At 37.6% G+C, this 57,465-nt stretch carries 61 protein-coding genes and 1 pseudogene; 27 read left to right on the top strand and 35 right to left on the bottom strand.

Features of this window, described 5'->3' with window-relative positions; genetic code table 11:
• Window positions 1-50: 50 nt before the first annotated feature.
• Window positions 51-188: pseudogene (locus tag F938_RS24910) on the top strand (excalibur calcium-binding domain-containing protein); the annotation flags it as partial.
• A gap of 69 nt (window positions 189-257) precedes the next feature.
• Here F938_RS24910 and F938_RS00815 read toward each other — a convergent pair.
• The 9 genes from F938_RS00815 to F938_RS00775 form a co-directional block, all read right to left on the bottom strand.
• A complete protein-coding gene (locus F938_RS00815; protein ID WP_005006049.1) occupies window positions 258-596 on the bottom strand; it encodes a hypothetical protein in 339 nt (112 codons plus the stop codon).
• A 157-nt stretch (window positions 597-753) separates the two neighbouring features.
• On the bottom strand, window positions 754-1,851 hold the full coding sequence (locus F938_RS00810) for an adenine nucleotide alpha hydrolase family protein (protein WP_005028536.1): 1,098 nt from the start codon (window positions 1,849-1,851) through the stop codon (window positions 754-756).
• 176 nt (window positions 1,852-2,027) lie between these two features.
• Entirely contained in the window at window positions 2,028-2,504 is a 477-nt protein-coding gene (locus F938_RS00805) for a hypothetical protein (protein WP_005006052.1), read from the bottom strand.
• 72 nt (window positions 2,505-2,576) lie between these two features.
• Window positions 2,577-2,891 (bottom strand): hypothetical protein, encoded by a 315-nt coding sequence (locus F938_RS00800; protein ID WP_005006055.1) that lies wholly within the window; start codon window positions 2,889-2,891, stop codon window positions 2,577-2,579.
• Between the two features lie 12 nt (window positions 2,892-2,903).
• On the bottom strand, window positions 2,904-3,746 hold the full coding sequence (locus tag F938_RS00795) for a hypothetical protein (RefSeq protein WP_005006057.1): 843 nt from the start codon (window positions 3,744-3,746) through the stop codon (window positions 2,904-2,906).
• Window positions 3,747-3,996: 250 nt separating this feature from the next.
• Window positions 3,997-4,527, bottom strand: a complete 531-nt coding sequence (locus F938_RS00790) for a hypothetical protein (RefSeq protein ID WP_005006061.1) — start codon at window positions 4,525-4,527, stop codon at window positions 3,997-3,999.
• 43 nt (window positions 4,528-4,570) lie between these two features.
• Window positions 4,571-5,134 carry a hypothetical protein gene (locus F938_RS00785; RefSeq protein WP_005006063.1) on the bottom strand — a complete coding sequence of 188 codons (564 nt, stop codon included), beginning with the start codon at window positions 5,132-5,134 and terminating at the stop codon, window positions 4,571-4,573.
• 146 nt (window positions 5,135-5,280) lie between these two features.
• Window positions 5,281-6,039, bottom strand: coding sequence for a Fic/DOC family protein (locus F938_RS00780; RefSeq protein ID WP_005028533.1), 759 nt, complete (start codon window positions 6,037-6,039; stop codon window positions 5,281-5,283).
• Window positions 6,040-6,108: 69 nt separating this feature from the next.
• Window positions 6,109-6,321: a hypothetical protein gene (locus F938_RS00775; protein ID WP_005006071.1), complete on the bottom strand. Its 213-nt coding sequence runs from the start codon at window positions 6,319-6,321 to the stop codon at window positions 6,109-6,111.
• A gap of 197 nt (window positions 6,322-6,518) precedes the next feature.
• Here F938_RS00775 and F938_RS00770 point away from each other — a divergent pair, with 197 nt between their 5' ends.
• On the top strand, window positions 6,519-6,974 hold the full coding sequence (locus F938_RS00770; RefSeq protein ID WP_005028529.1) for a hypothetical protein: 456 nt from the start codon (window positions 6,519-6,521) through the stop codon (window positions 6,972-6,974).
• A 104-nt stretch (window positions 6,975-7,078) separates the two neighbouring features.
• Here the strand turns inward: F938_RS00770 and F938_RS00765 are convergent, their stop codons facing one another.
• From F938_RS00765 to F938_RS00735, 6 genes are all read right to left on the bottom strand, one after another.
• On the bottom strand, window positions 7,079-7,615 hold the full coding sequence (locus F938_RS00765; RefSeq protein ID WP_005028527.1) for a hypothetical protein: 537 nt from the start codon (window positions 7,613-7,615) through the stop codon (window positions 7,079-7,081).
• 610 nt (window positions 7,616-8,225) lie between these two features.
• The gene (locus F938_RS00755) at window positions 8,226-8,720 is read right to left on the bottom strand and encodes a hypothetical protein (protein WP_005006076.1); all 495 of its coding nucleotides are present in this window, start codon (window positions 8,718-8,720) and stop codon (window positions 8,226-8,228) included.
• Between the two features lie 93 nt (window positions 8,721-8,813).
• On the bottom strand, window positions 8,814-9,239 hold the full coding sequence (locus tag F938_RS00750; protein WP_005006077.1) for a hypothetical protein: 426 nt from the start codon (window positions 9,237-9,239) through the stop codon (window positions 8,814-8,816).
• Between the two features lie 41 nt (window positions 9,240-9,280).
• A complete protein-coding gene (locus tag F938_RS00745; RefSeq protein ID WP_005006080.1) occupies window positions 9,281-10,174 on the bottom strand; it encodes a hypothetical protein in 894 nt (297 codons plus the stop codon).
• Window positions 10,174-10,602 carry a hypothetical protein gene (locus F938_RS00740; protein ID WP_005006083.1) on the bottom strand — a complete coding sequence of 143 codons (429 nt, stop codon included), beginning with the start codon at window positions 10,600-10,602 and terminating at the stop codon, window positions 10,174-10,176. The genes F938_RS00745 and F938_RS00740 overlap by 1 nt, the downstream gene beginning before the upstream one ends.
• Before the next feature lie 227 nt (window positions 10,603-10,829).
• Window positions 10,830-11,654 (bottom strand): hypothetical protein, encoded by an 825-nt coding sequence (locus tag F938_RS00735; protein WP_005028522.1) that lies wholly within the window; start codon window positions 11,652-11,654, stop codon window positions 10,830-10,832.
• Between the two features lie 186 nt (window positions 11,655-11,840).
• Between F938_RS00735 and F938_RS00730 the strand changes: the two genes are divergently transcribed.
• A complete protein-coding gene (locus F938_RS00730; protein WP_005006087.1) occupies window positions 11,841-12,167 on the top strand; it encodes an H-NS histone family protein in 327 nt (108 codons plus the stop codon).
• Window positions 12,168-12,246: 79 nt separating this feature from the next.
• Here the strand turns inward: F938_RS00730 and F938_RS00725 are convergent, their stop codons facing one another.
• The 4 genes from F938_RS00725 to F938_RS00710 all read right to left on the bottom strand — a co-directional run bounded on the left by F938_RS00725 (window position 12,247) and on the right by F938_RS00710 (window position 14,877).
• Complete coding sequence (locus F938_RS00725; protein WP_005028520.1) at window positions 12,247-12,516, bottom strand: hypothetical protein; 270 nt, start codon at window positions 12,514-12,516, stop codon at window positions 12,247-12,249.
• A complete protein-coding gene (locus F938_RS00720) occupies window positions 12,516-12,860 on the bottom strand; it encodes a hypothetical protein (protein WP_005028518.1) in 345 nt (114 codons plus the stop codon). The genes F938_RS00725 and F938_RS00720 overlap by 1 nt, the downstream gene beginning before the upstream one ends.
• A 213-nt stretch (window positions 12,861-13,073) precedes the next feature.
• Window positions 13,074-14,156, bottom strand: coding sequence for an AcrVA2 family anti-CRISPR protein (locus F938_RS00715; protein ID WP_005006100.1), 1,083 nt, complete (start codon window positions 14,154-14,156; stop codon window positions 13,074-13,076).
• A gap of 76 nt (window positions 14,157-14,232) precedes the next feature.
• On the bottom strand, window positions 14,233-14,877 hold the full coding sequence (locus F938_RS00710) for a hypothetical protein (RefSeq protein WP_227518627.1): 645 nt from the start codon (window positions 14,875-14,877) through the stop codon (window positions 14,233-14,235).
• Between the two features lie 368 nt (window positions 14,878-15,245).
• On the opposite strand from F938_RS00710, the gene F938_RS00705 reads away from it, so the two are divergent.
• From F938_RS00705 to F938_RS23435, 4 genes are all read left to right on the top strand, one after another.
• Window positions 15,246-16,361: a SprT-like domain-containing protein gene (locus F938_RS00705; RefSeq protein WP_005028515.1), complete on the top strand. Its 1,116-nt coding sequence runs from the start codon at window positions 15,246-15,248 to the stop codon at window positions 16,359-16,361.
• Complete coding sequence (locus F938_RS00700) at window positions 16,358-16,726, top strand: hypothetical protein (protein WP_005006108.1); 369 nt, start codon at window positions 16,358-16,360, stop codon at window positions 16,724-16,726. The genes F938_RS00705 and F938_RS00700 overlap by 4 nt, the downstream gene beginning before the upstream one ends.
• Complete coding sequence (locus F938_RS00695) at window positions 16,726-18,393, top strand: SNF2-related protein (RefSeq protein ID WP_005006110.1); 1,668 nt, start codon at window positions 16,726-16,728, stop codon at window positions 18,391-18,393. The genes F938_RS00700 and F938_RS00695 overlap by 1 nt, the downstream gene beginning before the upstream one ends.
• A 213-nt stretch (window positions 18,394-18,606) precedes the next feature.
• A complete protein-coding gene (locus F938_RS23435; protein ID WP_010591040.1) occupies window positions 18,607-18,867 on the top strand; it encodes a hypothetical protein in 261 nt (86 codons plus the stop codon).
• Here the strand turns inward: F938_RS23435 and F938_RS00685 are convergent.
• Window positions 18,862-19,701 (bottom strand): hypothetical protein, encoded by an 840-nt coding sequence (locus F938_RS00685; RefSeq protein ID WP_010591041.1) that lies wholly within the window; start codon window positions 19,699-19,701, stop codon window positions 18,862-18,864. The two genes, F938_RS23435 and F938_RS00685, sit on opposite strands and share 6 nt — an antisense overlap.
• 201 nt (window positions 19,702-19,902) lie before the next feature.
• Between F938_RS00685 and F938_RS00680 the strand changes: the two genes are divergently transcribed.
• Both F938_RS00680 and F938_RS00675 read left to right on the top strand, forming a co-directional pair.
• Window positions 19,903-20,553 (top strand): hypothetical protein, encoded by a 651-nt coding sequence (locus tag F938_RS00680; RefSeq protein ID WP_005028512.1) that lies wholly within the window; start codon window positions 19,903-19,905, stop codon window positions 20,551-20,553.
• On the top strand, window positions 20,529-21,320 hold the full coding sequence (locus tag F938_RS00675) for a TraX family protein (RefSeq protein ID WP_005028510.1): 792 nt from the start codon (window positions 20,529-20,531) through the stop codon (window positions 21,318-21,320). The genes F938_RS00680 and F938_RS00675 overlap by 25 nt, the downstream gene beginning before the upstream one ends.
• 68 nt (window positions 21,321-21,388) lie before the next feature.
• Here F938_RS00675 and F938_RS00670 read toward each other — a convergent pair whose 3' ends face one another.
• The 4 genes from F938_RS00670 to F938_RS00655 all read right to left on the bottom strand — a co-directional run bounded on the left by F938_RS00670 (window position 21,389) and on the right by F938_RS00655 (window position 24,071).
• On the bottom strand, window positions 21,389-22,135 hold the full coding sequence (locus F938_RS00670) for a hypothetical protein (protein ID WP_005028508.1): 747 nt from the start codon (window positions 22,133-22,135) through the stop codon (window positions 21,389-21,391).
• A 118-nt stretch (window positions 22,136-22,253) separates the two neighbouring features.
• Window positions 22,254-22,994, bottom strand: coding sequence for a hypothetical protein (locus F938_RS00665; protein ID WP_005006125.1), 741 nt, complete (start codon window positions 22,992-22,994; stop codon window positions 22,254-22,256).
• Between the two features lie 34 nt (window positions 22,995-23,028).
• Window positions 23,029-23,568 carry a hypothetical protein gene (locus F938_RS00660; protein WP_010591043.1) on the bottom strand — a complete coding sequence of 180 codons (540 nt, stop codon included), beginning with the start codon at window positions 23,566-23,568 and terminating at the stop codon, window positions 23,029-23,031.
• Window positions 23,569-23,648: 80 nt separating this feature from the next.
• On the bottom strand, window positions 23,649-24,071 hold the full coding sequence (locus F938_RS00655; RefSeq protein ID WP_005028504.1) for a hypothetical protein: 423 nt from the start codon (window positions 24,069-24,071) through the stop codon (window positions 23,649-23,651).
• 59 nt (window positions 24,072-24,130) lie between these two features.
• Between F938_RS00655 and F938_RS00650 the strand changes: the two genes are divergently transcribed.
• The 6 genes from F938_RS00650 (at window position 24,131) to F938_RS00625 (ending at window position 31,119) form a co-directional block, all read left to right on the top strand.
• Window positions 24,131-24,937, top strand: coding sequence for a hypothetical protein (locus tag F938_RS00650; RefSeq protein WP_005028502.1), 807 nt, complete (start codon window positions 24,131-24,133; stop codon window positions 24,935-24,937).
• Window position 24,938: 1 nt separating this feature from the next.
• Window positions 24,939-25,802: a lytic transglycosylase domain-containing protein gene (locus F938_RS00645; RefSeq protein ID WP_005028500.1), complete on the top strand. Its 864-nt coding sequence runs from the start codon at window positions 24,939-24,941 to the stop codon at window positions 25,800-25,802.
• A gap of 85 nt (window positions 25,803-25,887) precedes the next feature.
• Window positions 25,888-26,394, top strand: coding sequence for a thermonuclease family protein (locus F938_RS00640; protein WP_005006141.1), 507 nt, complete (start codon window positions 25,888-25,890; stop codon window positions 26,392-26,394).
• Window positions 26,395-26,399: 5 nt separating this feature from the next.
• Entirely contained in the window at window positions 26,400-26,708 is a 309-nt protein-coding gene (locus F938_RS00635) for a hypothetical protein (RefSeq protein ID WP_005006143.1), read from the top strand.
• A 172-nt stretch (window positions 26,709-26,880) separates the two neighbouring features.
• Window positions 26,881-28,416 (top strand): site-specific DNA-methyltransferase, encoded by a 1,536-nt coding sequence (locus F938_RS00630; protein WP_005028498.1) that lies wholly within the window; start codon window positions 26,881-26,883, stop codon window positions 28,414-28,416.
• 15 nt (window positions 28,417-28,431) lie between these two features.
• Window positions 28,432-31,119, top strand: coding sequence for a DEAD/DEAH box helicase (locus F938_RS00625; RefSeq protein ID WP_005028496.1), 2,688 nt, complete (start codon window positions 28,432-28,434; stop codon window positions 31,117-31,119).
• A gap of 52 nt (window positions 31,120-31,171) precedes the next feature.
• Here the strand turns inward: F938_RS00625 and F938_RS00620 are convergent, their stop codons facing one another.
• Window positions 31,172-34,015, bottom strand: coding sequence for a primase/helicase family protein (locus F938_RS00620; protein ID WP_005028493.1), 2,844 nt, complete (start codon window positions 34,013-34,015; stop codon window positions 31,172-31,174).
• 297 nt (window positions 34,016-34,312) lie between these two features.
• Here F938_RS00620 and F938_RS00615 point away from each other — a divergent pair, with 297 nt between their 5' ends.
• Entirely contained in the window at window positions 34,313-34,975 is a 663-nt protein-coding gene (locus F938_RS00615) for a head GIN domain-containing protein (protein WP_005028490.1), read from the top strand.
• A gap of 144 nt (window positions 34,976-35,119) precedes the next feature.
• On the opposite strand, the gene F938_RS00610 is transcribed toward F938_RS00615, so the two are convergent.
• From F938_RS00610 to F938_RS00600, 3 genes are all read right to left on the bottom strand, one after another.
• A complete protein-coding gene (locus F938_RS00610; RefSeq protein WP_010591044.1) occupies window positions 35,120-36,787 on the bottom strand; it encodes a primase/helicase family protein in 1,668 nt (555 codons plus the stop codon).
• Window positions 36,788-36,815: 28 nt separating this feature from the next.
• A complete protein-coding gene (locus F938_RS00605; RefSeq protein WP_005006163.1) occupies window positions 36,816-37,724 on the bottom strand; it encodes a hypothetical protein in 909 nt (302 codons plus the stop codon).
• A 68-nt stretch (window positions 37,725-37,792) separates the two neighbouring features.
• On the bottom strand, window positions 37,793-38,992 hold the full coding sequence (locus tag F938_RS00600; protein ID WP_005028487.1) for an AcrVA2 family anti-CRISPR protein: 1,200 nt from the start codon (window positions 38,990-38,992) through the stop codon (window positions 37,793-37,795).
• Between the two features lie 198 nt (window positions 38,993-39,190).
• Between F938_RS00600 and F938_RS00595 the strand changes: the two genes are divergently transcribed.
• Together F938_RS00595 and adhP are read left to right on the top strand one after the other, a co-directional pair.
• The gene (locus tag F938_RS00595) at window positions 39,191-40,183 is read left to right on the top strand and encodes an IS5-like element ISAba23 family transposase (protein ID WP_005028482.1); all 993 of its coding nucleotides are present in this window, start codon (window positions 39,191-39,193) and stop codon (window positions 40,181-40,183) included.
• Between the two features lie 359 nt (window positions 40,184-40,542).
• The gene (gene adhP / locus F938_RS00590; RefSeq protein WP_005028484.1) at window positions 40,543-41,574 is read left to right on the top strand and encodes an alcohol dehydrogenase AdhP; all 1,032 of its coding nucleotides are present in this window, start codon (window positions 40,543-40,545) and stop codon (window positions 41,572-41,574) included.
• A 127-nt stretch (window positions 41,575-41,701) separates the two neighbouring features.
• Here the strand turns inward: adhP and F938_RS00585 are convergent, their stop codons facing one another.
• The gene (locus F938_RS00585) at window positions 41,702-42,694 is read right to left on the bottom strand and encodes an IS5-like element ISAba23 family transposase (protein ID WP_005028482.1); all 993 of its coding nucleotides are present in this window, start codon (window positions 42,692-42,694) and stop codon (window positions 41,702-41,704) included.
• Between the two features lie 639 nt (window positions 42,695-43,333).
• Between F938_RS00585 and F938_RS23540 the strand changes: the two genes are divergently transcribed.
• A complete protein-coding gene (locus tag F938_RS23540) occupies window positions 43,334-43,564 on the top strand; it encodes a hypothetical protein (RefSeq protein WP_005028481.1) in 231 nt (76 codons plus the stop codon).
• Window positions 43,565-43,765: 201 nt separating this feature from the next.
• Here the strand turns inward: F938_RS23540 and F938_RS00580 are convergent, their stop codons facing one another.
• Window positions 43,766-44,254 (bottom strand): hypothetical protein, encoded by a 489-nt coding sequence (locus F938_RS00580; protein WP_227504920.1) that lies wholly within the window; start codon window positions 44,252-44,254, stop codon window positions 43,766-43,768.
• A gap of 388 nt (window positions 44,255-44,642) precedes the next feature.
• Between F938_RS00580 and F938_RS00575 the strand changes: the two genes are divergently transcribed.
• From F938_RS00575 to F938_RS00565, 3 genes are all read left to right on the top strand, one after another.
• Window positions 44,643-47,306 carry a type IA DNA topoisomerase gene (locus F938_RS00575; RefSeq protein ID WP_005028476.1) on the top strand — a complete coding sequence of 888 codons (2,664 nt, stop codon included), beginning with the start codon at window positions 44,643-44,645 and terminating at the stop codon, window positions 47,304-47,306.
• 16 nt (window positions 47,307-47,322) lie between these two features.
• Window positions 47,323-48,321: a hypothetical protein gene (locus tag F938_RS00570; protein WP_005028474.1), complete on the top strand. Its 999-nt coding sequence runs from the start codon at window positions 47,323-47,325 to the stop codon at window positions 48,319-48,321.
• Window positions 48,322-48,516: 195 nt separating this feature from the next.
• Window positions 48,517-48,750 (top strand): hypothetical protein, encoded by a 234-nt coding sequence (locus F938_RS00565; protein WP_005028471.1) that lies wholly within the window; start codon window positions 48,517-48,519, stop codon window positions 48,748-48,750.
• A gap of 80 nt (window positions 48,751-48,830) precedes the next feature.
• On the opposite strand, the gene F938_RS00560 is transcribed toward F938_RS00565, so the two are convergent.
• The 4 genes from F938_RS00560 to F938_RS00545 form a co-directional block, all read right to left on the bottom strand.
• A complete protein-coding gene (locus F938_RS00560) occupies window positions 48,831-50,639 on the bottom strand; it encodes a zinc ribbon domain-containing protein (protein WP_005006206.1) in 1,809 nt (602 codons plus the stop codon).
• A gap of 201 nt (window positions 50,640-50,840) precedes the next feature.
• Complete coding sequence (locus F938_RS00555; protein ID WP_005006208.1) at window positions 50,841-51,170, bottom strand: hypothetical protein; 330 nt, start codon at window positions 51,168-51,170, stop codon at window positions 50,841-50,843.
• Between the two features lie 242 nt (window positions 51,171-51,412).
• Window positions 51,413-51,874: an H-NS histone family protein gene (locus F938_RS00550; protein ID WP_005006210.1), complete on the bottom strand. Its 462-nt coding sequence runs from the start codon at window positions 51,872-51,874 to the stop codon at window positions 51,413-51,415.
• Between the two features lie 111 nt (window positions 51,875-51,985).
• Window positions 51,986-52,504 (bottom strand): DUF2726 domain-containing protein, encoded by a 519-nt coding sequence (locus tag F938_RS00545; RefSeq protein WP_005006211.1) that lies wholly within the window; start codon window positions 52,502-52,504, stop codon window positions 51,986-51,988.
• 218 nt (window positions 52,505-52,722) lie between these two features.
• Between F938_RS00545 and F938_RS00540 the strand changes: the two genes are divergently transcribed.
• From F938_RS00540 to F938_RS00525, 4 genes are all read left to right on the top strand, one after another.
• Window positions 52,723-53,412 carry a hypothetical protein gene (locus F938_RS00540; RefSeq protein ID WP_005006214.1) on the top strand — a complete coding sequence of 230 codons (690 nt, stop codon included), beginning with the start codon at window positions 52,723-52,725 and terminating at the stop codon, window positions 53,410-53,412.
• A 198-nt stretch (window positions 53,413-53,610) separates the two neighbouring features.
• Window positions 53,611-53,919, top strand: coding sequence for a hypothetical protein (locus tag F938_RS00535; protein WP_000753507.1), 309 nt, complete (start codon window positions 53,611-53,613; stop codon window positions 53,917-53,919).
• A gap of 350 nt (window positions 53,920-54,269) precedes the next feature.
• Window positions 54,270-54,620 carry a hypothetical protein gene (locus tag F938_RS00530; RefSeq protein WP_218646829.1) on the top strand — a complete coding sequence of 117 codons (351 nt, stop codon included), beginning with the start codon at window positions 54,270-54,272 and terminating at the stop codon, window positions 54,618-54,620.
• A 2-nt stretch (window positions 54,621-54,622) separates the two neighbouring features.
• Window positions 54,623-55,459 carry a nuclease-related domain-containing protein gene (locus tag F938_RS00525; RefSeq protein WP_005006218.1) on the top strand — a complete coding sequence of 279 codons (837 nt, stop codon included), beginning with the start codon at window positions 54,623-54,625 and terminating at the stop codon, window positions 55,457-55,459.
• 101 nt (window positions 55,460-55,560) lie between these two features.
• On the opposite strand, the gene F938_RS00520 is transcribed toward F938_RS00525, so the two are convergent.
• The gene (locus tag F938_RS00520) at window positions 55,561-56,598 is read right to left on the bottom strand and encodes a hypothetical protein (RefSeq protein ID WP_005006219.1); all 1,038 of its coding nucleotides are present in this window, start codon (window positions 56,596-56,598) and stop codon (window positions 55,561-55,563) included.
• A 111-nt stretch (window positions 56,599-56,709) separates the two neighbouring features.
• Here F938_RS00520 and F938_RS00515 point away from each other — a divergent pair, with 111 nt between their 5' ends.
• A complete protein-coding gene (locus F938_RS00515; protein ID WP_005028467.1) occupies window positions 56,710-57,396 on the top strand; it encodes a hypothetical protein in 687 nt (228 codons plus the stop codon).
• Window positions 57,397-57,465: the final 69 nt, after the last annotated feature.

Here is a 57,465-nt window from a genome sequence, read left to right as displayed (position 1 = left end):
TATATAAAGATAATCAAACTACAAATGCTATATATCAAAAGCCAGTAGCCTATAAATGCGATGGTCGTAAGCATTGCTCTCAAATGCGATCTAAAGAAGAAGCTGATTGGTTTGTGAAAAACTGCCCAGATACCATGATGGATGGTGACGGCGATGGCGATGCCTGTGAAAATGATTCAAGGTGGTAGTTGTATAGTTTCAGACAATAAAAAATGAGCTATTAATACTTAATTAATAACTCATTCCTTAGGTTGATTTTAGATTTCTGCCAGTGTTTTACCGTCTTGTAATTCATTAATCTGCGCCAGTGTGACAGCTTGAGCGTCATATTCTTCTGTCACATACGATACAATTTCTTCTATTGAGCATTCACCAACTACACCCCAAAGCGTAAAATTGGTATGGGTTTTTTCATTCCAGATCTGCTCAACTTGTTCTAGATCCAGATGTCCAATACTCACCAAAAGGTCATAAGCCAATGCCCAATTTTCGTAACGGCTGACAGATTCATCAATGATAGGATCATCAGACATTAAATAGGTCATCATTGCCTTAGCTTTACAGAACTTTTGCATTGTTTCGTTTAAAGTTGTCATAAACATCATCTCATATTGATTGGTTTAAAATCATTTTATGCTGACAGGTGGTGTCAAAAACTTATTCAAAAACAAAATTATTCCAAACCATTTTTAATCAATTAAAAAACATCGCTTGCGGTTTTCATCCTAAAAAGGTGCCAAATGGCACCCTAATTTACAGCGATCCACAACCCTCCTTGTTGAATGCGCCTGGTGGAACCGTCCAGTTATCCGTGAACACTGGTAGGTAATAACTTTCAATTTTGGACTGTACCAGTGCTTCCATATCCTGAATGTCGAATGGCTCAATGCGATTGCTCAGACTGACGACATCGATCTTTGAGCGACTGATCGTACAGTCAAACTTTTGTTCATAACCAGCGATCAGCTGAGCGCGTTCAGGGTAGTAGGTGCTGATGGTTGACCAGATTTTAGGACTGTTGAAGATACAGGTCATGCATGAGCTACGGCCCCAACCTAAGCGATATGGCACTGGTGGCGTAACCTTGTACTTCTCCAGTAACGCCCATACTTGCTCTTCAGTGAAGTGAAGCACGTTCTTCCACCAGTCAACGCGTCTTGCTTTCTTACCGCTTCTACGGTCGCATGGGTGCGGTTCTAGCTGGTTGTACTTACTGCGGTTTGGTGACTCTTCACGGCGTTCACCAGTGATAAAACAAATGTTCTTGCCGTCAAAACGTTCTTGGTTGTTCAATGCTCTGCGTCCGACATCGATCTTTAACGCTGAAGAACACCAGCGCGTCATGAGGCTGGCTGCTTGTTGTGGGAACTTCAAGCGTGTGCCTGGTTTACTGCGGTTGTTATCGCGTTCAAGCTTAATTAAGCCCTCTGGTGTTTCTACGAAGTGGGGTTTTGAGTAGCTGTTTTCTTTGAGCATTTCGCCAAGGAAACCGCCCTCGAGCCAACTGAAGTACAATGGTGTGTCGAATGCCTGAGCGAATGCTTTGGTATAGTTTTCCATGAACACCCAATCCATGAACGGCTGGTTTTCTTCATCAATTTTGTGGTGCCAAAGCTCAATTTTGCTTTTATCTACTCCAGCATCCAGTAAGCGTAAATACGCTGCAATCGAATCCTTACCGCCACTTAAGCAGACAATAAAAATGTCATAGATACTTAGATCGATGTCTGGTGCTTCATGAAAAACATGCTCAGCCAGTTCTTTGTTTAGATCGGTACCAGACAGCAACTCCAGTTGCCCGGCTATTGTGGGGATGATGACTTGATCATCGTACTTATGCGCTGTATTCATTCGACTTACTCCAGATTTAAGGCTTTGTGCCTTGCTTGCTATGGATTAAGTATAGAGGGGTGTACCAGGGGAAAAACTTTTCTCAAAATTTAAAAATATCGAGATATTTTAATCAAATAAAATCCATCGTAAGCGGTTATAACGCCTAGCAAAACGGCATTGCGCCGTTTCGGTGGTTACTTATATTTTTGGATGATGCGTTCAATAAATCGAATCATTGTGTCCTTATCAATTTTGGCCTGGTCGTAATTGTCATAGCTAAACATCACCAAAGCATCTTCCTGAGTGATGCCAAAAAACTCACGTACTGCTTTCCACTGGTAAACGACTGGTACAGTGACAACAGGCGCATCTTTTAGCTCTTCATTGCTGAGTATTTTTTCATACATGAAGATTGGCCCAACAGAACCATGAAAATTGAAACCTAGATTTTGGAAATACTCGACAGACGTAGCCCAACCAATCAGGCATCCTACAATATTTTTATCTAACAATTCTTCAGTGGTGAAACCTGAAAAGAAATCGGTGTGTTGTTCTGTATGGCTTGCGTCATAATCACGCCAAATGTCGAAATCAAAGCTTTCATCAGGAATGACCTCGATCACTAGCTCAATCAGCTTTTCTAAACGCTCAACGGTCGTTGCTTTGTTCATATCTGCTCCAAGTTTTAGGCGGTGTGCCAAAAGGGGTAGCGGTACATACTGGCGCACGTACCGCTGTTGGACTTACAAATCCAGTTGAATTAAGAACAGTGGTAAAGGTGCATCACTGTCTTGTGTAATGAGCATAGGCAAGAAGAAACTAAATCCCTCAAAAAACACGCCCATGTCGTAATCATCTTGAAAATAAAAGGGCTGTGAAGTGATACTGACATTCTCAATAGCACTAATTAGTGCCTCGATGTTGGTATGTTTTGCTGTATCGATCACATACACACGAAAACCGGCTTCTGTGGTGTTCGGTATCTGTTGTACTTGCTGTGGCAAGTAAAAGCCAAGTTCGTTGATGGCACTGACGAATTGCGGATTTTCAATTTTCATGGGTAGGTTTCCTTATTGAACTACTTTTGCGTTATTTAAATTTTGCAATGCGATATGCGTTAAACGTTGATTAATGATTTCGTCATACGGCGAAATGAAATCCTCTTGCCAGTTATGCATGAGATATTCGATCGGGTATGTTTCCAGATATTCTTCTAATGCTTCATTCGGCTTAGGAACGAAAGCTAATGGCTCTTTAATGTTGTAATTGCTGGCGATGTATTCCAGTGGATCACAATCACCTGGTACGTTGACCGTAGCAATAAACTCAAGATAAGCACCATCGGGGAAAAACTTATTGAAGCAATCAACCACAACAGATATTTCACGGACTTCATCATCATTTAAAGTGAACTCACGGACTTCTTTATCCAGTGCAACAATTGAGCTAGATAACAAATGGTCAAGGTCTTGTGGACGGATGTTTACACGATCAATAACATGGTTGATATGATCAATAATCTCGTCTTTGATTGGGTCTTCAAAAGCGTAGTTGCTCTCAAAAATAATATGATCGACATCTTCATAATTGAGTCCAAAAAACTCACGTACTGCTTCAGAACCGCGATAAACAACATTTGTTTTGAGTTCTTCATAAGTGAATGGCTCACCAGTATTCGCACGGAATGGCGCATAAAGGGGAACGCCGTCAAACAACATGAAGTTAAGTCTTCTAAAAGTAGCATCAGCTGTCGCCCAACCCATGACGCAACAATCAGCATCACTAAGTAAAAGCTGAGCAAAAGTCACATTTTCGGTTTTTGAATCCGTGCGCCATTTGTCCAGATCAAAACGTTCATGTGGTACTTGCTTAATAATATTTTTTAAATGATTTAGCTTATCTAGTTGATGCATTAGAGGACTCCAAGTTTTAAGCAATTGCTTTCGATAGAGTCATTTTATTTAAAAAATACTAATGAATAACTTTATTGGAATTAATTAACCGACCTAAAACACGTAAAGGATATTTAAAATATTTTAATCAATTAAAATCATCGTATACGTTTTAAGCCATGCTTAGACAGCGTATATACCGGTCTATTTTTCTAATGCAAAAAAAAGAGTACTTAAGTTCGGACTTAAATACTCTTAATGAGTTGGGGCATTATTCCCGATTGGCTAAGTTGAAAAATAGTGAATACATTGCATTCTTAAATAACCAAAAGGTGAGGGGATTATCCGCTTCATCTTTAGACTGGTGGCGAATGATATTCCAGTTGAAATACTTTTCTGAATAGCCCATGTGAGTGACATAAGCAAAATTACGAACGTCATTTTCTGAAACGTATTGGAATGCTTGTTTAAGCTCATTTTGGGTGTTTTGTTCGCCGTCATGGTCAAAAGCATCAGCTTCTAAGATAAGTTCGCGCATGCCGACCATAGCAAGGTATATGACTGCTTCAAAGTCATAGTTCATCATGCGTAGGAAGTGTTTTTTCAAAAAGGCTTCGTCAATGTGTTCAACTTCTTTGTAATTTTTAAGTGCGCTTAGACCATGCACACCAAAGATATATTTAAGTACACGAAATTGAGCGCATAACGGCAAGTTTTCACCCTCCACATGTGAGCAAAGGGCGGTGTAGCGGTTCATGTCGATGACTGAGCTTAGAGATTGTTTTAAAGCGCCTAATAGCATTGTTATATCCTTTTTCGGGTTTTGTTTATTGTATGGTGTACGGTTAAGCAAGAAATGTGTTAACTAAATGAGTTGTGTCATGGTGTTGAGATAACTTTTCGGCATCCATGTCGTTATGTTCTTCATAGATAGTTTTTAAGGTTTTGATGGTTTCATGCATCAAGGTTTCATGATGCTCAGTATTGAATTTGAACTTGTGGCACTCTTTAGCAAGGGATACACGAACTTTGAATTTTTCTAAAAATTCGATGGTTTTATTGGTGGTGTCGCTTTCACATCCAAAGTAACAAACATTATCAATATGCAATGTGGTTGTTTTCAGCATTAATGGATTTTTATCAAACACAAAATAAGCAAAAATGCAGTTTTCACGACTGTTGTAAGTAATGTAAGACTTCTCAACATTAATTGCGTCCACTGATTTAAACCAAACAACGCCATCGTCATAGGTTTCAGCATGGCTTGAGAAAAGCATATAAATTAAGGTGTCGATAATTTCTGCGGTGCTGTTGCCGATAATTAAATGATTCAGACTTGAATCACTTCCGTTTGTAAATTGGTATTGAGCGACCACTTTATTTGCAAATTGATGTGCTGCGTTATTCATTATTCATCTCCAAGTTTCGGACAATATTTTCCTAAGGTTTTATTTTAATCTGAGTCACTTCATTATAAATTTTTCTCAAAAAAAAAAGATTCTTTTTTCAAGAATCTTTTAATCAATTAAAAGCTATCGTATACAGATTAATCTAATTATCCGTAACTCGGTGAATCATCATCATTTGATTTATCCTGGTCATTTTCCTGTTCTTGCTCTTGTTCTTCCGTATTTTCAAGCTTCAGGACTAGATCGTATGGTTCAATGATATTGTCCATGACTTTTAAAAGGTAAGAGAGGTCTTGTTCCATCGGTTCTAGGTTTTCATAGTTTTCACCGACATAAAGCTCTTGATCTGTCAGTGAACGTTTAAACGCATAGTTCCAATCTGATACGGCGACCTTGCTATATACCATGGTGTAACCAGCATCATTCGCCAGCTGGTTCATCATCAGTTTAGCAGCGCGACCGTTACCCTCTTCAAAAGGGTGAGCTTCATTTAACTTGGCATAAAGCTGAGTGAACTCTTTCACAAACTGGTCTTTGTCCAAACCTTTCAGGTGGTCTTTTTCTTTAACCGCCTGTGAGAAATTATTCAGTTCATCAGGGATCAGGTTTTTATCTAGGAAATGACCGATTTCATAATTACCGTTCGGGTCGATCGCACGTTTAGAAATGTCGTCCAGACGCACTTCTCCAGCCCAATCGTAAATATGCTCAAAGATTTTTTCATGGATTTTAGAGAGGTGGTCGAGATCGTAATTGCCACGTAACGGCGAAATTTCCATTTTCGCTATTCGATGTTCCGTGATTTCTTTTTCCAGTGCCTTTTTATAGTCGCCTTGCGCTTGGCAACTGGTAGGTTGAGATAAGATGTCTTTCGCATCTAAATAAAACTCAAGTTTATCGTCCATATTGTTCTACTTATGAGTGATTGGGTTTGGTAATCCGCTGTAAGCTAGATTAGGTTGTATTCGCGATGATTAGGCTTTGTTTTTAAGTGCATTCCATTTCTTCATCAATGCAGCTTCTTCCTCGTCAAATGTTGTTTGACCAGTTGCTAAGCGCTCCATACGTGCGTTTGATGATGCTTCACATGCTTTAACAATGTGAGGGGAGAACTCTTGAGCTACATTGCCTTGAGCAGAACGGTATGCAGCACGTACACGGTCTTCGTATTTTACTTCTTCAGACATATCGGTTTCCTGTATCAACAATCTGTAAATTACAATAATTGTAACCCCAAACAAGGGGGCGATTCTTGCTAAATTGCGTATAAACAATCTTATTGGTATATACCGATTAACAAAATCAAATAAGATTAAAATTCCAAAAAAATCAAATATCGTATATTAAGTATATAATTTAAGTATATACAGGAAAGTCGTTAAACATGAACGTATTCAAAACACTAAAACTATTTGCAGTTGCAATAATCTCAGTGTCTATGTCGTGCGCTGTTTTAGCTAATAGTTCTTTAAATAACCTGAATACAAACAGCTTAAAATCTGCTGTTGCGCTTTCTCCTACTGCTGAAAACAAACGTAAAGTTGAGCGTTTACTTAACACTAAAACACCGTACCAGATTGAAACTGGTGCGGTACTTAAAAAAGTGAAGTATTCAAAACACTTTAATATGAACGTTCAGATGTCTAGCAAAACTGCAGATAAATACTCTTCTGATGAAACTGACTCTTTAAACCGCTTTGTGAATGAAAAGATTCATCCGTTTTATTGCTCTGTATTCGCCAATGCTCCAGTTAAACCAGATCTGTATGTAGACATCGTGGACAATCAGGGTAAATCATTCTTTGGAAGTGCTGAGCGTTATTCAGATACTTGCCAATAGTTTTAAGGGCTAAATATTACATAGATCTGTTAACGCCGTTTTAGGCAAAAACAAATAGACCGCTTAATTGCGGTCTATTTGTTTTTATACTGACACCTAAAACCTTATGGAAAGGTCTTAGGTAGCACCGCTGTATAGCCTACGATCTTGCGTATTTTGATCTGCATATCAAGATGCAACGGCTGTACTGTCAAACGATTGAAGTAAGACTTAATCTCGCGCATCCACGCATGGAAACGATCATCGCAATGACGCATAAGCTTCTTAAGGTGATTGCGGTCAGCTTCTTGTAAGAAACTGAGTTCGCTGTCGATTGACCAAAGATCAATATCCTGATCATCTATACATAACAAGTACTGCGTATCAACGACCAATGAAGATACCAACTTGCCTTGGTCTTGCTTGTAGATCAGCTCAAAATTAACTTGTGCATCTAAAGCGCCGTTGATGTTTTCGATTTGAATGTCACGGCGTAAACGTACTGGTAGCTCCAGCAGTACAGTATTCTTATTTGACTGGTAATAATCAGCACGGACTTGGCTATCCCATGCAATATTTTCTAACATAAAATTTTGAAAAGAGGTGAGAGAATCTTCTTGTAGACCGACAACTTTTGTTTTAGATAAGATTTCAAAGTTCATATAATTTCTCCAAATGGTGAGCATTGAGCTCATACATTCATTATATTTCACTGTACATTTTTAAAACTTTTTTCAAAAAATATAGATTGTTTTAATGCTGTCCACTTTTACATTACATAGACAAGGGCAAAAAATCTAATTAAACTGACCTTGAATAAGAAATGCGTTCAAGTGTTTTGTGTTTTTTTATTCACCTTTCAATTTTAAAGAGCCAGGCGTTTTGCGTCTGGTTCTTTGCTTTCTGGTATATACCAAGCACATTTTGGTAATGTGCATTGACCAATCTCAATCATAAAGTTTCAGTTTTAAACCTTATTTATCGCTACGATTAAGCCAGTTGCTAGATGGGCTTTAAGATATGAATGCATCAAGTACAATAGCTTTAATGGCTGTATCTATTGGTTTTCCAGTGGTATTAAACTTTGACTTTGCTTTTACTTATTTAATTGGTTTTACCTTATTCGCCTGCACGATCGGTTTAATGTTTATGATTGTGTTTTTTGTTTATAACAGTGCTGTGACGGAAAAGATTAGCGCAATAATTAAAAGGATGTTCTTTTTTTCTGGTTATTGCGCTTGTGTATTAGGTGCGGTTTTCCTTACAAGATGTCTAGTTTAGTACGTTAATGTTTAATGCATATTTGCTAAATAAGTAATACCCAAACATACAGATCGCTAATGTAATTACCGTCACTTTACGCGTTGAGTTCACAACTTCAGCACTGTCTTTCTTGCTATTAAAAATACCAACTTTGATCAACTTAAACACTGAGTCTAAAAGGGTGATTGCAAACCACGTTCCTAAAAAGTAAATTGCCATGGTCAAATATTCCTGTTTGTGCAACACATACTTATATAAATAGACCTGTGTAGTGACCACAATTAATGAAAATGAAGCGCCATAGTGCAAGGTTTTGACGGCATTGCGATGTTGTTTTTCATTGTTGATGTTAATCGCTGCGTTGATAAAACAAAAAATTGCCAATTGTCCAATGATGACGACAATCCCCATTGCAAATAATTGGATGTTAAGACCATAAGCCTTTTTCACTAAAATTACGGCGCTTGCAAACGCAAGGAACATTAAATATATGAGATATGGCATGATTTTCTTGGTATGAAGCGATGATATTGGATGATTCTAGGCTAAGGTTCAAAAAAAAAGAAGTATGCTTGTCGCAACATACTTCCGATCTGATCAGGCTTCTACGTTCTGATTGATATAGTTTTTGTAGGCTAACTTCACTTCACTTAAAAGGGCTTCTTTCAAAACACCTTTGTCTTTTATCGTTGGATTGTGCAAACCAAGTGACGCACGGCGCTGTTGAGTGGTGTTTTTATTGGCATCTGTTACCCAAACTGAGTCGATATAATCATCAACTAAAGCATGCAATTCGTTTGGTTTTACTGCATTGTCTAAATTGGAAAGTATAGCCTTATTGTTTACGATCGCTAAACTTTCATCATATTCTCGATAGCTTGTACGTAAAGTATTCTTAAAATGAAGCAATTGATCTTCAATTTTTAATTTACCGCCATCAAGCTCGATGTCGATTACAAATGTCGTGATTTTAGATGATAGACCTAAAACACCAACTGATTTAACGCGAACAATAGTATCCATAACAACTCCAAGGTTTTGAGCAATGAGCTCAGGTAAAACGGTTAAACTTTTGTGAGATCTGCTTCAATATCTATCAGCAATTCTTTTACTGCTTTCATGTGTGGCAATAAAGTATAGGTGTTCATTTCGCTATTAAATGCACCAGCTTCAAGTTGTACACCAGCAATAAACGGCTCATTGATTAAGTTGTTGCCAATGAGATGACTTAAGCAAGCCTGTACCAGTTCGTTATTTTCTTCAGACTTAACCAGTAGGGGATACAAAACTACGAGTATTGGTAAATCACAAAACTCCATGTTGTTTGCATCAAGTAGCTGTTTAAGTGCATCCTTAATATCTTCGTTGAGAACCAACAGTTCTAAACCTTTTTTCATGTCTTTATAGGCGTTATCAATGGTCACTTCGGAAAAGTAAAACCAATCGCGCTGGTCATCGAGCATGAAGCTATCTAATGCAGCGATTTTCTGTAAGATCTGCAATTGTTCAGGGTTGAACGTGCGAATCGCTGTTCCATTGATTTTATGCTGTAACAACAGCTTTAACGCCGTTTGCGCTTGATCGTTTAACTGCTGTACTTCTTGATTGAAGAAGTTGCATAACTGATTCGACAGATCTACAAAGATAGAATTGTCATAGCAATCAGGTACCACGTTTTGAGTGGATAGCAACATAAAGCCATTTTCTGACAGCTCAGGATTCATATAGATACAAAGATTATGATCTTCGGTCAGCTCTGCAAAACCTTTTAAAGTGGTATATGCAATTTCATGATCAGGCAATTCAATACCAGCATGGATATTAATGTGGAAGCTTGGGCTTTGGTCGCCGTGGTCTTGATCTGCAGTACTGATCATAGATAACAGGGTTTCCAAAAGCGCCATATTCTTACGAATAGGCGCCATAGCTTCATTAATTAAGATAAAGCTACTATTCATTAAAGTGCCTCCAAGAATAGTGAACCCACAATATCAGTATTGAGTGGGTTAATTTCAATGAATTCGACCAGCTCCAGCGCTTTATCAAGTGTGAGTTCCTTAACGCGGAAATCAAAAAGCGTATCCTCGCCAACGCCATCAATCACACCATATGAAGACATCAACTCTTCCAATTCAGGGATATTTTGATAATTTTCTTCAGCCAAGTTTTCCAAGGTCAAAAGGGCATTATCTACATGTGATTTGAACATGTGGGCAAGGAAGAAAGCCAAACGGTTCTCATGAGGTGCACGAATGAAGAAATACTCACTATGCTCGTCATCGTTAGAATCCTGGCGTGACGCTTTAACCAAAAACAAAGGTAAATTGTCAGTACCGCCGTGAACTTCGTTAAAATCGATCGGGCAAAAATTAGGGTTTAAATTCATGAGCTTTCTCCAAATTTTAAGCTATTTGCTTGATTAGGTTTCATTATATTAAGAATATGAACGGATAAAGTTTTTTAAAAAAATACTTATTTAAGCATCAAGAAAGAATTAATAATGACGAGCGCCATTGCAGCGCTAAAAATAAAAAACCTTTTTTAATCAATTAAAAAAACATCGTTTACGTTTTTAAGCGCAACTTTAAGAGATTTCTCTCTTAAAGGCTTGGTTTATTCAAAAGTGTTGGTGTATAAGTCGGTTTTAATGAGGTTTAATACATACTGGCATTCAGTCAGTAGATTTGCATATTCATCATCAAAGCATTGTTCTTCTTCAAGCATGATTTCTATATTTAAAGGTTCAACCACTGTGTAAGGCTCTTTAACGCCAGTTTCTTTATAATTTGAAATAATGACCTGAATTGCTCCAGATGCAAAGTCACCCTCAAGCGTGTGGCTATAGTAGAAACGGTTTCTAATATCGCTGTGATTACTGTCGATTAGTTCTAAAGCTGTACCAAACTTGTAGGTAGTCAGTAATTCTATAACGTCTTGGGCGAACACTGTGTTTAATGAGTCGTCAGTTTTTAAATTGAACGCAATGTCATTAAACCTTTTTAAGATTTCTTGCTCTTTAGACTCGTTAAAGTCTTTGAAATATTCGTCAAACTTATGCTCACCATGACTCGACAAAAGTTTATGGTGGTAGTTGTATTCGTCTACCACGGTCAACAGGTCAAGTTTTTGCAATAACTCAAACTCGTCTTTTGTAATTTCTTTAAAACCCAAAACGTAAAAAGAATCACCGCTGATTTCCCAAGAGTCATAGCGAGTTTTAAAATCATGTTCTTCTAATAAGGTTTTAATGTCTTCAAGTTCTTCACTCTCATAGCTTGAATACTTAAACAGGGTGTAATTAACAAATGCCATCAAAGCTGGCACTTCTGAAATTTTCTTAGAGACATATAAGCCGATATTAAAATCACAAATACGGATACCAATTGGTAGTGCTGATGTTTCGTTAATCGCAAGATTCATCATGAGATACTTGTACATATTAATTTACCTAACAGGTTGAATGTATTTTTAGTTTAATGGATTTAAAGTGGGAATAATTTTTGCTTAAAAATTAGAATAGCCATGGAATAAGTTGAATATTTTAATCAATTAAATTCACCGTATGCGGTTGTAAACAAAACGCACTGATGTATATTTGATATAACCAACTTTTCGAGTTTAGTTATGGAAATTGAAAACCTAAGTAAAGACCAGTTAGAATGCCTAATTAAAAAGGCACAAAACCAAATTGTTGTAGTAGAGAATACGAACCTTGATGATGGTTATCTCAAAATGTTTGAGATCGCAAAAGAATTAGGCTTAACTATTCTTGAATTAAATGAGCACGGCGAAAATCGTAAATTAAATAAAAAGCCAGTGGTTAAAGCAGATCCTAAATATCGCAACCCGAATAACCACAAAGAAGTGTGGGCCGGTCGTGGTAAACGTCCATCCTGGTTAAATCGTGAGATTGAATCTGGTAAAACATTAGAAAGTTTTCTTATCGTATAAATATGAAAAGGGCTTAATTGATTTAAGCCCTTTTTTTAAATGCCATTGTCAGTGTTGTTTAGAGCAGCTGCGCGACTACTTAACAGAGTTCAGCTTTGATGTGTTCTAAGACATCATCTTCAACACCCTCATTTGAAAATGCTTCAATGAATTCATTCAGGTTTTCATTGCTTAATGGCAAACTACCGTATTGATCTACTGCAATCTTTTGTGAGTTATGCACCAGATATTCAATACTGCAGTCAACAGAACAAAAGGTTTCTTGAATTACATCATTCACCTGATGGCCAGACTTTTTATCGTTAGTATCAATATCACTATTACAGTGATGGCAAGTAAATAATCCCATTACGCAACTCCTTTCTCAATTAAGCTAATTACACCGTGTTCTAATTGGGCATCAAACCAGTGCCAGATAATAAAGCGGTCTGTACCCTTGCCCCATAGATGAAAGTCTTCTTCGATTTCATCATCATTGTTTATCGGGGTGTTGCCAAACTCTTCCCATAAGGTTTTATGGGTTTTGCCTTGCAAGCTTAATACGCCATTTTCAGAATTTGCTTCAAACCAATCTAGGATCTGATAGCGATATGCACCTTTATTCCAGATATCGAATTCGCATGGTAGGGAATTAGATTCATCAAATTGGATCTGCTGTAATTCACTCCATAACTGGTCTATTGATTTAGCCATGTTTTATAACTCCTTGCTTAATAATTCAATTTTAATAAATAAAAGTACTCAAAAACTTTTCTTAAAAAATATATAAAATCCGCTAATAATTTCTTTTGGAAAAAATTATCGAGTGAGCTTATTAAGAGGTTTAAGCATGAATCTAGATAAAAACGAAAAAGAAATTCTTGTTTGACCAACCCAAAAAAAAGAGCCTTAGGGCTCTTTCTATTTTTAGGTGGCTTTTTCTTTAGGCACACCGCCAACAATCTGAAATGGTATCCAATGGTTAACCCATTTTTCTTTGGTACCACGTTTGCCCAACCAGTAAAAGTTCCAGTGAGGAATCCGTGGATGTGGTTTTTTGGTACCTTTGTAGTTGCCAGACTTTAGATCTTCATCGCGCTTTAGGATCGCTTCATTGATCTTTTTATTTGTTTCGGTACCAACAATAGTCGGCTTGTACTTATTAGCCTCAAATAAACGCAATTCACGCTTAATCAGCTCTAATTTAGGCTTGGCTTGTGTTGTTTCTGGTGTTAATGGTCTGAGATCTGGTTCTTTTTGGCTGAACCATAGAATCAAATTGATTAGCTTCTTCTGCAGTTCCATGAACGTGTTAATTTCTTGTTCATCTGGCAAGTTCTTTTCATCAAAAAACGTATCAATGAAATCGGTCATGCAGTCCTCAACAGTTGATTCAAAATCATCATCATCAGGGAAGTGCATGGTAATGGTTTTTGCTAAGCCAGTATCGGTATATACCGTGGTAAATAGCACCTTGCGATCGTTTAACGTGTTTTTCGCAAAAATAACACCGACCACTTGTTCATTTTGCACATAGAGGTTGGCGTTATCTGTTTGAACGTAGATCGCAATATCAGGTAGGTTTAATAGGAATCCGGGGATACTGCGGTTATATTCGGTCTTCACAAGCATTTGAATGACTTGATCTTCAAACCGATAAATATTTTTGGTTAGGCTCCATGAGCCAAGGGTAATGATTTCACCAATGTTGCAAGGTAGCTGATTGATAAATGAGAGTGGGATTTCTTGGCCAGTGGCTTGAACACCCATAATGGTACTGGTGCGTTTCATTCGTTCACGCCAGATAGGATCTCGACAATCTAGTGCAGCATATGTCCATTCATCACCACTGATTAGGCATTCGTGCGGATCTTTACTGTTTTGTCGTGCGATCGCATAAGCTTCTACACGTTTCATTAAGCCATTGAGGTTAAACTTCACATGCTCTAATCGCGCTGTGATGACTTTAAGCGGTATTCCTATCTTTGGATCTAAATCTTTATTTCTCATGTTGAGTAACCAGGATCTACATCAGATCAATATCTGAAAAAATTCGTTTAAAAAAGGACTTTAAAAGTCCTTTCGATTAGGCGTGAGCACTATTATTACAAGGCGGTGTAAACAAAGTGCCATCTAAGCGGATCATTCCAAAGCCGTAGGTTTTATCACGACCAATACCATTGAGCCATGCTGTTTTAAATAGCACTAAATCCCCAACAGTCGCACTAAATGAAATATCTCTGGTCTGGACTGGAATATTCAAAATGCTGAGCTGTGGTCCACATTGTTGCTCAATTATAGTGACATCCAATAGACCTTTGCTACTAAGAGCGTTTTTGGTGAATTCGGCTGCTTCATCTGCAGTTAGATTTTTACGCTTCTTACCTGAATTGCCTTTGGGTTTTTCGCCGTGGACCGAAATGTATTCTTCAATTTCTTGACGGTTAAAGCTACACTCTCGGTTAAGAGGAACCATGATTTTTCCAGTGATTTGCTGACCGTGCGAAATTTCAATGTATTCTTTGGCCATTGGGATTTTGACGTCCGATACGCACGTTCTTAAATAGATGTGCTTGCCATCAGTAAAAAATATGACTTTTGCGGAACAGAATGTCTCGACCTTATTTCGTTTAAACATTTCTCTAAAAATGTACTTGAACAAGTTCTTTTCATTTTCAGGGTGTGTAAGGGCAAAACAATTGGCTGTTAGTTTTATGTTATTCAGACTCATTTCGATATCCAGTTTTCTATAAACAGCATTATTAAGAACCATTACTTTAAATAAAGCCCTATTGACAATAAGGGTATTATTCAGCATTTATAAACGCTAAAAGTAACTTCTATGTGCATTAAACAAAAGTGGCTTATAATATACTTAAAACCCTCAAAAAGCGTAATACTCGTATTATGAAAATCAACCACAATTCATTAAACCCACACTTTCATGATACTTATTTTTGTGTTGGAAACTTTTTTTTTAAAAAATATATGCTTTGCTGATTATTTTAAACTATTGACTGTATTTTAAGCTGTGCGTAAACTTTAAGCGTTGTTTTGTACAATCCACACCTAGTTTGATCCTGTTTGGACGACTGAAAAATGAACATAAAGAATAGAACTACGTTGCAGTTTTATGAAGAACTGCAGTTGGTGTATGACCGTTTCAATGAAAGGCTATTCAAAAATGAATTACCAGATTGTTTGATTACGCTTCAACGTATCAACAAAAATACCGGTTATTGGTCTGAGAATAGATTTGCTTCGACAGAAGATGATACGGCGTATACGCACGAACTGGCCCTTAACCCTGATTACTTTGGCACCCAACCATTGCTTAACATTTTTAAATGCTATGCACATGAGATGTGTCATATGAAACAAAGCATTTGTGGTGAGCCATCTAAACGCTCATATCACAATGCTGAGTTTGCGACATTTATGCTTGAGATCGGTTTGATTATGACTGATGACGGCACAAAAGAAGGTCGCACGACAGGCGAGAAGATGACCGAAATCGTTGTACCTGATGGCTTGTTTATTCAAGTGTGCAATGAGCTTGTCGATGAAGGGCGTATCATCAAATGGTATGACAAGTACGCACCCAAAACGATTTCCAGTCTTGAAATGATTCAAGAGCAAGTGCAGTTGTTGGAGTCCATTCCGACTGCTTCTCCAAAGCTATTTCATATTGCCTTACTTGGCAATGAAATCAATTCAGCTTTGAAATCACCTAAAAAAGAGAAGCCAGTTGAGGAACCGACTCCCACTACAATGAATCCCTTTGATGTAGCGATCGGACTAATCGACATATCAAATACCGCTGCAAACCTTGGCGGTTATTATCCAACGGCTTTTGATGAAGATCCGCTAGATGATGACGACCAACCAATACCAGAACCTAAGGTTGTTAAACTTTATAAGGGTGAACAACCAAACGGCGATGATAACGAGTTTTTTGTACTCAAAGAAACTATGATCGGTGAAACACTCTATCAAGAGCTTGGTTCAGCCAATTTTGAAGAGCCTGAGCCTAAGAAACAGACTAGGGCATCTTTTGCGTGTCCTGAGTGTGGCCGTGGTGCAACGTGTAGTCCTACTTTTAGATTGTCGTGTACTGAATGTGAAGTTGAACTGGTACCGTCAAAATCCATTGATAAAAGCCAGGTGAAGAAAAACAAAAAGGCTGCTAAAGCTGACCAAGGGGATGCAGAATGAAAACGATTGAAGAGCTTGGAATTCTGTTTTCTTCACACAAATACCGTTTTTATAACGAAAAAGACTTACAACTCGCGATTGAGCAAATGTTTATTGCCAATGAGATTCCGTATGAACGTGAGGTTCGTCTATCAAATAAAGACATCATTGATTTTACTGTTGAGCTTGATGTCGGCAAGGTGGGTGTTGAATTAAAAATAGATGGTGCACGTAACGCATTATTGCGTCAGATCAATCGTTATTTAAGCCATGACAGCATAAAAGCGCTCTATGTGGTTGGTACACCGTATTGGGTGAATAACATTCCAATCCAACTGAACAATAAATTTATTTACCGCCATCGTATTTTAGTGGGGGTCTTCTAATGTATAAATCTTACGGCACCATTTCTCGTCAAGAAAAAAACTGGCACATTGAATGTGAACCACATGTTAAAACACGACTTAAGCGTGTATTCCCAAAAGTCAGCCAACATGCATCAAAATTTATTGAGTTAAGCGATACGCCGTCTAATTGTCACGACCTACTTTGGTTTATTGAACGTTATCCAATGCGTGTTGATGATCTTAAATACATGAAAGCGCAATCTAAGGCTTATGTGTCGCTAAAAGAAGATATTTTGGATGTGATGGACTATAAACGTCCGATCAAAACATTTGATCTTGCTGTGCCTCCATATGAGTATCAAAGAGCAGCTGCAGATCTACTACTTAATGTTAAAGGTTTGCTCTTGGGGGATGATTTGGGCCTTGGCAAAACAGCGAGTGGAATATGTCCGATGATTCTACCTGAATCGCTCCCGGCGCTTTTTGTGACAATGACACATCTTCCAATGCAAATTAAGAATGAAATTGAACGCTTTGCTCCGCACCTAAAATGTCACATCCTAAAGAAAGCATCGCCTTATCCATTGCACAAAGAGGGTGAAGCAGCACCCGATGTCATTATCACCAGTTATTCAAAGTTGAACGGTTGGGCTGAATATCTTGCCGGAAAGATTAAGTACGTAGTGTTTGACGAGATCCAAGAGTTACGGACTGGCTATACATCGCAAAAGTATTCCGCTGCTAAACTCATTAGTGACCAAGCTGAATTACGCCTCGGTCTATCAGCTACACCGATTTATAACTACGGTGATGAATTCTACAACATCATTGAAATATTGCGTCCAGATAGCTTAGGTACCGCTACTGAATTCGCTCGTGAGTGGTGTTCACAAGAAAAACGTATTAATGATCCTAAAGCGTTTGGGATGTTTTTACGTGATGAAGGTCTAATGTTGCGCCGTACTCGAGCAGATGTAAATCGAGAGTTACCGCCAGTACAAATCATCCCTCAATATGTCGAAAGCGATCCTAAAGTACTGGATCAAATTAAGGGCAAGGCAATGGAACTGGCAAAAGTAATTTTAAGCTCTACTCAGGAATTCCAAGGGCAAAAGCTTCGTGCGACAGAAGAATTCAATATTATGATGCGCCAAGCAACAGGTATCGCCAAAGCGCCGTATGTCGCTGAGTTCGTGCGTATGCTTGTTGAGTCTGGTGAATCAGTCATGCTTTATGGTTGGCATCGAGATGTGTACAACATTTGGCTAGAACGCTTGGCTGAATTCAATCCTGTTATGTATACAGGCACGGAAGGACCTGCAGCTAAGGAACGTTCTAAACAAGCATTCTTGAATGATGAAAGCAAAGTCTTCATTAGTTCATTACGTTCATCTGCCGGGCTTGATGGCTTGCAGTACCACTCAAAATGCAAAACATTTGTGTTTGGTGAGTTGGATTGGTCGCCTGGTGTTCATGATCAATGTATTGGTCGCTTAGACCGTGACGGTCAAATCAAACAGATCTCGGCATATTACTTGTTGGCTGATTCGGGTTCAGATCCAATTATTTCTGATGTCTTAGGCATCAAAAAAGGCCAGTTGGAAGGAGTTAAAAACCCGAATGGCGAATTATTTGAACATTTAATTACGGACGGTGGCGGTATCAAGCGCTTAGCCGAACACATACTGAATAAGAAAGTTGCTTAAGAGAAACCTTATGACTGAACTTTACCTAGCTTGTTTTAGAGATAATGTCGGCTCAAATATTGGGTGGCCTGGTTTTAACGGAAAGGGCTATACAACGAATGTTGTCAAGCGCACGTATATACTTTAGAGCAAGCTCAGGTAGCATGGGATAACGCACGGTCCATAGATCAACCGATCGCCGTGCACCACGTTCGCAAACATATTGTATGAAAGGTGGACTATCAATATATTCCCTCGATCTCACAAATAGATGATCCTTATATCAAGTATGTGGCGCTTGAAAAGGATAATTTAGGTTTATTCTGCGATGGAAATGACGTCTTTTGGTTAGACTTTGCCACGGGCAAAACCAGTACAGATTTTTCTTCTGCTACAAAACTTCGGTATGGCCAGGCCCTTTCGTTAAAAGATCGCTATATTCTTCTTCCTTTTGATATAGCCGATGCACATAAACGACCATGGTGCTATTTATGAATATTGAAATGCTTTTGTGTATGTCCAACTTAAATTGACCAACAAATTAGGTTCTTTATCCAAAGCGAATAGATCTGAATAAACATTAAAGTTTTTACCCAAAAATGCATTGTGTAAGAAGTGAATAAGGTCTAGATCCACGTAGTTAACCGTAGACACAATCTTTAAGTATTCAGACAAAGCTTTAAACATCGGTGTTAGCTCTGCGATGGCACGGCTAAACCGCTGTTCTGATTTATGCTCTCTATATTTTTCAAAGCCATTTTTCAAAATCCTTTTGAGCTCTGCATCATCAAATGGAATATTTGAATAAAACTCACCAGTACTAAGATCTCCAAAATTAGACATAAAGTTATCAATCACGGGGAATTTACGTTCTAGAGATAAGCGCTGCGTTGATCTGATCAATTTAATGAATGAATAGAAAAACGGTAAGAAGCGTCTGTAGTAATCATAAATAACCTCTGCAAGCTTACGATCGCGAACATCAGCATTGATGGCTACACATTTAGGATATTGCGTAACAAAAATGGGTTTCTGCAGATAAATGGTAAGGTCCTTAAACACCTCAACACCATTTAGGCGATTAGATTTAAGAAATGACCAATCTACCAAGTCATAATCAACTGCACGAATCTCTCTTAGATTTAATTCATCAAACTTAAAGTTGAGTAGGCGTAGGTAATCTACAAAATTAGCCAAGTACCATGGCTGAGTTTTATTGATGTTGTATTCAGGATGACTATCAATGTCCAAGTGATTTAATAAATTGGTCCACGACTTGTCAATTCCAGCCAAATTAACTTTTTTGTCTATTCGATCAGGGGTAAGCATAGTAATCCCAATTGTATATACTAATTCGTAAGAAATTAGATACATTGTATCAATAATTCCTAGAATAAATATTCTTTTAAATTTTTTATCAATTCTAATTCGCCACACAACAAAAATGCTTATTTACTGAGCTAAAAACTTATATCCAATTAATTAAAACCCTATATAATTATTTTAATACTCTAATTCGAGTGAGTTGTTATGATTAGTGATCCAATCGAAATCGCAAAATTAAAACAAAGCATCTTAGATTTAAGAAACAATATTTTTCCTCCACAAAACCTTTTAACGGTTGATGGATTACCAATTTATTATGGTGAGAAAAAGTTTGTTGATGAATATCTTGCACAATGGATGGACTTTTATCAAAAAGCATTAGAACTTTCTAGTCCTTTTGGTGATCCTATTGATTTGTCCGAAATAAATGAAATTCATTTGCCTGTGCATTTTAATTTGCCCGTGTTTGCTCGTAATGTCACTCGCATGATTTTAAATAAAACACTGGCCAAGGAATCTATTACTTTTCGTTCAAGTGCAGATCTGTTTGAGAAGTGCGGATACTTCAATCGTGAATATACGGATTTAATTTATGAGTACTTTGATCGTGATGAAGATAACGTATTGGTCGGGCATCGACCGTATAACGATATTCGTGCGTACTTGTTTTATGCCGGCGATGAAGAGCGTCATCGCACGAGATTTTATAACTCTGGCCTGGTGCTCGGTTATCCCGAAGGTTGGAATAGCATTGAGATCTTAGATAATCGTAACAACACCCGAAAACAGCGTAGTGATGCTTATACAAACCCTTTAGCGAAAAATAACACATGGTTCATCTACAAGAAGCTGTAATTAGCCAAAGCGCCGTGCGAGATCGCAATAGAGCCTTGGATCTATTGAAGTGGATTGCGATTGTGACCATGGTTATTGACCACGCATCAATATTATTTCCTCAATATAATCTGTTGTTGAGGACGATTGGCCGTTGTGCTTTTCCTATTTTTTGTATCATGCTTGCATTCAATTTGAACCAAGCTATTCCTAAAAAGAAAACCCATACATTAAAAAACTATTTTAAAAATTTGGCGTTGTTTTGTGTGCTATCAGAAGTACCGTATCAACTATTCAACCAAGAGCCATTTACAACACTGAACGTCATGCCTACGTTGCTTTTAGGATTTTTGCTTGTTGTATTGGGGGAATCTAAACATAAATATGCAACGCTGCAGTTTGTCTCTCTGTTAGTCGTGACCACATTGCTATCTAATTTTATTATGTATAGCGTGTGGGGCGTTTTATTAATTGTATTCCTGTATTTATTCTTTAAAACAACCAACGTTCGTTCTAAGAAATACTTTTTAATGATCAGCGTCTTGCTCACTTCATTGGCCAACATTTTCAACTGGTTGATTGGTGGCTACTATACGGATATGACTACATATTCTTTGGCATTCTCATTTGCTGTCAGTAGCGCCATTGCAACGTATATTGGTGCACAATTCCTACTGAAAGGACAGCACATGAATATACCTTTTGAATTACCGCCAGTGGGGAAGTGGGCGTACTGGTTCTATCCAGTACATCTCGTAATCATTTGGATTCTTTTTAAATTTGCATAATAAATTTAGGCTCAAAAAAAGCACCAAAGTATTTATGACTAAGGTGCTTTTTTATTGCTTAATCAGCGTTATTCGCTAGATCCAGCATCTAAACCGAATGAGCTAATTTCTTGCTGTCTTTCTTGCTCAGCTGCTTGTTCTGGTAATGCTTGTGGAGTAGGTGCACCAGCTTGGTTATTTTGTTGATCATATTGATTCAGCAATTGCTTTAATGCTTCAGGATCTTGAGCAATTTGATTCGCAATTTCTAATGTTGGGTCCTGTTGTTTTTTACCAGCAACATAACCAAAAATAGCCAAACCAATGAAAGCAGCGAAGAAAGTGGCAAGTACGATCAGTACAAACTTACCAATAATGCTACCTTTGAAGCGTTCAAACCAAGTTTCATCTTCATAGTGGTAAGGTTGGTTAATGTTTTGGCAACCATCACTAAATGCATCCATCCACGCATTACGAACCAATTGTTTAATTTGTTCTGTTTGCGGTAAATGACCTTTTTTAACCACGTTTACTTTGATTTTTGGCTCTGCTAATACAAAACGTTTTTCTTCACCATTACCTAGTGTATTAACGAGCTCTACGGTACCAGAACAAGTGAAATAACGACCAACATCATTGTTTTCTAAAGTATCAAAACCACTGATTTGTATTGTTAACTCTTTAAGATCGGCATTCGGGATTTTTATATTTTTAGGTTGACGATTCAAATCTTCAGAATCCGTATCAACTGAGATTGTTAAAAGGTCATTGTTACTAAAAATTGAAACAAGAGGGTCGTGAGATAGAATGTCTTTTTGCTTCTTAATTAAACTCACAATGTATCACCAGTTAAAATAGAAATTAAAAGTATTATATTTTAAAAAAGGGTTTTAGTGATAGTTTATTTTATGTTTAACGTAAAAAAAGCCACTTTTAAGAAAGTGGCTTTTAGGTTTAAGGGAGATAGTTATTATTTATAAAATATTCCTTTTTAATTCTCTTAATCTCCATGCCTTTGTCTAAAAGCAATTTAAACTCATTAAAATCATCACGCATAAGCTTATGAACCTTTAATGATTTTTGACTCTTAGCTTTGATGGCACTGTTGTATTGTACTGCAGCAACCAGATCGTAATGCTTATTTAGATCCAAACCATAAAGTGATGTTAATTTTTCAGAAATATAATCAAATATAACGGTCAAACAGATGACCTTATTGTTAGTGTTAGTCAGTATCTCTTCTGGAAATTCATTATTTCCCGAAGCTGCACTGGCTAAACGTGCCCATTCTGTCATGGGTAGGGAACCATCTTCACCAATCACGTTGATTAAGTTGTTTAAAAAGATAAAGCGGTGATTAAAAAACTTCACTTTGCTTTTTTGCAAAATTCTAAATGTATAAACGTTTGCCCAATACACAACATAGTTTTTAATCTTTAGACCATTGATTGAGTCTTGCGTTAATAAATCTTCATTGGTGATGCCATGATATTGAGTTGCTTCTTCAGTGACTTGTTTTTTTGGCTTCCAGTAGCTCTCTTCAGCATTATAAAGATACTGAACCTGTTCTATTGATGATGTGCGGCACTTTTTAATACGCGTCAAAATAGACGACTTAATAATGTCAGGCACATCAACTGGATTCTTGACTTTGGCGGTAAATTCCAGTGTGAGAAAACATAATGGTGCTGGCATAGCTTGGCCTTTCTAATATCCCTTAATTTATAACTTAAAACGTTCTATTTTCTGAATTGATATTCGCGAAATAAGGAACTAATTGCTTTTCTCGGTCATGAATGTATGCAGTTGATGACATATCCAATACCGCACCTGGTACATAAGTTAGGTTTAGATTGATATTTTCACCGTTACCATCGATCAAGACGCCATTAAACCGCGCTTTGTCTGAATCTCCTTTTACAAATAGCTGTTGGCCAACATAACCGGACAAGCTATTGATATAGAGGTTTTTCATTTTTTCCGAAGATTGCAAAGCATTTATATAGAGAAGATCCATAATTTTTTCTTCTCCATTTTGATTTCTAATTTTTACTGTTTTTGGACCAACAACATCCACAATTGTAGCAATCCATAAGTCATGATGTTCAACTTCCCAACCATTGTAGCGACTTTCAATCCAATCGGGGCTTAAGAGTCTTGGCTTAAAGGGGTAGGAGTAGATTTTGAATATTAAGATCGAAACCACAATTATGATTGGCAAGCCAAAACATATTTTTATTTTATGTTTCTTAAAAGCACTGTTAAACATAACCGTATATACCAAAAAATTTAAAATCATTTTAACTTAAAATAATAAGTTTGTATTGGTTAAAACCATTGATATATCAATTATTCATCACTGTTATAGGTATAGCCATCATCACTACTGCGATCTTTACCTACTAATAATGCTTCAATACGCTTAGCTTCAGCTATTGTTCTGAGTGCATTTTCCTTTTTTTCTTGTCGTTCTGTATGTTTACGAATCGCTTCAAGAACCTCAGGAGATAAGGCGTTTTCAGGTTGTTGTTCTTGGGCTTCAGGCTCGGAAGCACTTGCTTCTTCAGCCTTTATAGGTTGGTCTTTTTTCTTAGGATCTACCAAGTCATAAAACACAAGTTCTTTTGATTCACTCGTTGCCGATTCGTCTAAAAACTTCTGTTCTTGACCTTTTAATGGATCTTGTTCATTTGGAGTATTAGAGTTATTACAGGCACTTAAAAGGGTGGAAATTAAAATAACCGTTGCGAAAATAAAAAGGGTTTTAGACACGTTGAAAATCCTTTAATATAATAACGTATTCTACATAATAAAAGTCCGTAGGTAAAAGTATGTCTTCAGATAAAAATAGTTCTGATAGTGCTACACAAAAGGTAAATATTACCAATGAGGTTTTAGATGAAGCTGCCATTAAACAGGCAATTGAAGCTAGTCAACCCCGTAAATCAGGTATTTTAAAGCGAGTCTTTTTTGATTTCGGGCGTAAAACCCACTGGAGTTCAGCTAGAAAAGGGTTTTTACCGCATTTATCTAATATTAGATCAATGCTGTCTCCAACATGCCCCGAATGCGGTAAATCGATTTTAATGCATGACAACAGGATTCCACGTTCTTATAAAGGCAACGTGAATTGGGTATGTGCACACCCTTTATGTGAATATGAAATTGTCGCACCTAACAATTTTAAACAACTGAAAAGACTCATTGCTAATACTCACTACCCAAGAGGGCAAGAACGTTTAGCTTCAATGAGTAATGATGAAATAGACAAGCTTGTTAAAAACCATCAGTTTTCGTCTTATTTGTATTTAGCATTATCTATGTTTACAGGCTTGTACGTAGTTTATATGTTCTTTAAAGCGCTATATCCAATGCTTGTTGTACCAGGTGTATTATTGGTGTTTTATCTATACATGGTTAGCATCAATTCAGCTTATCGTGCGTGGCAAGTCCGTACTGGTCTTTTATTTTTACCGAATGCGCCATTCTTGGCATGGTTCCGCTATGCGCCAAAAAAATATAGCTTATCGTGGTATGACGGCAAAAACCCATTGCCAGTTGAAACACTGAATAAGTTAGCTGACCGTAAACAGCACCTAATCGACAATTTCAACAACAACGATAAAGGTGCTGATTAATATGCTGTTAAAACCAACGCTATTTGCGACTCTATTAGGATCAAGCGTTGCTTATGCTCAATTGCCTCAAAGTTCTGAGGCTCTAGGTGCATATGCAAACCATGTCAATTCTAATGGATCAAGTACACCATATCGACCATTTCAGGTCATGACCAACACTCAGCAAGAAACGGCGCCAGCAAAGCCAAGAGGATTTACGAGTCGTTACTTGGGCGTGAAGTACACACCGCAAAAAACTGAAGAAACTCCGACTAGCACTGAGCGCACGGCAGTTGCACAAAATGGACCACAACCTAGTGGCCAGCAAGCACCAGCACCACAACAACAACCCGTTCGCCAGAATATCCGTCCTGTTTCTTATACCTATCCAACTACGCAATACAATCAATACAACCAAGCGAGTGTATCTTACGATCAAACCGTACCGGGTAGAGTCGCTACTTTGAGTTGTGTTATTCATGCTGCGCGGTCAGAAGGTGTTCCGCTGTATGTTTTATTGGGTATACATAGCAAAGAGCGTGGTACCAATGGACAAACAGCGCAAAACAAAAACCGTTCATTGGATATGGGGCAATTCCAAATCAATTCCATGCACTTTAAACGTGGCGGTATGTTTGAAAATTATAACAGCCATTATGTGCGTACTGATGGATGTCTGAATGCGCGACTTGCAGCCAAGATCTTGCGAAATCGATTAACCACAAAACCGTCAACCGATTTTTGGGTTAGAGCAGCTGCTTACCACTCATGGACGCCATCTTTTAATGCGATATATCGCAATGGCACGGCGAAACAACCTGGTTTAGTTGCGTATGCACTTCAATGGAAAAAATGGCTTGAGAGAAAGGGGATAAATCCTAACTAATCAGCTGAATATATTTTTTAAGAAAAAAATTGCAGTTACGTAATGCGATACAATTTACCTATTCTTTACCCACTAAGGATTCAAAATGAACCTTAATACAACTTTAAAAAGTTTAGCTTTAACCTTATCCATGTCTGTTGTTGCTACTGCAGCTCAAGCCGATTTTGTTGGCAAAGTTGTACGTATTTCTGACGGCGACACTATCACCGTTTTAAACAACAACAATGAGCAGATCCGTGTTCGCTTCAACCAGATTGATGCACCAGAAAAAAGTCAAGCTTTTGGTCAGAAATCGCGTCAGAACATCAGTTTCTTGCATGAAACGATTGTGTATGTGCAAGAAAATAGTAAGGACCGCTACGGTCGTACTCTTGGTACCATTTTTCAGATGCGTACAAACCAAGTGCCCAACTTAAACATCGTGAATAGTGTTAACTATAAGCAAGTTAAAGATGGCTATGCATGGGCTTATCGTGAATATCTCAAAGATAAAATTATTTTGAGTGCTGAAAGCAACGCACGTTCTCAACGCCTTGGTTTATGGGCTGATCCAAACCCTGTTTATCCAAGCCAGTACCGTCACAATAAGTAATATTGATGAACGGTGAATTAAATACCGCTAAAGCCGTAGCGGTATTAAATAAATATCTACTGCAACAACAATGTGGTAATCGTATGGAACTGCAGTTTTTCAGTGAAGAACTGCAAGCTCAGATTGAAGCTCTCAGCTTGGCTTCTGTACGAAATGAGTTGGTTACTCAGTTGGCAAATTTGGGAAAATGTCTTTGTGATGAAAAGTTGGTGAATTGTTCAGCCAACGCAAACTACTCAGAAGTGGCAATAGATTTCCTTGAAATGCACTTAGAGTCGCTGGAAGGGCGACAGTTCAAAGAAGGTTTTATATGACATCTATTGTCATATCCACGGAATCCAATTAATCACCAGATCAGAACGAACCACTAAGCAATTAGTGGTTTTTTAATGGGTTAAATTAAATATTTTCATCATTCTTATAGATATAAAATAAATAAATAGTTGATAATAGGCTATTAACTTTAAACCTATAATTGTGATTTTTATGCCTTTACTCGATTGGGTTAATCGTAACCAAGCCGAAGAAACAGCAAGCCAAGTTCCATTCCATCTCTTAAAATTCCAGAAAACATTTGGTGATACCGATACAGCCAAAGAAAACCTTATTATTCAGGGTGATAATCTACAAATCTTAAAATCTTTACTACCTTTATATGGCGGTAAGGTTAAATGTGTTTTTATTGATCCACCGTATAACACTCAATCAGCTTTTGAGCACTATGATGATAAATTAGAACACGCTCAATGGCTTACAATGATGTATCCACGTTTGCAATTACTAAAAGAGCTTTTAACTGAAGATGGTTCTATTTGGATTACTCTTGATGATAACGAATCACATTATTTAAAGGTCATGTGTGACGAAATCTTTGGAAGAAAAAACTTTGTAGCAAACATCGTATGGCAAAAAAGATATTCGAGAGAAAACCGTGAAGCTATTGGAGATGCTCACGACCACTTGCTTGTATATGCTAAAAACTCAATGGAGTTTAAAAAAGTTCGTAATCTAGTTCCTATGAATGAAACGCAAGCAAAAGTATATAAAAACCCAAATAATGATCCTAAAGGCAGATGGCGTGGTATTCCAATGACAGCGCAAGCTGGACATGCTACACCAGAGCAATTTTATGAAATTGTGAGCCCATCAGGTAAACCTTTCAGACCTCCAGAGGGAAGGTGTTGGGGTGTTTCAAGAGCAACATATGATAGATTGTTAGAAGAAGGGCGAATATATTTTGGAAAAAATGGTGATTCACAACCTAATATTATTAGATACTTATCTGAAGTTAAAGGTGTAGTGCCTTGGACTTGGTGGAACCATGAAGATCATGGACATACCGATGAGGCAAAAAAAGAAAGTCAACTTTTGTATGGAAAAGATGAAACATTCTCTAGCCCAAAACCTGAAAGATTGATAGAAAAAATACTCTATATTGCGACAAATAAAGGGGATATGGTTCTTGATTCATTTTTAGGTTCAGCGACTACCGCTGCTGTGGCTCACAAAATGGAAAGACACTACATTGGTATCGAAATGGGTGATCATGCTCAAACTCACGTTATCCCACGTTTAGAAAAAGTCATTGAAGGTGAGCAAGGTGGCATATCTAAATCCGTGGAGTGGCAAGGTGGTGGAGGTTTTAGTTTTTATAAACTAGGCAACGCCGTTTTTGATGATCAGGGATTTTTAAATTCTGATGTTAAGTTTATGGACCTAGCTAGTTATATTTGGTGGCTCGAAACTAAATCAGCATTCAATAGTGCTTTAAGCCTTGAGAATCCATTCTTAGGTGTTCATGACGGCGTATCTTATTTCTTACTATATAACGGCATTTTAGGTGATAGACGGCCTAATAGTGGGAATGTACTCACACATTCTATATTAAACTTCCTCAATGATTGCCATACCAGTGAGGGTAAGCGTGTGATTATTGGTGAAGCATCACGACTAGGTAAAACCAAATTAGATGAATTAAATATTGAGTTTAAACAGATTCCATATTCGTTATATGGCAATTAATAAGTAAGGTTCCTCATGACTTTTCAGTTAAAAAACTATCAAAGCCAGTCTTTACAATCTTTAGAGAACTACCTAACTTTAGCTGCCTCATTAGGTGCTGAAAAAGCTTTTAATAAGTGTGTCGGTGAAGACATTAAATATAATGATCGCTTAGATGGAATTCCTAGTGTATGTCTACGCGTACCAACTGGAGGGGGTAAAACCGTACTTGCTTCACATAGTATTGCGATTGCTGCGCGTAACTACGTAAATACAGATTCTCCAATTGTACTATGGCTTGTACCAACAGATATGATTCGCCAACAAACACTTTTGGCGTTATCTGATGCTACACATCCATATAGAAAAGCATTACAAGGGTATTACGGCGATCGCGTCAAAGTATGTGACATTGAAAGTCTACAAACTTTGAACAAGCATGATGTGAATCAATCATGCATTGTGATTGTGACAACGATTCAAGCGTTCAATATCGACAAGGAAAAGACTTATCAACGCAATGCTTATGCATTTGATGAATCATTAAGTGAACATTTTACGAGCCTTACTGACTTCCAAACTGAAGGCATGGATCGAGTATCAGAAGATACTTTGAAATATCAAACATTTCTAACGCAACGTGATATAGGCCGTGTAAAGCATTCCTTGGTTAACTTTTTTCATTTACATAGACCGATCATCATTGTCGATGAAGCTCATAAGAACCGGGGTGGTAAAACGTTTTTTACTACATTAAAAACGTTGAATCCAAGTTGTTTGATTGAGCTTACAGCTACTCCAAAAGACAATAATGTGCTTTATTCAGTATCGGCAGCAGAATTAAAATCAGAAGAGATGATTAAACTTCCTGTAGTTCTGACTGAACATACTGGTAGTTGGCAAGATTGTATTCGCGATGCGCTAATACAACGCCAGAAACTAGAAGTACTGGCACAAAATGAAAGGGAATATATCCGACCAATATTGCTGATACAAGCTCAGGATAAAAATGGTGATGCTAATGTAAATGTTGTTAAAGAATATTTATTAAGTGAATATGAAAATATTACTAACGACTGGATTGCTATTTCTACTGGTGGTACCAAAGAGCTTGAAGATGAAAATCTATTTAGCCCTAAAAGCAAAGTCAAGATTGTAATCACTGTAGAGGCATTAAAGGAAGGTTGGGATTGTTCTTTTGCATACGTGTTAGCAAGTTTGCAAAACATAAATTCTGCAACTGATGTTGAGCAATTATTAGGTCGTGTTTTACGGATGCCATACGCTAAACTGCGTCAAAATGACGAGTTAAATAAAGCGTATGCTCATGTCATTTCGAGTTCTATTGCACAAGCTACGATGTTACTTAAAGATCGCATGATTCAAAATATGGGGTTTGAGAAGTGGGAGGCTGATGCAACAATTGTCGCTAAACCTCAGTACAATCTTGGGCTTGGAGGCGATGGTACAGCAACGAAACAAAAGATCCCTGAAACTATGATCTCTGTTCCGTTTGAAGTAAAGCCAGAAACCCTATCCGAAGAACTAAAGCAAGCAATTCAGACAAGAGAAAATAGCCAAGGTACCTCTTTGATTATCAATAAAGGTACGACTAATGAAACTTTTGATAAGATTGAAAAGGCCGTAATTGATCAGACTCCGCCTAAACAACTTGAAAAGGTTCAGGAAGTCTTTAATGAAGCTCGTGCTGAACGCCAGGCATATCAAGCACCTGAAAACTGGAATGCTTCTTTCGCATCAATTCCACAACTAGGTTTGTTCGTGGATGGTATGTGGCAAATTGCAGATAAGGAGACAATAGAAGACTCTATAGAATGGAATCTATTAGATTTCCCTGTACAACTTGAAGGTTTTTCTATCAAAGAAACCGTCAATAGTTTTGAGATTGATCTTAATATAGATGAACAAAAACTCAATTATGCGTTACTTCAGAATCAACAAGCTCAATTTTCTAATATGCCGACTCTGGTTACTGAAACCGATCTTATTAATTGGCTTGATCGCAAAGTAAGTAGACAAGGGGTAACGCAAGTTCAGCTAAGAGCATATTTAACAAAACTGTTAAGTTATTTGCTTCACGTAAAAAACTTTACTCTTACACAATTACATCGTGCTCAGTTCCAACTATCCCTAGCCATCACAAAAGAATTGGATCGGTTATTTGAGTTGGCGCGTCAACAGGCTTTCCAAGGCGATTTGTTTAGTCAATTCCAAGTGGCCAATCAGCCTCAACCTGAAAATACATTTAAGTTTGAACCAGGCAAGTATCCTGTAAAGAAACCTTATCGTGGTGGATGCAAGTTTGAAAAACACTTCTATGCTCAAATTGACGACCTAAGAGAAAAAACTGAAGGTGGTAGCCTTTCGGAAGAGTTTCGATGTGCTCAACTACTTGAATGGCACTCTCGAGTAAAATATTGGGTCCGAAATATACCGAAACAGCCACAAACATCATTTTGGTTGCCTACTGGTAAGGACTATTTTTATCCAGACTTTGTTGCTGAGTTGGATGATGGATCTATATTCGTTCTTGAGTATAAAGGTAGTCACTTAGATAGTGCCGATGATGCGAGAGTTAAAGATGCTATTGGTAGACAGTGGGCTAAAGATAGCCAGGGTAAGCGTATTTTTCTTATGGCGACAAAACTAGATAAAAACGGACGTAGTTTGGAAGATCAAATTAACCATGCTTTAGCAAAATAGATATATACCCACTAAAAAAGCCCCGATATTCGGGGCTTTTTCATATCTGCTTTTACATATCGAACGACTGTCCACGTTCGTTAGTTTTGTTTAAATTCTGCGGTTCTATACCATACAGCTTTAGACCATCACCTAGAACGAGATCATCTACACGCTTTTCAAAACGAGTAAAGAAATCGTTCAGTCTTTGGAAGACTGGTGGTTCATCTAACAGTTTGGCCATGTTGTTTAATGTTTTACTTAGACCGTTCACAAGATTGAACTTTTGTTGACGGTCCAAAGACAAGCTGTTCGATGTATCTAAAAGGGTGGTGAGGCTTTCTTGAACCTTTTGATAGTTTTGATCATTGGTCACATTACTGACAATCAAATGCACTACTTTGTTTTTGATCTTCAATGTATCCAGATTCAATTGATCAAATGCAATGGTCCTATCAGTAAGATTTTCTCTAAATGTTTTGAGATTCTGCCACTCTGGATGTGCAGCCTCTAAATCAGATAAAACTTTCATGATTGACGCACGGTATTCGCTATCAGACGCACTAATCACAAAAAGTTCAGGATACGACCGCTTCTTAGAAACTTCTTCCTGAGCTTTATTGAGCTTATCTTCAGCGACAGCAATTGAACCCTCAACATCGGCATTACTAATACCAGCTTCATGAATTAACTTTCTAGCTTTATACATTTCTGCTGAATGAAGCCAAAAAGCGGTAAAGATAGCTGACTTAGCGTAGCTATGATGATCGATACCTTGCTGAAGGTTTTGTTCGGGAATGGTCGAACGATCCACACTCTGCAATTTAACTGTATCTTTGTTGATGTCCTTGGATACATCAATATGTACTTTGGTATTTTGCATGCTATCCATACTTGGGTTTGTGCTAGTGGTTGGTTCTTTGGCACCCATTTTCTCGAATTCAATATCACCGGCTTTAATCTTTTGATGGCCATCTGCAGTAGCTACAACTTTCAAAACATCATTTTGAACTTTGGTGACATCAATTTCAGAAAGGATCTCCATATAAGACTTAATGCCCTCAAGAGTCATGACGGGCGAAGATACAGGTGCCGTAGCGGTTGGAGTTGATTTATCATCAAATGCTTTATCAAATGACGGCGGTTGGTACTTTGGTTTTGCATAGGATTTCGTGCTACCTGTACCAGCTGGTCCATCATAGTTAGCTTTTGATAGATCTTGTTTACGCTTTTCAATATTTGCGTTGTAATTTTCAATATTTGCTTGGTTTTTAGCTCGTATGTTCTGCAATTCCAGATATTTTTCATCTGATTGTGCAATCACAATGCCGTAATTCGGTTGGTATTCTTTATTAGGGAACTTGGCTGCATAAGCTTCGCGTTGACGGTTGTAGCGGTTAATTGCATACGCAACTTCAGGGATCTTGTTGTCTATACGTTTGACGGCGTTATTTAGTTCTTTTGCCAACTCTGCAGCTAAACGTTCAACACCTAAATATTGACGAGCATCATCCCAATCAGAAACAGATAATTTATTTTGGAAAACTGGGGGTAGGGTGATACGTGTATTTTCATGTTTGCTCACATCACCTAACACACCACTTAATGAAAAGTTGTGACAAGCTTCTTGTAAGCCAGGATTCAAACCAGACTCAAGCGTTTGGCCAGCATCGTTATCATAACCAACAAATATATTGGCTTCAGGATTGATGCTGCGGATAAGCTCAGCAACACTTGAGATATTGGATTTACTGTATGACGCTAAAACTTGTGTGTTTTCTGCAGTAAAACCCTCACCCAATAAACCAAGCTCTAAACCAGCATCCAACGCCTTACGTGCGCTGATCGCTGTTGCCCAACCCTCCTTGATCAAATAGTTCTTTGCATTTGGGTTAAAGACTTCATAGCCAACATCAGGATTTTTGCTAACAGGCAAGAATGCATCTTTCGTTTTGGCTTTATCAAAAAAGTACTTGCCCTTATGCAGTACTTCTTCAAGCTTGTTGGTTTCTTTGTTGCGCTTTTTTTGGCGATGGTGGGTGATACGCTGTAAATTGACGACTTTGTTATTGGTGTCAATTAACGGTGCAAGAATGACAGCTCTGCTTTTACGTAAATCAAAGCCTTTTTTCTTTTCGCCCTCAAGCTCAGGTTCAAAGTTGATAAAATGCTTTTGATACGCTAATACATTCTCTACTGTTTCAACGAGAAGCTGTTGATTGGTGGCTGATTCAGGAAGTTCACGCTTTACTGCTTCAATGGCTTCATCACGGGTAAAGTTATCTTTACGCATGATTTTAGCGCCGTATGGCTCTAGGTTCTTTTCAACCATATACGGCATTTGTCGAATGTCGCGTTTAAAGGTCTGAATGCTTCCAGTTTTATTATTAAAAAATGAATCGTCAATAACTTTACCAGCACGTTGCCACTCAATACGGATAGCGATTTGTGCAGCTAAGAGCTCTTTTTCTTGTTGAAGTAGATGCTTCTTTTGAGCTTCTTCAAACTCACGTACACGGCGATCAACATCTTCTTTGCTTGGTGGTTTGTAGTTAGGGTTTGAATCTCGTTGAGGCTTGATTACGTTCTTATAGTGGTCAGCAAAAGCAATTGAGATTTCAATGTCAGTTACACCAAAGCGGTGTCCTTTGAGCACTGGCCAGTATTCACCAGTATCACGGTTCATGTTTGGATAGATCCAATACATCCCTCGTGGTTTGACATTGTTGCTACTTGATTTACTAGGGTTATCTGATTCGGTGAGGCAAGGCACTTTTTCATCAAATACGGTCACGAATTGATATTTACCAGATGACTTGAATACGAATCCGTAGTTTCGCTCCAGTTCTTCTTGGAAAAACTGAAACATCGTATTTAAATCACAATTATGTCGGGCGCTCGGTACTTTCTCAGCCATAACAATTCCAATTTCTAATATATATTCAGGTGCAATGTGCTACCCAGGTTGCATAGGACTATTAATCATATGCTTAAGAAAGTTTATACTTTTAGTATATACCGATTCTAAAAACATTTCTGTTTAATCTTTAATATAAGCTATGTCTAATAAAGGTTTAAAGAAAAATTAAAAGTTTTAATTTATTATTTTAATAAAAAAGATTTAAGCCCTCAATGTTATAATTTACAGACAATAAATAGGTTATGAGTGACCACTTATTTAGGGTTAAATTACTTTTATTAATTTGAGGTTTATATGTCAAAACAGTTTTTTTCGGGTTCTGTTGTAATCAATGGCAACGCCAATGTATACAGTTCAGGTTCAAACCATCAAATCGTTGGAAGTGGAAAACGAGTGACTAAGCAAGTACCTGTAAGCCCATTTAACGAAATCTGTATGAAAGGTCCAATGAGTCTGAAGTTTTTTGCTTCAAGTGATTCTAAAATGGAAATTACTGCAGACGATAATATTGTGGATCTTATTAGTGCTACTTTTCAGGGTGGTGTATTCGTTTTAGCTATTCAGGACAATGTGAGTTTTAGTACTCGTTCACCGTTAGAAGTATCGATCACTTACCCAACTTTAAAAGCTATTGATTTAAAAGGTTCAGGCAATATCCAGATCTTAAATCTAAATGAAGATAAATTTACCGCAAGTATTAGTGGATCTGGAAATATGGATTTAGACGGTACCATTGAACACTGTGTCTTATCTTTGAAAGGATCAGGCAATTTTGATGCGTTACCACTGAAAAGCACCAATTTAGAAGTGGCGCTATCTGGTTCAGGCAATATCTTTTGTACAGCTATCAATTCAGCTCAAGTACAGCTTTCAGGCTCAGGCAACGTTAAAGTTTATGGAAACCCAATCCATAAGACACAAAACCGAACTGGTTCAGGACAAATTAGTTTTAAATAGGTCGATAAACCTAGTTGTAAGACACTAAACCGAACTAGATCAGGAAACATTTGTCTTAAGTAGATCGATAAACCTAGTTCAATGAAAGTTTAGAGAAAAATAAACCCCAAAAGTTTGCTACCTTTGGGGGTCTATGTTTGACATTCAAATTATCGAAATAAAAATATTATTAATGAAGTTTTCGGACCATTCAGGATCGTTCGATTTACTCAAAATATCTTTGAGCCAAACCTTTAATGTTTCAATTGGATAATCTGCATTTTTGTATAAGTTAATCACGGTGATAATCTGTTGATTCAGTGCTGTTGTTGAATCATTACGTGCGATCATTTCTACAAGTTTTGTGTAGGCCTGAAGGAGTTCTGGTTCTTCAGCTCCAGTGACTTTACGGGGTTGCTTGCTAATCTGGCCAAGAATCTCAATAAATTGTTCTTTGACCAGCTCAATCGGGTGGATCTGACTAAATCCCTGTTGAGTCAGTAAGGCGTATGCGCGTAAAACCAAGCTAAACCAATTCTTTTTGGTCATGCTATCAGGATAGAGGCCTATATCATCCAACTGTTGTTTGATGCCAAAGAATAGGGCACTGATAGAGTAGTTCGGGTTAACCGTGCTTTGAATTGCAGTCGTCCACACGGCATTTTGCATTTTATGACGTATAACATCACGCGTGTAATCAACGCCGTATAAACATTTAAAATCGTTCCAGTCACTTAGATCTAGCTGTTCTTCAGTAAATTCAGGTCCAATCATGGCTGCGTTTACAGCTCGGCATGCTTCTGTTGCGTAATAGATACCGGGATTGCGCTTTATTTTGCTTTCTAATGCTGTTTTATGGTCATTATCATTGAAAATATAGAAGCGTGAAAACGGGAATTCGGCACGGAAATCACGTACTACATTCATGATGTTGCCAGCCACGTACACGACAATGACTGGAATAGAGTATTGAATTGATTCTGCAATTGCTTCACCAGTGGCGTAGCCCTCACAAAAGATTATCCGATCTTGGTTCCATGCATCCAATGGATCTTTATATAAGATTTTGAAAGCGCCGTTTGCAAGTACACCACGTAATGTAAACTTATCTTCACCACGCTTGTTTTTGTGTTCAGCGATGGTCTGAAGGAAAATGATTTGATTTTTGAGGTTTTGCCCCTCAACTAAAAGCTTGTTCTGGCGTAGCGACTGTTGATCTAGATCTGGTTGCAGATCAATAATACGGTTCAGAATAATGGTGTTGTTCTTGTGTTGAGGGTAGTACTGGCTGACATAATCAATCAGCTCATTTTTAGTGAAGTTGCTTGGATTGTACAATCTAGCATGACTGAAGCTAATCTGCTTTTTCACATTGTAGTTGTGTGGACGGTTTGACAAGGGTAGGCTTCTGGCCCATTCAAAACCCATATAGATTTGAGCCAATATCTCTTGGTCTTTTTTGTTCTTCTCAGCACTTTTGCATGAGTTTAAGAAGCGTTTAAGATCTTCTTCTTGCTGTTCCTTGGTATATACGGTATCACCAGGTTGCAGATCCATTTCTTGAATGTATTCATACAAGCTGTAAGTGAAGTTTGCACCGCCAGCATGAAACCAACCATAAGACATACGTGCGTTATCTAGATCTACAAGATACCAGGCCGTTTTTTTCTTATTTTTTGTGGCGTCATTGTGGTGATTGGTTCTGAGGTAAATACGTTTAGAGCTTCGTTCAAGCTGAAAGTCACTCTCACGATCAAATACAATGCCCTCATTTTCAAGATGCGATCTAAATATTTTAGATAGCGTACCAATATCGATACCATACTTGATCATGAGGGGGTTCATAAATAAAGAAACTCACTTATAAATATTTTATAACCAGCGGTTGAGCGACTACATATTTTGATGGGTTGTTGGTTTGCAACGTGATTTCATGAGCGTAATGCCATGCCTTAGTGATACGGTTTAGGATGACACTTTCAAGGTCGTCTTCTAAGAATTCGTAAAGATTAAATCGCACGTTGTTTAAGATCAGTTTTTTATAACCTTTCACAAGGGTATTTAAAAAATTCTGAGATTGGTCCATAAAGGCGTTAACGTCAGCATCATAACTTATTGTGTTATTCACGACTGCATTATAAAAGTACTGCTCAGAATCAATTTTAATAATATGCATCTGCTCTAAGAATGACTCTAAATAAGCTGGATGCATATTTTTACTTAAAAACTTACAGATCCGCTTATTCTTGTTGTCGTTAAAATAGATGTATTTAGAGGTTAGCTCAGTATTAATCACTGTGACATATTCGCCGTCCACACGAAACTTCACGGTATTATTGTTGGTGAACTGCAGCATTAATTCTGTGAAGATATAGCTATCTAACGTTTTTTCATGCTTAAACGTCTGCTTGTCCAAGAAATTACTGTTGTACTGAAGATCTGCAACATTGGCATAGCTTTGAACGAATTGAGCGATGTCATTGTGCATGTTTTGGGTGTCGAGATCCGATACTTCAGTTGAAACCGATTGAAAGGCACTATTTTTATAAAGATGCCCTAATAATTCTGTTTGATTGTGGTTTTTAGGTTTAACTTTCAATCCAACTGTAAAATCGTCTTGCTCATAATTCCCTTTAATTAGATTGCTTAAATAACTTTCAGCTTCTTGAAAAGATACGTTTCCAAGGTTGTCTAAAAATGATTTTAAGGAAGTGCCATCTAATCGTACTGCAACATGAGATATAAATGATGGATCGAACTCGAAACGCATAATACTTCATTGATTGAAATGGGTATTAAAAGTATATAACAGGTTTAAGGAAAAAAGAATGAAAACCTTTAAGTATTATTACCATAAAAGTAATTTTGAATTGATTTAATAAGTTTAGTTTCGGTTTCTTGAGTATATAAACTACCTGAAATTAGTTTTAAGCCAGTATCAGTTTTAAGCCAATGTAGTGTATTAAAATGGTCATTAGCGATATGGCTACTCTTGTGCATGCGCGACACAAAACCAGTGTTCAGACCAGTATCAAACAGGCGTGGACAACTTGGTGCGTGGACATGATAGAGGACTTCACGGCGTTGATTGCTAGAGGGTGATTTACCTACGCCACGGCGTACTGGCATACCTTTGTGCTTTCTATAACTATTGAGAAATGAATCAATCGTATCGTTATACGTGGGTTGCATCAGGTAGCCACGGTGATTGTAGATGTCAGTTTTAGGATGAATAGAAAAATTAAATAAGCTAAGCATTTTACCAAGTAAGATTAATAGCTCAGGACTACCTTTAAGGTTGGTACCAATCAAACTATCTTTAATGGTTTTAATAGTATCCGTGCGATACTCTAAAACCACATAGTCTCCCCAATTAGAGGTTAAGCTTAAAGGATCTTCATCAGATATGTTGGCTTCAGTATCTTCATAGCAAAACACGATGATCAGTACTTTAACGTTGTTTCCGTTAAACAAAACTTCGTTTTGATGCGCGAAAAAACCATATAAAGGTTTGTCGTTGTGTCCTAGACCTGGTGTATGAATAAAGTTGGTCCACTGAAAGTAGTAATTCAGCAAATGACCATCGACATAGCGACCGTTTTCATCATTCAATAGGGTGCGATATACATCATTTTCAAGCTTTAGCACGGGTTGGCTGTACCGCCAAGCGCTCAACGCTGCAGTCGTAAATGCAAAGTCATAAAAGTTAAACTCAGGGTTCATATTTTTATAGAACAATGCATAAGGCTGTAACACACTTTCCCATACCTGTAATGGGATAAAAATGTTGGAACCCCACTTAGGAATCTCCGCAAAATAACCAGTGCCATAGGTATGATTTACGTTATCCCAAAACAGGCGTTCTAGCTGTTTATAGTCTGGAATGTCTTCGCTTTTAACCAATGATGCTGTACATAATGCTAACTTTTTCTCCAGTGCCAATAATTGACTGACAGGAGGGTATAAGCGACCAGCTTTTTGCGTAAAAACTTCCGCATTCAACTTTGATATAACATCAGCAAAGATTGAATCTTTCACTATACTGGTCTTCCATAAAAGGTGTGTGAGGGTGGCTAATTAGTATAAGGCATTCTAACAAGTTGTATGTATTCTATAAGGCGTAAAACTCTAAAAAGTTGATAATATATATCAGAAACCTTTGCACGAATAAACACACAAAAGTCCATTAAATTGGTATAATACAATAAAATCAATCACCTAGCAAAAGACACGACTATGGCATGGAAACAAACAGGGCAACTCTCCCTAGCAGACAGTCTCATTAACGCTCACAAAGCCATCGAAGAATTAGATGAACTACACAACCTAATTGACTGGCAAACTATCGAGCAAACCTTACGCCACGTTCATAGCAGTGAGCGTGGGGAATCTGCCTTTCACCCTGTCATCATGTTTAAAGTATTACTCTTACAAAAACTCTATAACCTATCGGATCCAGCCATGGAAAAACAACTGGCACGAGACTTACTATTTCGTCGCTTTGTTGGCCTATCATTAACGGATGATGTACCCGACCATAGCACCATTTGGCGATACCACAAACACCTAGGTGAGCTTAGACTGATTGAACCATTGTTCAACCAAATCAATGAGCAACTAGCCCAACAAAACATTTTTATCAAAGCGGGCAGTGTCAGCATCATCGATGCCAGTATCGTTGAAGCTAAAAACAAACGACCTAAGAAAGGCAAACACACCGACAATACCCAAGATAACGAAGCCGCCTATGTCAGTAAAAAAGACAGTACAGGTAAAGTAAAAACCACCTACGGCTTTAAAATTCATCTCAACTGTGATGAAGACAGCTTTGTCAAAAAGGTTGAAACTACCCCTGCCAATGTCCATGATTCCCAATGTTTTACCACGCTGTTAACAGATGATGAATCAGCCGTGTATGCTGACAGTGCGTATAAAAGCCAAGCCCATGATGACTACCTTGCCGAGCATGAACCACCGATAAAAAATCATATTCATGATAGAGCATGGCGCAATACACCCTTAACCGAACAGCAAAAACGCAATAATACCCAAAAGAGCCAAACTAGAAACACCGTTGAGCGGGTCTTTGGACATTTTAAACTGCATTATGGGATGAGCAAAGCTCGTCATTTAGGGTTAATGCAATTTCATACCAGCACTTTGCTTGCAAGCATGGTGCATAATTTAAAAACTGCCCTAAGCTTGAAACGAAAATACGGACTCGCCTAGGGTTATTGTGCCTGTTGGTTAGTAAGCTCAGCCAATAGACACAAATTTAACAACCATTTGGAGATTTTATCCATGATTTAGCCATTGTTTTGCTTATTTCATTGCCATTCTTTGTTTTTTTTCGGTTTGGTGGTATGCCTCGAGCAAAGGGGCTGTTTCGTGCAAAGGTCTCTTTTATTTAAAAAAAGATTTAAAATGAGCTAATCTGAGATTATTCACATAAAACCTACCAAATACCTACCAAATACCTACCAAATACCTACCCAAAATACTTTAGGTTATTAATGAGAATGATGATTAAGTTAAGTTAATTGAAAACTGTCAATATTCTTGATCAATTCAATAATAAGGAAAATAACATGGGAAGCACAATGAAAGCTGCTGTTGTCACAGCATTTAATCAACCCTTAGAAATCCAAGAGGTCGCTATTCCAAAAGTCAGTGCTGGTAAAGTACTGGTCAAAGTGATTGCAACAGGTGTATGCCATACCGATCTTCATGCCATGCATGGTGACTGGCCGATTAAACCAACTGTTCCATTTATTCCTGGGCATGAAGGTGTTGGTGAAGTGATAGAAATTGGCGAAGGAATTTCACATCTCAAAGTGGGGGATAAAGTTGGAATTCCATGGCTATATTCAGCTTGTGGGCATTGTGATCATTGTTATGCGGGCTGGGAAACTTTGTGTAAAGAACAGCAAAACTCAGGCTACTCCGTCAATGGCAGCTTTGCGGAGTATTGCCTTGCTGATGGTGATTATGTCGGTGTAATTCCAGAAGGTGTAGATTTATTGGAAATTGCACCAATTTTATGTGCTGGCGTAACTGTCTATAAAGGTCTAAAAATGACAGAAGCCAAGACGGGGAATTGGGTCGCAATTTCAGGAATTGGTGGTTTAGGACATGTTGCGGTGCAATATGCTAAAACAATGGGCTTCAATGTTGTCGCAATTGATGTGGATGATTCCAAACTTGATTTGGCAAAAGAACTGGGTGCAGATGTTGCAATTAATGCGCTCAAAGTGAATGTCAAAGATGAGGTGATTAAAGCCACAGGAGATGGCTGTCATGGTGTGTTGGTGACGGCAGTTTCTCCGAAAGCCTTTGAGCAGGCGGTTGCTATTGTGCGTCGTGGCGGTACGATGGTGCTTAATGGCTTACCTCCAGGTAAGTTTGATCTGTCTATTTTTGATATGGTATTAGATGGCATTACTGTACGCGGTTCGATTGTTGGAACACGTCTAGATTTGAAAGAAGCTCTGGATATTGCAGCGCGTGGTAAAGTGAAGGCACATATCAGTGTTGAGCCACTCGAAAATATTAATGATATTTTTGAGCGCATGGAACATGGCAAAATTGATGGTCGTATTGTGATTGATTTAGCGCTTTAAGCCATAAAAAAAACAAAGAATGGCAATGAAATAAGCAAAACAATGGCTAAATCATGGATAAAATCTCCAAATGGTTGTTAAATTTGTGTCTATTGGCTGAGCTTACTAACCAACAGACACAATAACCCTAGGCGAGTCCGTATTTTCGTTTCAAGCTTAGGGCAGTTTTTAAATTATGCACCATGCTTGCAAGCAAAGTGCTGGTATGAAATTGCATTAACCCTAAATGACGAGCTTTGCTCATCCCATAATGCAGTTTAAAATGTCCAAAGACCCGCTCAACGGTGTTTCTAGTTTGGCTCTTTTGGGTATTATTGCGTTTTTGCTGTTCGGTTAAGGGTGTATTGCGCCATGCTCTATCATGAATATGATTTTTTATCGGTGGTTCATGCTCGGCAAGGTAGTCATCATGGGCTTGGCTTTTATATGCACTGTCAGCATACACGGCTGATTCATCATCTGTTAACAGCGTGGTAAAACATTGGGAATCATGGACATTGGCAGGGGTAGTTTCAACCTTTTTGACAAAGCTGTCTTCATCACAGTTGAGATGAATTTTAAAGCCGTAGGTGGTTTTTACTTTACCTGTACTGTCTTTTTTACTGACATAGGCGGCTTCGTTATCTTGGGTATTGTCGGTGTGTTTGCCTTTCTTAGGTCGTTTGTTTTTAGCTTCAACGATACTGGCATCGATGATGCTGACACTGCCCGCTTTGATAAAAATGTTTTGTTGGGCTAGTTGCTCATTGATTTGGTTGAACAATGGTTCAATCAGTCTAAGCTCACCTAGGTGTTTGTGGTATCGCCAAATGGTGCTATGGTCGGGTACATCATCCGTTAATGATAGGCCAACAAAGCGACGAAATAGTAAGTCTCGTGCCAGTTGTTTTTCCATGGCTGGATCCGATAGGTTATAGAGTTTTTGTAAGAGTAATACTTTAAACATGATGACAGGGTGAAAGGCAGATTCCCCACGCTCACTGCTATGAACGTGGCGTAAGGTTTGCTCGATAGTTTGCCAGTCAATTAGGTTGTGTAGTTCATCTAATTCTTCGATGGCTTTGTGAGCGTTAATGAGACTGTCTGCTAGGGAGAGTTGCCCTGTTTGTTTCCATGCCATAGTCGTGTCTTTTGCTAGGTGATTGATTTTATTGTATTATACCAATTTAATGGACTTTTGTGTGTTTATTCGTGCAAAGGTTTCTATCAGTTTTTAAAGCATTCACATTTCATACATAATTCTAACCTTGCTCAAATATAACATCATATTGTTTGCGATTTCTAAACAACAGTTTAACTAATCTGCAATATATCAGGGTAGAGCTGAGTATAGGGCTTAATCATTACTTTTGTTCAGCATGAGATAATAGTTTGTGGAATTTCCGTGAATATGATTAAAAAATCTTTAAAACTTATTAGAGATCGGTTATATTACGAATCAAGGGATATTACCCTATTTAATAAACTATTAGACTGAGATTGTTCTAATAGTTTTTTTTTGCCCTTTTTTTGACATTTCCTGTTTTTTCTTCTATAGCTTCTGCTATATTTCTCCATATTTTACTCTATTTTTCGTTATTTTGATTAATTTTTAATCAATGTTAAAAGCTTAAATAATCAGCAACTTAGCCATTTATACCCACTACTATCCACAAAAACCTGTGCATAAAAAAACCAAATATTAAATCCCAAAATGGAATTTCTTCAATTTTAAGCTATAATTATGCTCATAGTTTTAATCATTGTAGTGGACTTAGTTATGAGCCATGTAGACCAAATAGAAACGATTAAAATTACTAACCGCGAAATCGGAATATTGCCTAACAATGTGCCAGTAGTAGATCAGTTTTTGAATAACTACCGCACACATAAAGCATCAACGACTCATTCAGTGGCTAGTAATTCACCTTTAATGAACATTACCAATTCAATGCATGTGCATCGAGTAGAAGATTCCCCCTATACTCAACCTATTCGTAAACTTCATTAGAAATAAAAAAAGCAGCGATTTCGCTGCTTTTTTATTGCCTATTGCATTTCTTTAGTGCTGATCCATATAGCTTTGAGTGAGCTTCTTACGCTCGTAATTCTCTTTGAGCTGTATGCCAATACCAATAATTATTATAGGTAAAATGGCTAGGGCAAAAAGAATGCAGATCGAATCAAAAATTGGCCTGGGCATATGAGCGCATTATTGCGGATTCGCATTGGTTAATTCCTCCAGTGTTGGTGGTTTTGTGGCGACTGGTTCATTTGCTGGTGCTTCAGGTGACACTTCTGGTACTTCAGGTGATACTTCTGGTGTTGAATTTGGTTCTTGTTGTGGATCTAACTTGTCTTCATAAGACTCTTGTGGAAGGCTATTGCTTGCAACAAAGTTATCTAGAATATCCTGAGCCTTATATGCCTTATTGCATTCGTCATTTGAGGCGTACATTTCTTTTTGTACGCTATCGTCTAAATACTTTTCTCGGCCATCACTAACATCATCGCTGTAATAACCAGCTTTCTTAGCAGAATCTATATAAATGGAATAACAAATATTTAAAACATTACTACGCTCGTAATCATGTTTGTAATACCAGTCAATACTACGTTCCTTTGCATCAGTTTTCGTATCTTCAAGGTATTGATCTAAGCGTTTCTCTTGTGGCGTAGACGAACACCCGATGATTAACAATGAGGTGCTTAAAACTATAAGTTTTTTAATCATGGTTTTAGCTTAAAACAAACGATACCTTTATAGTACAACATTAATTCGTTAAATAATATTTTTGGAATTTTAATTTGTGACGGTTAAACAGTGCATTTTCAAACAATTAAGCCATTTTTTCCCATAATTTTAGATAAATATTGTTGTCTTTTTTCGCGTAGATTATTGAAAACAGGAAGTAATTTAACCACTTGAAATGTTCATCCAACTAAAGATTAAGAAATAAGCCCTTAAAAGTGTTTGTTTATCAACCCTTAAACCTATTTAAACATTTTAAAATTGTATATACTTAAACCATTACTAGATTAACTTCAGTAATTATTACTAAAGAAAGTTAAAAATTGGATGAATTTTAATGAGTAGTTTGTTCATAGTAGAGTCACCCGGAAAGGTCGAAAAAATTCAACATATCTTGGATGACCTGTATCCGCACGAATTCGTTGTACGCGCTTCAGTTGGCCATGTATGTGATTTACCTAATCATGAGATCGGTTTCTCATATCCAGCCTTTGTTCCTAAATACGAAATATCTCAAAATAAAACACGCGTTGTTCAAGAATTAAGACAGGCTGCTAAAAATGCAGATACGGTTTTCCTCGCAACTGACTTGGACCGTGAAGGTGAAGCCATTGCATATCACTTAAAACGTATCCTGAACTTATCTGACGATCAGTATATTCGCGTCAAATATAACGCTATTGATAAAACTACGATCGCTAATGCACTTCAAAATGGTGAAGAGCTGGATCAAGGTATGGTGGCATCTCAAGAAACACGCCGTTTCCTTGACCGTATGATCGGTTTTTACTTGTATGAGCCAATTTCAAATATTTTAAAAGGCAAATTTCCTGTTGGCCGTGTTCAATCTGCCGTACTCGTTGTGCTTGGTGATTTAGAAGATCTACTGAAAAACTTCAAATCACATGAACATTACAACCTTGAAGTAACTCTAAAACAAGGTTGGGCTGCGAAATGGGATTTTTCTAAGTGGCTTAATCCTGAAATGAAGGATGTGCACAATAACCAGTGGTTAGATAAAGCTTCAATTACCCGTCTACAAAGCGAAATTGATAAAAAAGACTTAACCATTACCAGTGTTGAAACTAAGCCATCTTTCCGTAGTGCTCCAGCGCCGTTTATTACTGTTGATCTGCAAGCTGCAGCTGCAGCGCGTCTTGGTTTGGATCTAAAACAAACTATGGATGCAGCGCAAAAGTTATATGAAGGTGGTTATATCACTTACCATCGTACTGATGCTGCCGTAATTTCGCCTGAGGGCATGCAAGCTCTAGAAGCTTTTGGTGAGAGAGAGGGCATTGCGATTATCGGCAATAAAGCCAAATCTCGCGATGGTGCTCAAGAAGCACATGAATGTATTCGTCCTAGTGACTTCTTTACCTTTGAAGCTGGTGAGGACAAAGTTCAAAAGGATCTATACCGTCTAATCTGGTTGCGTACTGTTGCATCGCAAATGGCTCCAGCTGAATACGAAGTTAAATCCGTTGTAGGTGTCTATAAAGATGTCACGCTCAATGTAGATGGTGAAAGCATTACTAAAGATGCTGAATTCAAAGCTTCTAGCCGTATCTTAAAGGAAGATGGTTGGTTGGGTTTATTAAAGACCTACAGTATTGATGAAAATGCACTTGAATACGTGGACGGTGAAGAAGATTCAGAAAAAGAACCTGAACATACGCTACCTATGGATATTGAGGTCGGTCAAAACCACAATGTTATTGCTGGTAAAGTTATCGCGACCAAAACCAAACCACGTTCACGCTACACCGTACCATCATTGGTCAAATTACTTGAGAAAAAAGGAATTGGTCGTCCTAGTACTTACCAATCAATCTTTGAACGGTTAATCAAGCACGGCTATATCAAGCTTGTTAAAAAGAAAATTGAAGTTACACCGCATGGATTGAAGTTGATTCAAAACATTAGAGGTAAGTTTAGTTTTGCAGATCCGCTTTACACCAAAGAAATTGAAGAAACACTGGATCTAATCGCTACTGGTGATGCCGATTACAAACAAGAACTCCAAAAGTTCCATTTAGGGATTGAAAGTGAATTAGGACAGTTCTCAAAACATTGGCTTGATTCATTCCCTGTCTACAAATGTAATAACTGTGATGACGGACGCATGTTGCCGAAAATCGGTACCAATCGCGACAAAACAACATCGGTCTACTGGTCATGTAATTCATGCAAAAGTTCAGCGCCAAACAGAAATGTTGATGGTAAAGATGAACCGGGTAAGCCAACTGTACGTGAGCCAACTGCTCATTTATGTTTATGTGGCAAATCACTGACTCAGGTTACAACTGATAAATCTGTATTTTTTGAGTGCTCTCAACGTGCGTTCGTAGATGGCACCTGTAAAGAAACATACCGTTCTACAAATGAGGAAAGCGGTAACTTGGTTCCTGATTTTGACGAATATCGCCGTAACCATACATACAAATGTCAGCTTGAAGGGTGTGGCGGTTGGTTGCGTGAGTTAAAAGGTATTTCAACTTCTTCAGGTAAGCCGTATCACTTCTTTTCTTGTGAAAAATCCAATCCAAACCTGAAAGGCAAAAAATGTAAGTCGGGTCCATTAGAGGTGTTCCCTGATGGTAGTCCTAACTACGAGCCAAGATTCCAAGTGACCAAAACAGAGTATCCATGTATCTGTAAAAAGCCTCTTGTACATACCAAGTACCGCAAAGAACCTGGTGTTTACGAAGAGCGATACAGTTGTGAAGCTGCATCATGTAAACGTTATTTCGACATATTGCCAGATGGATCACCAGATACCCAACTTACAAAATCTCGCACTGGCAACGAAGCCAAGTGTTTTGAGTGTGGCCAGACCATGATTCAGTCTGCATTTAATTTACGTGGTGAACGTAAGTATAAATGGGATTGCTTTAGCTGTGGTGCAAGTGGATACGACAACAACGGTGAGCCAGTTCAACGTGGCAAAAAGAAAGCCAAGTCTAAATCGACCTCTACAAAAGCTAAATCAAGTAAATAATTGAATAGGTGAATAAATGAGTAATCACGAACCAGATGATATGGACAACATCGGGAAGGAAGCTGAAGAAGCGATCAAAATCCAACCCGATGATGAACATGTAAGTGAGCCTGAACAGCCAGCCAAGACAGCAAAGAAGGGCAAAAAAGTAAACATTGATGAAAACTTTGTTGCTAAGCATAAAAAGCTAATCTTGATTGGCGGTGGTGTTCTTTTCTTTTTGTTATTTGCTGTGGTTATTTTTGGCAATCAAAACATCGAAGTTGAACGTCCACAACAAAGCGATGTTGAACTTGAAGCTCGACTGCAGAGTGAAGTTGCAAGACGAGTAAAAGAAGAAAGTATGAAATTGGCTGCTCAGCGCAATGAAATTATCGACCGTATTAGTCGTAAGTTTGACTGTAACGCACCACAAGTATTCTGTCATGCACAAGATACGTCAGAACCGTATTCAACTGTCGTTTCTAGTTTGCAGAACTTCCAATTTCAGCCAGATACGCCGTATGAAGTTTACATTGAAGTCTACCCCTTGAAAGTGGATGCCCAAAACCCACAATCAAGTCAGCGTAAAGGAAGTGTTTGTAGCCCGAACAACGTGCACCTTTTCTTATGCCAAAAAATCGTAATGAAAAATCCTGCGCTTATGGCCAATCAGATCCGCGAACTATATGCGCTACTAACGCCGTCTATGACTTATCGCTTGCAGATCAGCAGTCGTCCAATTACGCCAAGTGACATCGATCTGACATTGATTACTACCGAACTGGACAAAATGAATGCCGATTCTGCAACTGCTAGTGAACCTGAATTGGAGTGTGTACCGCCAGATCCTAAAAAAGATCCTGTTGCGTACAACTTATACGAAACAGGGGGCATGTCTTGTCAAGACATCATGAAGGACTTAGCTGCACGTAAGACAACTGCTCCAGCTGGTCAACCTGGTCAAGCTCAACAAAGTGGTGGTGAACAACCACAACATCCTGATGCATTTGGTACGCCAGTAGCAACACATTAAACATACTAATAAGAAACGGATTGATTTTGGTTAATCCGCTATTAATTGGCTTTTGGTTGAGAATACTAATTTAAGCATCTGTTTATCAAATAGATCTTAAAAAAATGAAACAATAAAATGCAGATTTATTCTGCATTTTTTAATTTTCACATTACAATAGTTTAATTTCGCAACTTTTAAGCAACCGGGTACGCTATGAACAACCCAACCAAAATTCAAGATCTGCAAGTGGCAGATTTGCCGTCCACGTTTAAGCTGAAGAAAAAACATAAAGAAGAAGTTTTTCTGAAGTACAAAGAGTTGAATGAGGCACTATTCAAAGTAGGGTACATTCCAGTGACGTTCTCAGACTTTGTGCATGCACTTATAGAAACTGGCGTAAAGGGATTTTCTGTCGAAGAATATGTCAACGCTCAATTAAACTCTTAATTTTAGAGCTCTAATTATTTTTTTGATGTCAAAAAAAAATGGACCACATTCGTAATCCATTCCTTTATTTTCTTTAACGATTAACTTTCTATTTTGGTACCACACTGAGGGCAAAACAGCATATTGTCCTGAAGTGGTTCACCACATTTCACACAAAACATATTCTTTTTCGGTTTGATGATCACGGGTACTTGATCTGATAGATCCTGACTGTGTGTTTCAGGGTTATTCATCAATCCAAGATGTGTACCATGTGTTCTTGGTGAGCTTTTATTGATTGCGCTATTCATCTGGTTCATAGATGACATGCGGTTAATATCTACTTCAGACGTTGGGGCAACCACAATGCTTTGGCTTTTGGCAAAGTCGGCTAAATGCTCTTTCAGTACAACAGCATCATCAGTACAAGCAGTCATGCTCAAGATCGCACGGTTTTGATATTTACCGAAGGTCGTTGTGCTAATTTCAGCGTACCAGACACGTAACGTCATGGTTTCAACATTGATGACTTCTTTTTGTGATTTCACGCTGTCGTCAAGGTAACGGCCAAAGTTCATTTGAGACAATTGATAGCTACCTTTAGCCTCAACCCATATTAGTTTTGATACAAAGTCAAAACGGCTCCATAGGTAATTACCGTGCTCAAAACAAAACTTCCCTAAGATCCACATCGATACACCAAAGAAACCATAAGTGAAGTCGCTAAAATCCAGATAGCTTCCGTTATATAGACCTTTGGCAAAAATAGTCATTAATACGACTGAAGCAATAAAACTTAACAATCCAAAACTATTGAGGATGGCTAACCAGCGATACTTTTCTTCTTTGAAGCATGAGCTCAATGTCATATCACGAAGGGTATTGATTGGCACTGGTTGAGTTTCTTCTAAGATCTCACCCTCAAAAGCACCGTTTTTACTGCGAGAGTTGATAACTGGCAACTGGCGTGAATAGATTCTGTTAGGAATAGCACTTTCCCAATTCTTTTGTAGATGGCGTTCAAGTTCATCAAACAATTGCATTGGTTGGCAATTCATACTCAAACTATCCTGAACGACTCCAGCACTGGCTTGTGGTGGCTGTTTTACCATTTGAGCAATCACGGCCAAGAAGAATATCGCAATCGCAATCAGCGCTGCAATTAACGTAAAAATTGCTTTATCCATGCTTGGCAACCAAATAGGTGCAACTGCATGTTGGGTAAGGATAGGAACCAATACAGGTCCAAGAATGGCGACTAAAACCAAACCAATGACTTTAGATAAACCAATTTCTTGTGCACCTGAGTTCGGATTAGCCATAGGACGCAATAAAACAATCAAAATAATGGCGTTGTAAACAATCCCAAGCCAAGCACCTGTATTGGGTGATGCACCCACATACGCGATTAGAGCACTCACTAAGGTAATCAGAAAAACAATCGCATTTTGAAATTGAGCTTCTGCAGCGTTACGGATGAATAATGGCGAAAAAATAAGATTAGGGAACAGTGAATATAGAATCCCGTTCACTGAGCCTTTTGGTTCTTCATAAATCAAAGCGCTTTGGCGTAGGATCTCTTTAATATCGGTTGCACCAGGATAAGCACCAGTTTCTTGAATGGATAACTCCTGTGCAAGTCCGGCTGGTTGATCACGACCAAAGTAGAACTTTAGGTTTGATAAGCCTGTGGTCAGCAGTAGAGCGCCATAACTGAACATTGCTAGACCAACTATAAGCGGTGGTAGTGCAACAAATACACCGTTACTGAATAGACCTTTTGCACTGAAAATTAAGCTTAGGCCAGCCAGCATAAAAACGATGGCACCGATCACTTTAAAAATGTTTTCTATTCGGTAGGGATTAGGGAATTCAAACCGCTTATCTTGCGAGTTATATTCATATGCCATTTTTAATACTCCTTAACGCATTTATCTAATTACGTTTTAACTGGTTAATTATAACTAAGTCGTGGGGTATAAAGTTTTTTTAGTTAAAATGAATCACTGTTTTAGTTAAGTTTTAATAAGGGAATTTAAAAAGTATTTTAAAGGCGCATTAAAAAAGGGGATAACGAATCCCCTTTAAAGATGTACCAAGCTTATGTGCTGTTATTTGTTTTGATCTGCTTGTTTTTGAGCATCTGCAGCTGCAGCGTTCAGCATAGAAGACATATCATTTTGCTCGTCCTCTTTTGGTGGATTTTGTTCTGCAGTTTTTTGATGTGCATCAAAATCGTGGCCCTCAACTTTTGAAGGTTTTTCATTATCGACATAAGCTTCACGCGCTGCTTGTAGGTCTGCAGATGGATCTACTTTGTCAATTTGTTCATCTGGTTGAATAGGTTTTGATTGAGATGTTGATTCTTCTTTTTTACTACAACCAACTAAAACCAAACCTACAGATAATAAGCCAGTTAATAATAGAGTTTTGAATGACATTTAATCGCCTCCAGCGAAACATAAGCAAAGGTATAGTCACATATACTTATAATGTATATACCAAAATTTAACTAAAACTAGTCCGTTGTATAACGTGACCTTTATAAAAACGGTTTAAGTATATACCAATTGCAAATTTTCTTGTTATCGGCTGAAAGCTAATAGAATAGGGTATCGCTTAACGACACTATATAATGGCAAAAAAAAACCACCTTTTACGGTGGTTTCACTAGTTTTAAAGATTAAATCTCTTTAAGGTCTAGATTTTGTTCGCAATAACTACGTACAGCTTCTTTATCTGAAGGATCAAAACCCTTTTCAATCATTTCTTCACGTAACCATTTAATTACTTGACCGCGACCAGCCCAACGTAAGCTGTTGTTTTCACGGTGAACCCATTCATGCGTAAGCTTACGTTTTTGACGTCTTACAGGCTCAACTTTTGTGGTATCAATGTGGTTGTTTTTTAGATATTCGCTAAGTGTATGGATGTCCACAACACCATCGGCAGTAATTTTTTCTGAAATGATTGCATTAATGGCACTAACAGCATCGTGAAAAGCTTTATTTTCTTTAACGACTAGTTGTTGTTGAAGTTCTTCAATATAATTCTGAAGTTCAACAGGTGACATTTGAGCAACATTTTCTGGTTTTGATACATTTAACATGTCATTAGTTCCAGTATTGCGAGTTAAGTTGTTCATGATTAAACCTTTAGAAATATATTTGAAAATTAATTCAAAATATCTCTTACGACAAAACCATTTTTACACATTTACATTATTAAAATCAATTAGAGTTAATCGTATTTATACCTAAATATACCTTGAAATGGTTTTTCTTATAACTTTTATGTCGGGAATTTCCTTAAACCTAATGACAGGAATGCCAGCACTCTTCAAAAGCTCGTCACGCCTTTTATCTTTATCCTGGGTATATTTATGATAATGCCCATCAAGCTCAATAGATAATATAGGATTGTAGTCTTCATCAACAATCAAATAGTCCACGTAAAGCCTAGAAAACTGATTTCGGGTACTTATGTTTTGCGTGGTCATAAAAGCACTCATGCTTACTTGCACCAAAATGTTGCGTGATGGAATGACCTGTTCTAGTGCATCAAGCATTATAATCTCGTCTTTTGTAAGGACTTTTTTAGATACAAGCTCCTGATTCTTTTGAGGCTTACGATAGCCTTTTTTTGAATTCTTTTTGGCTTTAGTTTTAGGTTTGCGAAATACGCCACATAAAGCAAAAACAAACTTATACACTATATAAAACAATAATGAATAAATTATGGACTTTAACAAAAAGGAATTTAAAATCGTTTCCATAAACCTAATACACAACAAATTTTAAAGGGTGCTTAAACTTCTTAAACATATTAGATAGTTTTAACGGTGATTGATACGAATTAACTAAAAATGTTTAAGGACTATTAGTGATGCAATGTTAAAAATAGTATAATCTTGTAAAGACAGCTTAGAAGTAGTTTTAAAAGTAAAACTGGTTCTCACAAATAACACCGACTATTTCACTGGAAAAGTTTAAAATGGTATTTAATAAACGTACTTTAGCTTTACTGATTGGTACAATCTCGCTATCAGCACACCTCTATGCCAACAACACAACCGTTAAAGTCTCACAAACTCCAATTGTATCATCTTCACCAATTCCCTTAGTTAAAGCGAATGCAATTGAACAATACTATATCAATGTTAAACATCGCTTTAATGGTGCGGAATTTGAACAACCGCCTCGTAAAATTAAGAGCATTAAACTTAACTTGAATGTTATTAATAACGGGGAAGTGGTTTTAACGGCGCACGAAGCTGATAAATCCAAGCTGGAAGACTATTTACAGCAAAACCCTAAAAACTCGGAACTATTGGCCAGTTACGTTGCTCGTATGATCAATTACAACCACGGCTATACGGTTCCTGAAAACAAGGGTAAATACAGCAAGTATGCAAGTACGACTGTATATGAAGCTCTTCTTGATGAATTGAACTATAACTTCGCAACTACGCCAGTAGTATCAGTAGATAGCTATGCAAGCCAACAACAGCTTGAATCTGCTTATCTATACATCCTTTCTCGTTTAGATCCACAAGAAAAAGCGGTGTTTTGGCAATTTGTGAACACATACAAAGTAGGGGATAAGATTGAGATCCCTGAAGGTACTGTTATAGCAGATGTCTTGAACACTTATAAAATCCAATTGAATTTTAAAGCGCCTTAATCACTAAACAGGTAAGGAATATTTAGGAACAAACTATATTATTTTTTTAAAGTTATTTTTTACCTGTTCCTATATGTATTCGCCTTTTTATGTTTCCTCATGGTATTGGGTGTTTTATTCATTATTTTGGTGTGAGTTCTAATTAACTATGCGACATTCCAAACAACCATGCGATAAGGCTTGCTCAAGGGAATTTAGATGAAAAAAACAAATGTCCATATCTTCATTTGGAAATTTGTAATTGGATTATTCTTTTTTAGTTTTCTTATGACTTATGTTCACTCAAATGCTGAAATTACAAATTTATCAATGTTGTTTTATGGGTTTAAGGTAGGTCTGTGGTTTGCAACTATTGCTACCACTTTGATTTGTGTATTGCTCGGTTTAGCAAAGCTCTTAAACAATAAACCTGAGAAAAATGAGCTTATTTACTCATGGTTTTATACATCGACAAAATATACGCTAGTGTTTGTTTGCACATTAGCTGTTGCTATTTTTGTCGCATAGTTAAGTGTAATTTTTTGGTCTTATCGCAACATTGATTAGTAAATTTGTCGCACAGTTCTTTAGAATATTGAATGTATTTTATTGATATTTTATAAAACTGTCGCTTAGTAAATTGGAACTGACATTTGGGGGTCCATTACAGCATCAGCAATAGTTGGATCATGAAATTGCTCAAACCATAAATTTCGGAACTTGACTTTTAATCAACCAATATATTGCTCGAAAATTAGAAGCATTGGGTTGATGTGATTATTTCGAATTTGTTATTAGAAATTAATTGAAAGCAGTATTTTTTAAACTTTAGGTGGAATGAAAAGGTGATTTTTTCAAGTATATTCACTGGTCTTTTTATGACGGTGGGTTTCACAGCGCTAATTTATAACTACGTGTTGATGGGTGGTAATTCTGGTTTGTTCTTTTTGGTTTGGGGTGGTGGTTTCTCTCTAGCAGGATTGTATTTCCATTACCACGGAACAATTGGGAAAATTGGGTGGCAGAGACAGCGCTTTGTTCGTAACACGCAAACACTTGAATGGTATAAGACTGAATACCCTCAATGTGTTGTGACTACAAATATCGTGAAATGTTGTTTTTGCGAAAGTACATCAATTCGCAGATATGCCTTAAAAAACAATACTTACAAAATTCGCAACTCTTGTGCTAAATGCGGTGAAGTTTTGTTTTATACGGATGAGGATTAATAATGACTATTCATGCGTATTATGGTGATGTTAGCCACCTGAAAAATGAACAAAAAATGTTTGAAGACTTATTAACCCAATTGAAGCTTCATTGGGGTAATAGTGAAGATTGGATTTATTTGTTCTATAACACAATGTGGTCAGGTCAGGAAATTGATGTTATTGCTTTCACCAAGGAAGCAATCGTTGTTATTGACCTAAAAAACTATTCAGGCAATCTGGTTGGGTCGGAAAATGGGGAATGGCAGATTAATGGTGAGCTTGAGGTTCAGGGTGGCTCTCAGATTAATCCATTTGTTCAGATTCGGAAGAACAGATTTGCTGTTTTAGAGTGGTTCAAAAGTGCTGAATTGTTTACCGACCAAAACTTAGGTTTTATTAGTGGTTGCATCATCCTGAATGAGTTATCTAGTACGCAAATGGATTTGTCTCATTCGGTAAGAAAGTGGTTTTATGTTACCGATATTGCCAATTCAGTGGATACTTTGTCTAGACTCCATACCAAGGGGATTAGTCTTGCTAGTGATGATATTGTATACCTAGTAAACAAGTTAAAACTTAAAGAATATTCTTGGGATCAGGGTGTTGCTCCTAGAGTTCGCAATCTTATTCAGTCAGAAGATCGTGATACTCCAAGTGATAATAGTCGTAATCAAAGTTCCGCTCCGATCAAATACACATTACATGATCAAATGGAAAAGAAATTCAAAGGTGTTTTAGCACCGTACCTATTTTTCTATGGAACGGTCATCATCTGTTTAGCTATTGCTTTTCATATTGCTAATGGTATGAAAGGTGAAGGGGTTGGGTACTTATTTAGTTTGATCTTTGGTCGCTAAAAATATCAGTTATTCAGGTTGGGATTCCGTAATTATTAAGCCTTTTCCTTTTTGCATTAAAAAAGCCTACATTGTAGGCTTTTAGCTTTTTTAGATCTGTATTACTGAATTAAGTCGTCAACGGCTTCACCAAGGTAGGTTGGATCGTATTGCTTATACAAATAGTTTTCCAGAATTGGTAAATCTGGTGCTAAAACCATTCGCGTAATTTTAGGACGATCTTCTTCAAGGTTAAGCTTCACATGTACGGCGAAGAAATCAATGTTGTTCGTGATGAAGTCATATTCTTTACGACCAGCACTTTTGAGTTGATCAACCATACGCGAAAAGAAGCGGTTATTCGTAATAGAGCAATTCAAGAACTCTAACGCATCTTTTTCAGTAACATTAATTTCAATAATGTTATTGAGGAAGGCTAGCTCTGGTTTAATTAAGTTGCCGTTACGGTCTGCAGTTAGACATTTTGTAGAAAAGGTACCAATACCAGCCATACGACCATCATATTTCACAAAACCGTGCTCTTCAGATGCAACTAAGTTTGACGCATGAACGTATAGAGTAGGGTGGTGCTTTGTATTCCACTCTAAATCAATAACGTCAGTTTCATTTTCTGCATAGAGAGTTTGTAAAAGGGATCTATTGAGGTTGGTATAGAGGACTTGATCAAGCTCTAATACTTTGCGGCGATATAGCTCAGCGAAGGCAATACCGTACTGAGATAAGATATTACATGTTGTATTGAAGCTATTGCAGTAAATCGCACGGTTATCGTTACCGCCGTCTCGATCCTCACTGACCACAATTACATGGTTCCCTAAAACACCATTGATTTTATAAACCACAATTGAGCCTAATGCGAAGTTTTGGGTAAGTAGTTCTTCACCCTCAAATCGTACTGCCGTGCAGTTTTTAATATTTTCTGCGCTTAAAGGATAATTACCCGGTGTGATGGACCACAATGTTGAGACTGGTACAAATAGAGGCTCAATAGAACTACTTAAGTCAACTCGACCAATCGTGATGATGCTTGTGCCGTTAAAACTATCGCCCTTGTGTTCTGCAACGGCTGATGTTCCGATCGTACCTGGTATTTGTGCGTTCTCTGAAGCGCTATTATTTGGTACAACTGATTCTGTCATGAAACAACTCACTAAAAGTTTTATCTTTGTTTAAAAATACCACATGATAAATAGTATTAAAACTTATACTACTATTATAAGATGATCTTTAAGATTCATAAAGGTATATTTATGCTAAACCATAAAACCCAAGTTTGTTTTTTTAATAACCTGATTGGACGTTTTTATAAAAACCATTTGATCATAGATGTTAAAACTTTAAACCTAGATTTTATTTTAGATGTTATTGAATTTCCGACATCAATTGAAGGTTTAAAAAAAGCACCTAAAGTATCAAAAATTAAAATACCTTTTACGCAACTTGCTCAGGATCTTCAGCCACAAAATTACCTAGATTTAGTCCAATCTGATGCCAAAAATCTGTATCTGCAGATTGGGCAAGAAAGACGTTATATTCACGGCGAACAAACTAATTTTTCATATGCTACATCGGTGTTTCAGCAGATCGGTGATGATGAAGTGCTCCAGCTTGAGGCTTTGAACTATGCACTGAAGCTCCAAAGCATTACTAATGGTATTCAGCAACATACAACAGCGATTGAGACATATATCGAGCTAAAGCCTTTACGATATGCGTTTAGCTTAGATACGTTCATAAGTGCAACTGCAGATCTAGATCAACCTTTCGATACTCGTGAAGCGCTTTCTGGCCATATCGTTAACCATTGGGAAAAATGGGTTAAAGCAAACAATATCACCAGTGAAAGTTCTTATGATGCGGTGCTAATAAATACCGATAAATTAATACTGGTTCGAGTCGGTATTCACTCATTCTCAGTGAAAATTACAGACCTTTAATGTGGTTCCGTTAATTAGACCACTCAATTCAGTTTTATAAGTGATAAATCCGCTCTAAATATTTAAATT

Origin of the sequence: Acinetobacter bereziniae LMG 1003 = CIP 70.12, assembly GCF_000368925.1 — a bacterium.
Lineage (GTDB): Bacteria > Pseudomonadota > Gammaproteobacteria > Pseudomonadales > Moraxellaceae > Acinetobacter > Acinetobacter bereziniae.
This window is presented reverse-complemented; position numbering and strand designations above follow the sequence as displayed.

What these genes read in the sequence shown, in the direction of transcription:
- F938_RS00815 (WP_005006049.1), bottom strand. Translation starts at nt 596, where the DNA reads ATGACAACTTTAAACGAAACAATGCAAAAGTTCTGTAAAGCTAAGGCA.
- F938_RS00810 (WP_005028536.1), bottom strand. Translation starts at nt 1,851, where the DNA reads ATGAATACAGCGCATAAGTACGATGATCAAGTCATCATCCCCACAATA.
- F938_RS00805 (WP_005006052.1), bottom strand. Translation starts at nt 2,504, where the DNA reads ATGAACAAAGCAACGACCGTTGAGCGTTTAGAAAAGCTGATTGAGCTA.
- F938_RS00800 (WP_005006055.1), bottom strand. Translation starts at nt 2,891, where the DNA reads ATGAAAATTGAAAATCCGCAATTCGTCAGTGCCATCAACGAACTTGGC.
- F938_RS00795 (WP_005006057.1), bottom strand. Translation starts at nt 3,746, where the DNA reads ATGCATCAACTAGATAAGCTAAATCATTTAAAAAATATTATTAAGCAA.
- F938_RS00790 (WP_005006061.1), bottom strand. Translation starts at nt 4,527, where the DNA reads ATGCTATTAGGCGCTTTAAAACAATCTCTAAGCTCAGTCATCGACATG.
- F938_RS00785 (WP_005006063.1), bottom strand. Translation starts at nt 5,134, where the DNA reads ATGAATAACGCAGCACATCAATTTGCAAATAAAGTGGTCGCTCAATAC.
- F938_RS00780 (WP_005028533.1), bottom strand. Translation starts at nt 6,039, where the DNA reads ATGGACGATAAACTTGAGTTTTATTTAGATGCGAAAGACATCTTATCT.
- F938_RS00775 (WP_005006071.1), bottom strand. Translation starts at nt 6,321, where the DNA reads ATGTCTGAAGAAGTAAAATACGAAGACCGTGTACGTGCTGCATACCGT.
- F938_RS00770 (WP_005028529.1), top strand. Translation starts at nt 6,519, where the DNA reads ATGAACGTATTCAAAACACTAAAACTATTTGCAGTTGCAATAATCTCA.
- F938_RS00765 (WP_005028527.1), bottom strand. Translation starts at nt 7,615, where the DNA reads ATGAACTTTGAAATCTTATCTAAAACAAAAGTTGTCGGTCTACAAGAA.
- F938_RS00755 (WP_005006076.1), bottom strand. Translation starts at nt 8,720, where the DNA reads ATGCCATATCTCATATATTTAATGTTCCTTGCGTTTGCAAGCGCCGTA.
- F938_RS00750 (WP_005006077.1), bottom strand. Translation starts at nt 9,239, where the DNA reads ATGGATACTATTGTTCGCGTTAAATCAGTTGGTGTTTTAGGTCTATCA.
- F938_RS00745 (WP_005006080.1), bottom strand. Translation starts at nt 10,174, where the DNA reads ATGAATAGTAGCTTTATCTTAATTAATGAAGCTATGGCGCCTATTCGT.
- F938_RS00740 (WP_005006083.1), bottom strand. Translation starts at nt 10,602, where the DNA reads ATGAATTTAAACCCTAATTTTTGCCCGATCGATTTTAACGAAGTTCAC.
- F938_RS00735 (WP_005028522.1), bottom strand. Translation starts at nt 11,654, where the DNA reads ATGTACAAGTATCTCATGATGAATCTTGCGATTAACGAAACATCAGCA.
- F938_RS00730 (WP_005006087.1), top strand. Translation starts at nt 11,841, where the DNA reads ATGGAAATTGAAAACCTAAGTAAAGACCAGTTAGAATGCCTAATTAAA.
- F938_RS00725 (WP_005028520.1), bottom strand. Translation starts at nt 12,516, where the DNA reads ATGGGATTATTTACTTGCCATCACTGTAATAGTGATATTGATACTAAC.
- F938_RS00720 (WP_005028518.1), bottom strand. Translation starts at nt 12,860, where the DNA reads ATGGCTAAATCAATAGACCAGTTATGGAGTGAATTACAGCAGATCCAA.
- F938_RS00715 (WP_005006100.1), bottom strand. Translation starts at nt 14,156, where the DNA reads ATGAGAAATAAAGATTTAGATCCAAAGATAGGAATACCGCTTAAAGTC.
- F938_RS00710 (WP_227518627.1), bottom strand. Translation starts at nt 14,877, where the DNA reads ATGAGTCTGAATAACATAAAACTAACAGCCAATTGTTTTGCCCTTACA.
- F938_RS00705 (WP_005028515.1), top strand. Translation starts at nt 15,246, where the DNA reads ATGAACATAAAGAATAGAACTACGTTGCAGTTTTATGAAGAACTGCAG.
- F938_RS00700 (WP_005006108.1), top strand. Translation starts at nt 16,358, where the DNA reads ATGAAAACGATTGAAGAGCTTGGAATTCTGTTTTCTTCACACAAATAC.
- F938_RS00695 (WP_005006110.1), top strand. Translation starts at nt 16,726, where the DNA reads ATGTATAAATCTTACGGCACCATTTCTCGTCAAGAAAAAAACTGGCAC.
- F938_RS00685 (WP_010591041.1), bottom strand. Translation starts at nt 19,701, where the DNA reads ATGCTTACCCCTGATCGAATAGACAAAAAAGTTAATTTGGCTGGAATT.
- F938_RS00680 (WP_005028512.1), top strand. Translation starts at nt 19,903, where the DNA reads ATGATTAGTGATCCAATCGAAATCGCAAAATTAAAACAAAGCATCTTA.
- F938_RS00675 (WP_005028510.1), top strand. Translation starts at nt 20,529, where the DNA reads ATGGTTCATCTACAAGAAGCTGTAATTAGCCAAAGCGCCGTGCGAGAT.
- F938_RS00665 (WP_005006125.1), bottom strand. Translation starts at nt 22,994, where the DNA reads ATGCCAGCACCATTATGTTTTCTCACACTGGAATTTACCGCCAAAGTC.
- F938_RS00660 (WP_010591043.1), bottom strand. Translation starts at nt 23,568, where the DNA reads ATGTTTAACAGTGCTTTTAAGAAACATAAAATAAAAATATGTTTTGGC.
- F938_RS00650 (WP_005028502.1), top strand. Translation starts at nt 24,131, where the DNA reads ATGTCTTCAGATAAAAATAGTTCTGATAGTGCTACACAAAAGGTAAAT.
- F938_RS00645 (WP_005028500.1), top strand. Translation starts at nt 24,939, where the DNA reads ATGCTGTTAAAACCAACGCTATTTGCGACTCTATTAGGATCAAGCGTT.
- F938_RS00640 (WP_005006141.1), top strand. Translation starts at nt 25,888, where the DNA reads ATGAACCTTAATACAACTTTAAAAAGTTTAGCTTTAACCTTATCCATG.
- F938_RS00635 (WP_005006143.1), top strand. Translation starts at nt 26,400, where the DNA reads ATGAACGGTGAATTAAATACCGCTAAAGCCGTAGCGGTATTAAATAAA.
- F938_RS00630 (WP_005028498.1), top strand. Translation starts at nt 26,881, where the DNA reads ATGCCTTTACTCGATTGGGTTAATCGTAACCAAGCCGAAGAAACAGCA.
- F938_RS00625 (WP_005028496.1), top strand. Translation starts at nt 28,432, where the DNA reads ATGACTTTTCAGTTAAAAAACTATCAAAGCCAGTCTTTACAATCTTTA.
- F938_RS00620 (WP_005028493.1), bottom strand. Translation starts at nt 34,015, where the DNA reads ATGGCTGAGAAAGTACCGAGCGCCCGACATAATTGTGATTTAAATACG.
- F938_RS00615 (WP_005028490.1), top strand. Translation starts at nt 34,313, where the DNA reads ATGTCAAAACAGTTTTTTTCGGGTTCTGTTGTAATCAATGGCAACGCC.
- F938_RS00610 (WP_010591044.1), bottom strand. Translation starts at nt 36,787, where the DNA reads ATGATCAAGTATGGTATCGATATTGGTACGCTATCTAAAATATTTAGA.
- F938_RS00605 (WP_005006163.1), bottom strand. Translation starts at nt 37,724, where the DNA reads ATGCGTTTCGAGTTCGATCCATCATTTATATCTCATGTTGCAGTACGA.
- F938_RS00595 (WP_005028482.1), top strand. Translation starts at nt 39,191, where the DNA reads ATGGCATGGAAACAAACAGGGCAACTCTCCCTAGCAGACAGTCTCATT.
- adhP (WP_005028484.1), top strand. Translation starts at nt 40,543, where the DNA reads ATGGGAAGCACAATGAAAGCTGCTGTTGTCACAGCATTTAATCAACCC.
- F938_RS00585 (WP_005028482.1), bottom strand. Translation starts at nt 42,694, where the DNA reads ATGGCATGGAAACAAACAGGGCAACTCTCCCTAGCAGACAGTCTCATT.
- F938_RS23540 (WP_005028481.1), top strand. Translation starts at nt 43,334, where the DNA reads ATGAGCCATGTAGACCAAATAGAAACGATTAAAATTACTAACCGCGAA.
- F938_RS00575 (WP_005028476.1), top strand. Translation starts at nt 44,643, where the DNA reads ATGAGTAGTTTGTTCATAGTAGAGTCACCCGGAAAGGTCGAAAAAATT.
- F938_RS00570 (WP_005028474.1), top strand. Translation starts at nt 47,323, where the DNA reads ATGAGTAATCACGAACCAGATGATATGGACAACATCGGGAAGGAAGCT.
- F938_RS00565 (WP_005028471.1), top strand. Translation starts at nt 48,517, where the DNA reads ATGAACAACCCAACCAAAATTCAAGATCTGCAAGTGGCAGATTTGCCG.
- F938_RS00560 (WP_005006206.1), bottom strand. Translation starts at nt 50,639, where the DNA reads ATGGCATATGAATATAACTCGCAAGATAAGCGGTTTGAATTCCCTAAT.
- F938_RS00555 (WP_005006208.1), bottom strand. Translation starts at nt 51,170, where the DNA reads ATGTCATTCAAAACTCTATTATTAACTGGCTTATTATCTGTAGGTTTG.
- F938_RS00550 (WP_005006210.1), bottom strand. Translation starts at nt 51,874, where the DNA reads ATGAACAACTTAACTCGCAATACTGGAACTAATGACATGTTAAATGTA.
- F938_RS00545 (WP_005006211.1), bottom strand. Translation starts at nt 52,504, where the DNA reads ATGGAAACGATTTTAAATTCCTTTTTGTTAAAGTCCATAATTTATTCA.
- F938_RS00540 (WP_005006214.1), top strand. Translation starts at nt 52,723, where the DNA reads ATGGTATTTAATAAACGTACTTTAGCTTTACTGATTGGTACAATCTCG.
- F938_RS00535 (WP_000753507.1), top strand. Translation starts at nt 53,611, where the DNA reads ATGAAAAAAACAAATGTCCATATCTTCATTTGGAAATTTGTAATTGGA.
- F938_RS00530 (WP_218646829.1), top strand. Translation starts at nt 54,270, where the DNA reads ATGACGGTGGGTTTCACAGCGCTAATTTATAACTACGTGTTGATGGGT.
- F938_RS00525 (WP_005006218.1), top strand. Translation starts at nt 54,623, where the DNA reads ATGACTATTCATGCGTATTATGGTGATGTTAGCCACCTGAAAAATGAA.
- F938_RS00520 (WP_005006219.1), bottom strand. Translation starts at nt 56,598, where the DNA reads ATGACAGAATCAGTTGTACCAAATAATAGCGCTTCAGAGAACGCACAA.
- F938_RS00515 (WP_005028467.1), top strand. Translation starts at nt 56,710, where the DNA reads ATGCTAAACCATAAAACCCAAGTTTGTTTTTTTAATAACCTGATTGGA.